Raw genomic sequence first — 57,671 nt, forward strand, 5'->3', positions numbered from 1 at the left:
TCAAATTGCCGGTAGGGGCATACCATAATTCGTCGGCATCGGCATTGATAATCCAGTCGGCCTTATAAATGGTTTTGGCTTTCCAAATCATACGGTCTACCCAGTCCTTTTGTTCATAGTTGGTAGCCTTTTCTTCTATCACTTCTTTAATCCACCCTTTTTGTTTGTATTTACGGATAATGTCCGGAGTTGAGTCTGTGGAGTTATTATCAGTAATGATAAACCCGTCCACTCCCATCGCTTTATGGAACTGTAAATTCTCTTCCAGCATCCCTTCTTCGTTTTTTACCAGCAATGTCATGAATAATTTGACTTCTTTCGTTTGTTTAAAAGCCAAAGGAAATTCGGATATAACGTGCCCTATTTTGGATAGTAATAAATTGCTCATAAATAACCAATGATTATTGATTTCTACCTGTCATATTAGAGATAATTAATACTATTGTCAAAAGAATTTGTTTTATTCTGAACTCATTATAATAGATAACGTAATCCTTAGTTTTCTCATAATATTCTGATATCTAATTATATAACAAATTTACTCTTTTTCTGTAAATATAGTATATAAATGCTAGTTTATTATGAAACATTAACTTGTAAGAGTGTTGCCGTTTTTTAGCTCATAATTCCAAGTTTTTCATGTATTCCGTCGCAATAGGCTTTCCATAATCGGGGTATATCTTTCCATTGATAGGCTTTTGCAAACGGACTGGTGAACAACGCGATGAAAATATATCCCATTACTCCGTTGAAGCCGCGAAGATATTTCACTGCTATGTTGCGTCCGTAGTGATGGTTTAAATAAGTTGAATTACGGATCTGATAAAAGCGTTTCCACTTTTTCTTCTTGCTTCGCTCATTCCATGTGTCGTTGGAGAAGAATTTCTCTTTATCCATCAGGGCATCAGGTATATAGAGTATTTTGTACCCTGCCCGTATGGTGCGGAGACAGTAATCTGTATCATCACAGAAAATGAAAAGGTCTTTATTGGGAAGACCTATCTTCTCAACGACTTCGCGGCGGATGAACGGACCTTCGAAAGCTGTTCCCATAATTTCTGTCGGTGAGGTGATGTGCCGTCCTGCCAGTTTCTTGCTGTACATGGATACAAAAGGATTGCTCAGGTTGTATGCCTGGAAGTCATGGGTGAATATTTCTCCTTCGAGCAACCTGCGAGGGGCCAGTATGCCGATATCTTTCTTGCCGGTATACGGCAAGAGTTGTTCCAGACAGTCGGCCCGCGGAAATACATCGTCATCCATGCACCAAATCCAGTCGGCACCCGCCTGATAAGCGTATTGTATGCCTGTATAGAATCCTCCCGCACCGCCCACATTGGTCTGATTGATTACTGTCAGCCCTTCCTGTGCGGCAAGCCATTCCGTTGTACCGTCCGTGCTTCCGTTATTTACTATTACAATGGAAGATATCGGCTTGTTTTGTTGCAGACAACGAATATTTCTTTTCAGAAGTTCCATTCGGTTGTAGGTTACAACTACGGCTATAATGTTCATGATGCATTTAGTTTTTAGTAAAGGTTATCTATTTTTCCCGGCTGTACGCTTCTATAGGCTCTCATGAGCTCAAAGCATTTTTCCACATCAAAGTTCCGTGCCTTGGCGTATTCTTCTGCCATCCATCGGTGCATTTGTGGAGTTGCCGGCAGGCGTTCAAAGTTTTTGCAGCCGGTCTTCATATCTATGGGGCCGATGTACATCCGGTTCAAATCGACAATTTCTATTGTTATGCCATTGGGAGTTTTCTGAAACAGGATGTTGGCACGTCCGTAGTCTTTGTGGGCGTATCCGTGTTCGTGAAGACGGGCGGTCACTTTGCCTATGGCGCGGAATACTTCCTCGGCGTAGTCGAATTGCTGTGTGAACAGGTTGTCGTAAATGTAGGGGCAGGTGGAGAGGAGGCTGATATAATAACTTTTATCGAACAGCAGCCCTGAACGTATATTCATATATCCCACCGGTTGCGGAGTGCCTACACCTATTTTCAGCAGCATTTCTGCATGGTCGTAAGAGCGTTTTGCCTTGGATGGACGAAATATGCCATATACAAACCGGTTGATAAGGTGGGGGCTGTGAAAGGATTTGATAACATATTCTTTGCCATTGTATTCCATTTTCCGCAATTCATTGCGCCCTTGGTGAATAACAGTACCTTCATTCCTTTGGAAACGTTCGGGAATGGATACTATAAATTCTTCCAGATTTTTGAAATCAGGGTGAATCACTAAGGTGCGGGGATGAAACAAACGCTCTGTCTTGCTCATATCATTATAATAGTGTTAAATTTTGTCTAGTCCTTTGGTATATTTCAACCAGTAATATTTTAAAGGATTCTTGTATTTCAGTTGTTTCCACGGACGGCTGCTATGGGGCCTGTGCCATACGGGCAACGTGGTGAACAGGTAGTTTTGGAAACCTCGTTTCAGTGACTCGTGCGAGATGGTCACATCATACCAGTTCTTGCTTGGGTCTAATGTCTGAAAGTCAAATGCTTTCAGCAGTCCGGGGGTGAGTAGTGAACAGCAGAAGCTGCAATGCTTTTTTTCCGGGTACACTTGATTCTCGTGTCCTTTGGCGTGTAGGTAGGGGTAATTGATTACGCCTTTTTCATCGGTTGTCACAGCGGCTGCAATTCCGCATTGTTTCTGTTGCAATGCTCCATTGTATAGTGATTGCAATGTGTTTTTTTTGACAATAACATCCGATTCCACAATCAGTAATCCTGCATCTGCTTCGATGGCTTCTTTTTGTGCTGTTTGTAACACCAGTAGATAGTTGGGAGAGGGGTGGTCGGTCAGGTCTGATAAGTTGACCAGACGAAAATTCCATTGACGGGCGGCCTCTTCCAGCCGATGGGTATTTTCTTCCGTGCTGAAATCGTTATAGACAGTATAAGTGAAAGGAACCAAAATATCCGATTCCATGATTGCTTTTACGGTTTCAAGCGTGGAGTCAATCGAATCTTTTACGGGTGTTATGATATGAAGGCACTTCATTGGTTTGTTATCTATGTTGTTTGTCAATTTAGGAATATCATGCAAATTTAGCGGAAAACCTTGGGGAGTCCAAGGATTTCCTTTTATTTAAATGTCTTTTTGCATAAGGCGAGGGCGGCGGCTACGGTATCGTCCATGTCGGCGTATGCGTATTGTGCCAGACGGCCTCCGAATAAAACGTCTTTCCGCTCAGAGGCCAGTTTTTTATATTGGCTCATCATTTCGGTGTTCCGCTTGTCGTTTATCGGATAGTAAGGTTCTTTGCCCGGCGCGAAATCATCGGGATATTCATACGTGATTACAGTGGTGGGCTGTGTGCCGAATTCAAAGTGTTTGTGCTCAATGATTCGGGTATAGGGTACCTCACGTTCTGTATAATTGACTACTGCGTTGCCTTGGAAATCCTCTGTTTCCAGCTGTTTATGTTCAAAGCGCAGGCTTCTGTATTCCAGATGTCCGCATTGGTAATCGAAGAACTGGTCTATGCATCCGGTGAACAGGATATTGTTTGCCAATGCGTCCAGTTCATTGCGGTTGTTGAAATAATTGGTGTTGAGACGAACCTCGGTTCCTTCCAGTAACGCATCGATAAGGGCGTTGTATCCGCCTTTGGGGATTCCTTGGTAGCTGTCATTGAAATAGTTGTTGTCATAAATGAAACGGAAAGGAATACGTTTGATGATGAATGCCGGTAATTCTTTGGCGGAACGTCCCCATTGTTTCTCTGTATAACCTTTGATAAGGCGATGGTAAATGTCTTTTCCACATAGCTTTAATGCTTGCTCCTCCAGGTTGGCGGGGGTGGCGATATGGTCAAATTCTTTACGTTGCTCTTCTATCTTGGCCTTGGCTTCCGCTGGAGTCTTTACTCCCCACAGCTGATAAAAAGTGTTCATGTTGAAGGGAAGATTGTATAATTTCCCGTCAAAGTAAGCCAAAGGGGAGTTGGTGTATCGGTTGAATTCGACAAAGCTGTTTACATAGTCCCACACTTCTTTATTGTCGGTATGGAAGATATGTGCACCATATTTATGTACATGGATGCCCTCTATATCTTCACAGTAGATATTGCCTCCGCGATGATTGCGCTTGTCAATTACCAGGCAATGTTTACCTACTCGTTTTGCCTCGTGGGCAAAAACGGCGCCGAACAAACCGGCACCTACTATCAAATAATCATATTTTTCCATAATCACTTAGTTTCTTCCTGTTGTCTGCGCAGCCACTCTTCTTTGGTTCTTTTCCAGCGGTTATGGCTCCAGAGCCAATATTGGGGATGCGCTTTTATTGTTTGTTCCAATTCTCGGGTAAACAAATCGGTCAATTCAAAATCGGGTACTTGCCGGGGGGTGTCGCACAATGGTTTGAGCCGGCAGTGGTAGTATCCTCTTTTGACCCGTGTTACGTCAGCATAATAAATCAAGGCGTCCACTTGTTTGCCTATTTTCTCCGTACCGATGAAAACCGGTGTTTCTTGGTTTAGAAATTCAGTCCAGTGATGTATGCTGTTCCACTTGGGTGCTTGGTCCGAAATAAATCCGATAATTGCCTTTTGCTTTGTCCGTTTCAATTCAATGATGCGGCGCAAAGTCGTTTTCATGGGGATGCATTCGCCTCCGAACTGGTTGCGTAATCTTAGAAATAGTTTGTCGAAAGCCTGATTGTACAGTGGATGATAGATTTGTCCGCAGGATATGTCTTTGGAAATCCAATAAGGCAAGGATGCAATCCATTCCCAGTTGCAATAATGCCCTAAATAGATAAAACAGAAGTCTTTGTTCTTTTTGTTCATGCTTTCCACTATCTCGTCCAGTCCTTCAAAAGTCATTCTTCTCATCAGTTGTTTTTTTGAAATGGAGAATAACTTGAGCGTTTCTACTATATAGTCGCAAAAGAAAGAGTAAAATTGTTTCTCGATTTGGACAATCTCTTTTAAATCTTTCTCGGGGAATGAGTTTGATAAATTATTGCGTATGATTTTACGTCTGTAGCGGATGCAATAATAGAGCGGATAAAAAAGAAGATCGGATATGAAATATAAGAATCGCAAGGGTAGAAGCGAAAGCAAATACCACAAGAAGAAAACGGAATAATATATGAGATTTATTTGTTTCATTTAACTGATGACTTTGTTTATGTGTTCTATTACCATTTCGGGAGTTATGCCTTGCAGACAGGCATAATCTTTTCTATAACAGTGCTTTTCTCCGGATAAGGAACAAGGACGGCAGGGCAGGTCTATCTGTATTGTGTTTGCCGCAGACTGATTCCATCCTGCAAAGCCTGCACAGGGATGCGTTGCCCCCCAAATGGACACAACCGGGATGTTCACTAATGATGCAAGGTGCATATTGGCGGCATCCATTACCAGCATGACGTCCATATTGCTCATGAGGGCCAATTCCATATTTATGGTTAGTTTGCCGGCTGTTGAGATGACATTGGGGAAATGTTGGGCCCATTCTTCCAATACTTTGATTTCTTTTTTCCCGCCTCCGAATAAGAAGATTTTTGTATGGTCGCGTGCAGATAGATGTTTGAGGATCTGCTCTTGCTTTGACAACGGATAGATTTTGCCTACATGTGTTGCAAAGGGAGCGATTCCAATCCATGTTTCTTGGTTCTTTTCACCGGTTAACGGAGCCAGGCTGGAAATATTGCCTTTATTCTTTCCGAAAAGGGAGAGGAAACTTAACCGGATGGGGTAACCTATCTGACTGAGCGTATGGGCACAGCGCTGAAAAAAGGAGTCTTGCTCTGTATATATTTTATGTTTCCGCCGTATCAGTTTTTGCAGTTCCCGCCTGTTCTGCTTGATGTGGGCTGCTTTTATGCCTGCCAGACGAAAACGCCAGCAAAGAAAACGGCTGCGGAATGTGGGCTGGAAAGCGGCTACGGCATCAAATTTTTCTTCTTTTAAATCATTGTACAGCCATCCCAGACCCATTAATCCGGCATGTTCTCCTCTGAAATCTGCCCCACGGAAAATAACATTGTCCGGCACATTCTCGAATAAGGGGGAGAATGTGTCTATGCTCAGCACCATGATTTGATGCTGGGCATATTGCGTAGCCAATGAGTGAATGACCGGGATTGCCATTGCCACATTATTGATGGATGAAAAGCAGATTACAAGAATCTTGGACATAACAGCTGTTTTATTGAATGTACAAATCTATGCAAAGTTTTCTAATCAGCCAATTATTATTCGGTAAAAGTGTCTACCTTTGTTCCCAAGCAAGTTTTTGAAAGATGAAAATAATTGTAGATAATAAAATACCTTATATACATGAAGCTGTCGAACAGATAGCCGATGAAGTGGTGTATTTGCCCGGCAGTGGTTTTACCGCCGGGGATGTACGGGATGCTGACGCATTGGTGATCCGTACCCGTACCCGTTGTAACCGTGAACTGCTGGAAGGAAGCAAGGTGAAATTCATTGCTACTGCGACCATCGGTTTTGATCATATTGATGTGGACTATTGTGATGAGGCGGGAATTGTATGGAAAAATTGTCCCGGTTGTAATGCCGGCAGTGTGGAGCAGTACCTGCATTCGGTATTATTATTGTTGAAACGCCGGAAGGGGGTGAGATTGGAAGAAAGCTGTCTGGGGATTGTTGGGGTAGGACATGTGGGAAGCCGTATCCAACGTATGGCGGAGGCATTGGGGATGCGGGTCTTGCTGAATGATCCTCCACGTGCGGACCGGGGGGAAACGGAATTTGTGGATTTGTCTGTACTGGCAAGGGAATGTGATATAATAACCTTTCATACTCCGCTGAACAGGAATGGGAAATATAAAACGTTCCATCTGGCGGATGCGGATTTCTTTGCCGGTTTGCAACGGAAACCTTTTATTGTGAATACTTCTCGTGGAGAAGTAATAGAGACATTGGCTTTGCTTGATGCGCTGAAGACAGGCCGGATACGTGATGCGGTTATTGATACGTGGGAAAATGAACCGGATATTCACCCGGATTTGTTGCAGAAAGTTTTTTTGGGAACCCCTCATATAGCAGGGTATTCAGCTGACGGAAAGTCGAATGCTACACGGATGGCATTGGAGGAGCTTTGTAACTTCTTCCATATACAGGCTGATTTTAAAATAGTACCGCCCGCTTTGCCGTATATGGATTATTCTTCTGATCCGGAAGAGGCTTTTCTACAGGTGTATGATCCGACTCGTGACAGTGATGCATTGAAACGGCATCCCGAAGAATTTGAACATTTGCGGGGGAATTATCCATTGAGGCGTGAAATTTCTTTTTTACCGTAGGGGGACATTTCAATGTACCCCTACGGTGGCCAGAACTTTTAGTCTGCTTTTGCTGTTTGCATCTCTTCTGCTACAATCTGTTCGCAATCTTCAATGCTGTATCCCGATGCGGGTTCGCTCCAATACCATAAGGCGGGAGCTTGTTGTAATGTATCCATAATCAATTATTTTTTAGATGGGTTATTCAATGTTATAGTTGTTTCCGAATGTTGGTTGCCGCCCAGAATACCTGTTCCTCCCTCCACATTGCTGTAAACCCGTAGAGGTTCGGCTAGTCCAATGTTACCCAAGCCTCCTTCTAACGTGCTTCCGGCAATTTTTTGTAAGGACAACAGGTATAAAAAGTAGGATTCGGAAAGGGAATAGATGGAAATGATTCTTTGTTCTGTTTCGTCTAACTCTGCCGTTGTCTCTTTTATTTGTAAAGTATAGGTTTGTCCGTTAATGCTTTGGTCGGTAAAGAGGGCTCCTCCTCTTTTTTCCAATCCGTTGAATGCCATACTTTCGTCCAATATGGCATCCTGTTCCTTGAATACAGGATCTATATAATCTATTTCTGTTTCGTAGTAACCGTAATAGCCCGTTTTTATTTGTGTGATTTTGGCCAGATAATAATTGTTCTTTTCCGGAAATTCATCAAACGTGACTTCATAGTATATTTCAAAATAGTCGGAAATTGTTCCTTGATAAACTCCGTTACCTTTTTTAATTGTATGACTGGCGTTTTTTATAGCTACTTTCTTTGGTATGATATCTTCTGCCGTTACCGTACCATATTCGGGGGTGGATGCAACAATTTTTATCCGGTCTCCTTCTGCCGGGATTGTATTTGAAAGGAATAAGGTATCCGGCTGGTCTGGGTTCCGGGGATTATTCAGTGTTTTCCATTGCATGGTTTCTATGTATTGATTGTTGATATAGAGCTCCACATGGGCGTGAGGGAGATTGACATAAGGCTTCTTGTCTGGATAGAACCAGGTCCGGGTGATGGAGGCCATTACCACTGTGTCGGGGGATACTACACTGTTTATTACCATTTTGGGCGTAGTGCGATATTCGTTCAAATCTATTTTTCGATAACAGGAGGTAAGGAACACTCCTAGAAGTAATGTATATAGCAGATGTTTCATAATCATTTAAAATTTATAAGTGTAAGAAACTGATGGTATAATGGGAACTATGCCCAGGGTATAGAAGCAGTCGTTATTATACCACCATCCTTTGCGTATGCTGACGGGTGCCATGTAGGAATAGACATTGTAGATGCTGATATTCCATATTCCCATCCGGTTCTTTTTCTTTGGCCGGTAAATATTGATGCCCAAGTCGAGTCTGTGATAGGCGGGAAGTTGGAAATTATTACGTTCCGTATAATAGTCTAATCCGCCTGAATCTATATAAGGAGGAACCAGGCTGCCTCCCGGAAACGGATGTTGGGGAGAAACGGCCTGGTAGTTTTCGAAAGAAACCGTGAGCCGGTTACCGGTTGCGTAGGTCCAGCTTCCGGTCAACTCCAGTTTGGGCTTGATTTTCCAATTGGCTATTATATTGAATTTATGCCGGTTATCGAATTTGGCAGGAAAACGCTTGCCTTTATTTATCTCAGTGAACTGTCTGTCATTCCAGCTTAGAGTATAGCCTGCCCATCCGGTTATTTTCCCTTTTTCTTTGCGGGCAATAAGTTCTACGCCGTAAGAACGTCCTTTTCCTTGAGTCAGTTTGTCTTCCCAGCTGGTGGAAGGAGGGAGAAACTGGTAGTTGTCTTTATAGTCCATCAGATGTTTCATCCATTTATAATATCCTTCTATGGAGAAAGAGTAGATTTTGTTGCCGGTGGTGTAATAAGCTCCTACAGCCAGTTGGTCGCTCTGCATCGGTTTCAGCTTGCGGCTGACCGGTATCCATGTGTCTGTGGGCAGGTTGATGTAGCTTTCATTGACTTGATGTACATATTGGCTCATCCGGGTATAAGAGGCTTTGAGGCTGAGTTGCGGATTGATCAGGAAACGACTGGAAAAACGGGGTTCCAGGGAAGTGTACGTTTTCCCGTCAATGGTGTATAGTCCGAGGTGAACCCCAGCGTTCAAACGTATTCTTTTGTTCATTTTCCAGTCTTCTTCCATATATATGCCTAATTCATGTGCAGGTAGGGCAGTGTCGTTGTTTTGTCTGGTCTGGGTGGTCATGCCATTGGAAAAATGCGATTTTTCGTCTACGGGATGAAAACGGTGGTAAATATAATGAGTGCCGAAATGCAACTGGTGGGAAGCATTGGGGCGGAAATCGAAATTGGCTCGTATGCTGAGGTCGTCAATGCGGTTCCGGGTTGAACTTTCCTGTGATACGTAGTTGGCTTCTGTTCCTTGGTAGTAGTCTCCTTTCAAGGTGGAAGAATAGTGGGTAAAGGCGGCATTCACATTACCGAAGAGTTGGTTGTTGAATACGTATGACCAGCCGGTAAATGCCATGATGTTTCCCCATCGCAGTCTGCCGGTGTTTCTGCTTTCATATCCATTGTCACCTTCTCTTTTTTCTCCTCCCTTCAAAAAATCGTTTCCCCAGTAAAGACCGGCATATCCGCGGCTGCGGTCATTGAACTGGTGGTTGAGTTTAAAGTTCATGTCGGTAAAAGCGTATCGTGCCACTATTTGGGTTTCTCCTTTATTTCTGGTAGCGTTCCAGATGGCGATGGTTGGGGCCGAAAGCGCGTCAATCCATGAACGGCGTAATGCAAAGTTGAATGAGGTCCGGTCTTTGACCAACGGACCTTCCAGATTCAGGCTGCCTGAGGTCAGTCCCAGCATGGCGCTTCCGTGATATTCTTTCATGTTGCCATCCTTTGTATGGATATCGACTACGCTGGACAGTCTTCCTCCGTAACGGGCGGGGAAGGCGGACTTAAAGAATTCTACATCCTTTACGGCTTCGGCGTTGAAGGAGGAAAACAGACCGCCCACATGGTTGATCTGGTATAACGGATTCCCTTCTATCATATAAAGATTGTCGTCTCCATTACCGCCCCGCACATACATTCCTGCCAATCCGGCTGTGCCTGCCGATACACCCGGCAAGGTCTGTAGAGTTTTTATAATATCAGCTTCTCCGAATAATACCGGGGTTTGTTGGATCAGGTCTTTGTTGAGACGGGTATGTCCCATATCGGATGTTTGGACTAATGGAGAAGAGGTATATTCTCCGGTCACTACCACTTCGGCTAATTGCTGGTGGCTGTTCAGCAGAACCGGAAGCAGCGTGTCTTGTTCCAATTGTGTGAATGAACGGTGGAAACTGTCATAACCTACATAGGAGATGTTCAGGTATACATCGTTTCCGGCTTCCAGAGTCAGACTGAAAAAGCCGTCGGCGTTGCTGGTTGTTCCTTGATGGCTTTTGGCATCATAGATGGAGGCGCCTATAAGGGACTCTGAGGAGGATTTGTCTCGTATGAAGCCGCTGATTACAATGTTTTTCTGTTTTTTCTTGAGGATGATGTATTTGCCTGATTGTATATATTCTACGGGCAGTTTTTGAAACAGAATGCGCAAACAGTGGGATAACGGCTGGGCGGTTATTGTTATATCTATCGGTAACAGATGTTTTGTTAAGGAGGACTCATACGAAAAGGTTACACCTGTCTGCCGGGTGATTTCTGCCAAAACTTTACGGATGGGGGTTTGTTTCATATCTAATGTTACGAGGGGCTCATCATGTTCTGTTCCTTTTGCCTCAATACAAATGTGCATGAGGCAAAGGAGCAGAAGAAAAGAAAATTTAGAATGGAATTGCATCATTGGGTTATGTCTAGTTTCGTATCTAGTGTTTGGTTTATGATTTCAATTATGTCTTCTATCGGAGTATTGTCAAAGGTCGTGGTCAGATAGTACTCTTTTTGTGGAATTCCGCCGATATGGACCTTATAGACTTCTTCTAATTCTTTTACTACCTTTTTCAAGGGGGCTTCATTATAAACAAACACGTGGGTCTTCCATGCAAAAGTGTTGGGGTCACTTTGTTTGTTTATTTGCATTTGTCCTTTTTGGTTAATGAAGGCATACATGCCTTTTGTCAGAATAGCCTCTTTTTGTTCTTTGTTATAAAAACGGACTTTTCCAGACTCTACGGTTGCCGAAGTCTGATTTGCATTTGCCGTTACTTGGAATTGTGTACCCAGTACTTGTATGTTTGCCAGTTCGGTCTGTACCCTGAAAGGACATTGTTCTTGATGTGTGACTGAAAAATATGCTTTTCCATTTAAAGTGACGTTCCTGTTTTTTTTACCGTATGCCAAGCGGTCATACTGTAAGGCCGAATTCTCTGCCAGCGTAATATGGCTGTTGTCCGGAAGCGTGACTTCTTTGACAGCGTGTGCGGATGAGGCAATGACAATCCAGTCTTGCCTGTCGTATATCCACCACCAACTGAATCCGGCTATCAGGAAAGTGACAGCAGCGATAGTTATCAGTCTATATAATAAGATAGAGTTATTTCTTTGTTTGCCGATACCTAGTTTTTGCCAGGCTTGTGTTGTGTCCAGCCTGTTTTCCCGATAGAACCGGGCTACAAAACGAATATCTTTCTCTTCTTTCTCCATGCGATCTTCTTTCTTTTTATTGTTAAGACAGGGAAAAGACAAAATCCCCCTATTCGCTTGCCGATTTTTTTATCCGAAGAAAAAAGTATATATTTTAATGGCTGTTTCTCGTAATGTTTTCAGTGCCTTACTGATTTGATGTTCGACAGTTTTTATAGAAATACCCAGTTCGGTGGCAATTTCCTGATAAGTAAGGCCGTCACGTTTGGAAAGCAGAAAGATCTTTTTCCGTTCGGTAGGAAGGTGGTCGATGGCTGTCCATAAACGCGCGTCACGTTCTGACCGGATGATGCGTTCTTCTTCTGTTAAATCTTCCAAGTCTGTCAGTTCGGTTGTTTCACAGTGTGTTTGTCGGTTGGTTATCAGTGTGAGTGAGCGGTTACGTACAGTTTGGTACATATAAGCTTTCAGGTTTTGAATAGATGTGCCTCCGACAAGCTTCTCCCATACATCAGAGAAGGCTTGTTGGACGATGTCTTCTGCGTCATCCAGATTTTCAGTATAGCGCAGGGCATACATATTCAGCGGACGGTAAAGACAGCGAAATTGGTATTCAAATTCCTTGGGTGATAATTGCATCCTGTGTTTTATTCTTTTTTGGAAAGCAAACTTACGGCTTTTCTTTTATTTGCCAAGCAACAAGAGATGAAAAAGTCTTTAATTTCATTTAGTAATGATAACAATTCGGGTGCGGGAGGTTATTGTATCGGCTTTTCGGAGGTAGTCATAAAATAGGGCAAACCTCACGGTCTACCCTATCCGAAACTTTAATATGGAATACCTATTGAAACAAAAATCACAGTCTTTACCTTAAAATATTGCCTTTAAAAGTTTCCTTTATCAGCATTATCCCACCAAAGATGTGTACCGCCTTTGTCGCCGGAAATACCGAATTTGCTGGAATTTTCTTCGTCCAGAAGCTTGATTCCGCCTTCTACTCCCTTAGCGTTGGCATCATAAGCCTGGCTGCTATAAATTACGCGGCGCACACCTTCTTCTGTGTTTACGGCTCCATTACTTTCATTGACGAATGCAGGGAAGAAGCGTGGATAGCCGGTGCGGCGTTGTTCTGCCCAGCCTTCGGTGGATAGAGGGAATAGGGCGAGCCATTTTTGGGTGATGATTCTTTCCAGCTTTTCTTCGTTGCTTGCGCTCTCATCCCATTTTACACTTAATTTATTTACAGCCGGAGTGCTTAATTCGGCTTTGATGGGATCTGTATAGTCTATTTGGGTGCTTGTTCCGTTGATGTAGGCATCTACTGCTCCTTCCGGATATTCTTTGATTCCGGCATAAGCCCCCCGATAAGCTAATTCATTAGTCATGGAAACACGGATTCCATTTTCATATAGGTTCTTTACACTTTCACTGCCAATATCCCATCTTAATTTTGCTTCAGCCAGTAGGAAATAGGCTTCCGCTGCTTTCATGATGGGCAGTGGCATGGAATAAGAGGAACCGTTGTTTCCTTGAATCCAACCGGAGAAGTTACCCCAACTGTTTGGTTTGGCAGGCAGGCCACTGGCAAAACGGATACCCAGGTATTGACTATTGGCAGCTACTGTGGTAGTACCGGCTTCGTTTTTGATATCTCCGGTATTCAGGGTCATATATAACGGTTGGCGCGGATCTTTGGTTCCACTCATAATAGTTACCAGATTGGCATTGAACCCACAATCACCCCAATTGAACATCAGCCACATTTCATTCTCAAGACTTTTATCGATCAGAATATCCTTGTTGACTGTTGCCAAAGTGTTTTGGGCAGCCTCGGTAGCGATTGCCTTAAGGTTCATTCCGGCGTTGCCGGCTTCGGTTTCCCGTTTGGACAGGCGTAACGCCATGCGTAGTTTCATCGTATTGGCTATTTTTACCCATAGGTCTTTGTCGCCGTTGCACCAACAGTCAAAGGATTTCAATTTGGCTATTTCATCTGCTCCCATGGCACTGATGTCAGTAATGGCTGTACTCAGATCTTCAAGCATGGCTTTATACAGGTCTTTCTGGCTGTCGAACTCGAAATACACTTCGTTTTCTCCCGATAGGATGGAGCTGTAAGGTATCGGTCCGTAGGCATCTGTGGTCATCAATGTTCCGTAAGCCTGTACGATACGCATCACGCCTGACAGGCCTCTTTCACCACTGGCGTCACATTGTGCGATGATGCGGCGGGTGTTATTGAAAATATGGAGATAATAGTTTTCGTACATACCACCGCTATGTCCCCGGTTCTCTCCCATATCACCGTTGGTGAAGTTACCGTTGGGAGTCATAAAATAACCTCCATAAAGGTCAATAGTCAGGTTGGTCCAAAACTGGAACATATTTTGCTGAGGAGGATAACAGTAGGTCATCGGTTCGGTACATTGTGCGGCAAAAGGAAGGTCTGCCGGATCTACCTGTATGTTACTGGTATTCAATTTCTCGAAGTCGTCTGTACAGGAAGAAAAGATGTTTCCTGTAGTCATGGGGATTGCCATTAAGAAGGCGTATGTTAATATCTTATTCCGTTTCATAGTTTCAAGCATTAGAAGTTAAGTTTTAAATTAAGACCAAAGCTGCGTGAGGTAGGCAGTGCAAACATATCTACACCTTGTATTCCATTACCTGTACCTGCCGATACATCCGGATCCATCGGGGCGTCTTTATGGAAGAAAAACAGGTTGCGGCCGATGATGGCTGCTGTCAGGTTCTTGCCTGCACCCAGCAAGTTACGGAAGGTATAACCGAAAGTCACTTCACGAAGACGTATATTGGTAGCATCATAAACATAGTTTTCCACAGCGTATGGACTGTTGAAGTTGTTGTTACCGGTGGTACGATAGTACTTGTCGGCATCAAATTTTACTCCGTCCACTGTAATACCGCCGGCATCACGGGCTTCACCTGAACGTTTCGATACGCCCCATCCGTCCAAGGCGGCTTCGGTCATACTAATCACTTTTCCACCGAATTTAGCATCAATCAGGAACGATAGTGAGAAGTCTTTGTAGCGGAATGTGTTTGTCCATCCCATATTTACTTTGGCATTCATATTGCCTGCGTATTCCAGTTCGTCCATAGAATCACCACTTACGATAGGCTCTCCTTTTTCGTTTTGCAAGGGTTTGCCGTTCTCATCACGCATCAGATGACGTACATACAGATCTCCGTAGTGGCCGCCTTCTTTCAATATAACTTTTGCACCTCCGAAATCGGTCAATGTCAGTCCGTTGGGAAGGTCATCTACCAATTCTTTGATTTTATTATCATTATAAGAGAAGTTCAGGTTGGTACTCCAGCTGAAGTTGTCAGTGAACTGCTCGTACCATCCGATATTGAATTCAAAGCCTTTGTTTTCTACATTACCGGCGTTTACATAACGGTTTCTCAAGCCTGATTCGTAAGGAGCCGCAACGGAGAAGAACTGATTTTTAGTGTTGGTTTTATAATAAGTCAGGTTGATATTCAGTCGGTTCTGTAAGAATGTACCGTCAAAACCAATTTCTAAAGAATGGGTTTTTTCCGGCTTCAATGTTCTGAACGGAGCTTTGTCGGGGGGAGTGATGGCACCTTGAGAACCTAGAGAATAGAGTAGATTACTCATGAATACAGGTACGTCATTACCTACGATAGAATAGCTTGCACGGAATTTGAACAAATCAATGTTCTTACCCATATCTACAAATTTGTTCAGCAGGACACTACCTCCAAAAGAGGGATAAAAGAATGAACAGCTTTCTGTGAAAGCCAATGCCGAAGACCAGTCATTACGTGCTGATATATCAAGGAATATGCCTTCACGGTAACCGAGTTGTGCGGTGGCGAATACTGAGTTCAGCCGTTTTTGGGTCATCCAGTTGTCATCTTTGCCCACGGTGGACATATTGCCATAATAGTTGTTCGGAGTAAAGATGTTCGGATAAAAAATGTTTCCGGAACCGGGCTGTGAGAACTGGGAACCCTCGCCCCATAGGTCTACATGAGAGGTTTTGGTTTTTGTAAAACTGGAACCTGCGGTAGCGGATAGAGAAAAATCATTGAATGTATGGTTGTAGCTTACTAAAACATCGCCATAAAGTTGGTCGCTGAAATAGCGGTTGTCTTTCATGCGTCCCATCGGATAAAGGTTTCCTACGCTGGATGCGTAAGCATTGTGTATCCAGTGTTCTTCTCCTCTTTCGTAACGCATACGTCCTTGGATATTCAGATCCGGAGTAATGTTCCATTTGATGCTTCCGCCGAATTCATAGCGGTTACGGTCGGTGATAGGGGTCTGTCTGTTCAACATCCAATATGGATTACCGAATTGCTGTTGTTGTGTATTTGTCCAGTTTTGGACATAGCAGCCTCTTGCGGGATCATATACCTCGAAGTTCTCTTTATAGCCATTCCAGTCTTCTCCTCTAGGGAAGAGATAAACACCGGTCAGCGGATTCCATAAGTAACCGGCAGCTGCCTGATTGGTGATGTGCTGGTTGGTAAACTTGGCCGTGAAATCAATATGAATGTCTTTCAGAATATTGAAACCTACTTTTGAATTCAAATTGTGGCTTCGGTAGTCATTCTGGGGAGTGATGCCTTGTGAATAGACATTGGCATAGGAAAAATAAGATTGGATATTTTCATTGCCTCCGCTTAAGGAGATGGAGTTATTCGTTGTAAATCCGGTACGGAAGAATTTTTTTGCATAGTTTGGAGCTTTGCTGCTTAGTTTCTCACCCCAGCTGAAAGTACCGTTGTCGCTCATTCCATAAGTAGTCTGGAATTCGGGTAGCACCATTGGGCTCTCCATCGTGGTGTTGCTGGATACATTAACGGAAACTTTACCCGACTGTGCTGATTTGGTGGTAATCATAATGGCGCCATTGGCTGCTACCGCACCATAAAGCGCTGCTGCCGATGCACCTTTCAGCAAAGTGATTTGGGCGATGTCGTCCGGATTGATTGTAGACATGGCGTCACCACCGTCTCGCTGGCCTCCGTAGTTGCTGTCTACTTGTGAGTTGGTGATATTCATCATGACAGGAACTCCGTCTACTACTACTAACGGTTGGTTGTTACCGCTGATGGACTTATTGCCACGGAACAGAATCTTGGAAGAACCGCCGGCTCCGGTTGAGTTCGGTGTGATCATCATACCGGCACTTTTACCTTGCAGGGAGTTAATCATATTGACGCTCTTGATGTCATTAACGTCTTTACCTCCTACTGTTTGCGCAGAATAGGTCAGTGTTTCGGATTGGCGTTTAATACCCATTGCCGTTACTACGACTTCACCCAGTGTTTCTGTATCCGATGCCATTTTTACGTTGATTACTGTACGTCCGTTTACAGGTTCCTCTATGGTTTTCATACTTAAATAGGAGAATACCAGAATGTCTTTGTCACCGGCTTGCAGGGTATACTTTCCGTCGAGGTCGGTCACTGTTCCGATAGTTGTACCTTTAATTAATACGTTTGCGCCGATCAGAGGTTCGTTAGCGTCTTTATCTATTACAGTACCGCTGACTGTATGCGTTTGTGCATACAATGCTGTTACAAACACTCCCAATAGGAATGTCAGGAAAAAAGTAAAAATTCGTCTCATAAGGTTAGATTTTGAGGTTCGTTCTTAATTAGATTTTTGTTTTCAGATTAAATAATAGGTTTGTTGATAATTGGGCATGTTTACCCAATAGGTTTGATTTGATAGTTTTTCGCATAGGCATTCAGTTTAAGGTTAACTTATCAAGGTTTATTTATTAAGGTTTCTGTTAATCTCTCTTTAAGTCGGTCAACATTATTAATACAAATATCATAACCGGGTTACTAAACAAAAACTTATATTTTTTGTATTTTATCTCATTCTTGTTTTCTTATTTTGAAATAAATACTTATGTTTGTGTAACCTTAAATTAAAAATGACCTATGAACCTTAATGATAACCGCTTAATTATTAAAACCTTGAAGTCGGGAGATCAAAAAGTATTTTCCCTGGTTTATGCTTCTTATTACAAGCCGCTATGTTTGTTTTGTTCCTCGTATGTTTCTCTTGAAGAGGCTGAAGAGATAGTGCAGGATTTGATGATGTATGTGTGGGAAAAACGTGAGTTGCTGGTAGAGGACTTGTCGCTGAAATCTTTCTTATTTACCAGTGTCAGGAACAGGGCTTTGAATTCAATCACCCGTTCCCATATTACCCGTCAGGTATATGAAGAATATCAGAGCCAACAGTTGAAATCTCTGCCGGCATTGGATTCTTGTTATGGTACGGAGTTGTTTAATGCCTATATGGAAGCCCTTCATTCTCTTCCTAAAGAACTGCAAAGAGTATATGTTATGAGTCGGTATAAACAACTGACCCATAAAGAAATTGCTGACAAGCTGGAGGTGTCGGTGCAGACTGTCAATTATCGGATAGGCAAAGCTCTTCAGTTTTTTCGTATTAGATTGAAAGATTTTTGCCTAGAATAGTCGCTTCAATCACCCGAGGGAAATATTCGTATTCCAACTGGTGCACCCGTATTGCCAATGTATCTGGCGTGTCAGTGGGCAATACCGGACAGGTGGCTTGGAAAATGGTATTTCCTTCATCATATCGTTCATTTATATAATGGATGGTGATGCCGCTTTCCTTTTCATGGGAAGCTATGACAGCTTGGTGCACGCGGGAACCGTACATACCTTTACCACCGAACTTGGGAAGGAGGGCCGGATGAATATTTACTATTTTATTCGGATAATCATGCAAAATGGCATCAGGTACTTTCAAGAGGAAGCCTGCCAGTACAATAAAGTCAATATGATATTGGTGCAGTATTTCCAGTGCTTTCCCGTCGGCAAAGTCTTGGGCTGTGAGGATAAGTGACGGAACACTCAGTCTTTCAGCTCGCTTGAGTACACCGGCCTGTGCTTTGTTGACGATAACCAATGCTACTTCAGCTGTTCTTTTCTCTAAAAAATACCGAATAATTCTTTCAGCATTCGTGCCTTCTCCTGAAGCTAAAATTGCGATTTTCTTCATGATGTTCTCTATTTTGGTGCACATAAAACAAAAAAATGTGCAAAATTCTGCATTTATTTGCCTGAATATTTGCTCAGCCCAAGAAATATTTATTCCTTTGCAACCGCAAAGAAAATAAAATAATTCAATTTATTAACTAAAAAATTAAAGTTATGTCTGAAATTGCATCAAGAGTAAAAGCTATTATCGTTGATAAATTAGGTGTAGAAGAATCAGAAGTTACAACAGAAGCAAGCTTCACTAACGATCTGGGCGCAGATTCACTGGATACTGTAGAGCTGATTATGGAATTCGAAAAAGAATTCGGTATTTCTATTCCTGATGATCAGGCTGAGAAAATTGGTACAGTAGGTGACGCCGTTTCTTATATCGAAGCTAACGCTAAGTAATTATCCTTATTTTATAATATGGAATTAAAAAGAGTAGTAGTAACAGGTCTTGGTGCTCTTACTCCTGTAGGTAACAATGTTGCAGAAACATGGGAAAACCTGGTGAAGGGGGTAAGCGGGGCAGGACCTATTACTCATTTCGATGCGTCTAAATTCAAGACTCATTTTGCATGCGAAGTGAAGAATTTCAATGGAACTGATTACATTGACCGTAAAGAACTTCGCAAAATGGATCTGTATACACAGTATGCCATTGCAGCTGCTAAAGAAGCGGTGGAGGATTCTGGAATGGACCTCGAAAAAGAAGATTTGAATAGAATAGGTGTAATTTACGGTGTAGGTATCGGAGGTATTCATACTTTTGAAGAGGAAGTAGCTAATTATACACTGAATAAAGATACTGTCGGACCGAAATTCAACCCGTTCTTCATCCCCAAAATGATAGCTGATATTGCATCGGGACAGATCTCTATCATGTATGGTTTCCACGGTCCTAACTTCACAACAACTTCTGCTTGTGCATCTTCATCAAATGCTATTGCCGATGCATTTAACTATATCCGTTTGGGTAAAGCAAATGTAATTGTGGCAGGTGGTGCGGAAGCTGCTATTTTTGAAGCTGGTTTGGGCGGTTTTAACGCTATGCATGCTTTGTCTACCCGTAATGATGATCCGGAACGTGCATCCCGCCCGTTTAGTGCAAGCCGTGATGGCTTTGTGATGGGTGAAGGCGCAGGCTGTCTGATTTTGGAAGAATTGGAACATGCAAAAGCACGTGGTGCCAAGATTTATGCGGAACTTGCCGGTGTAGGCGCTTCTGCCGACGCTTATCACTTGACAGCTTCTCATCCGGAAGGATTAGGCGCTAAACTGGTTATGTTGAACGCATTGGAAGATGCGGAATTGAAACCGGAAGATATTGATTATATCAATGTACATGGAACTTCAACTCCTGTAGGTGATGTTTCAGAAGTGAAAGCTATCAAGGATGTATTTGGAGATCACGCTTATAAACTGAATATCAGCTCTACTAAGTCTATGACAGGACACTTGTTGGGTGCTGCCGGTGCGGTAGAAGCTATTGCCAGCGTATTGGCTGTGAAGAATGACATTGTTCCGCCCACTATCAACCATGAGGAAGGTGATAATGATGAAAACATTGATTATAACTTGAACTTCACGTTCAACGAAGCTCAGAAACGTACAGTAAACGCTGCATTGAGCAATACCTTCGGTTTTGGTGGACATAATGCATGTGTAATCGTAAAAAAATATGCTGAATAATCGTGTTTAGCAATATAAAGGATAGGATAAGACTTCTTTTTCGTAAGGATAGGGAGTCTTATCTTCGTTTTTATAAGATGCTTGGATTCTATCCCAAAGACATTAGCATCTACGAACAGGCTTTGCTTCACAAATCTTTATCAGTGAAGTCTGAAAAGGGGCGTTTGCTTAATAATGAGCGTTTGGAATTCTTGGGGGATGCTATTCTGGATGCTGTGGTGGCAGATATTGTTTACAAAAGGTTTGAAGGAAAGCGTGAGGGTTTTCTCACGAATACCCGCTCTAAAATAGTGCAGCGTGAAACATTGAATCGTTTGGCTATAGAGATTGGTTTGGATAAGCTGATCAAGTATACGGCCCGCCAGTCTTCTCATAACAGCTATATGTGCGGCAATGCATTCGAAGCATTGGTAGGTGCTATTTATCTAGACAGGGGATATCGTGCCTGTAAATATTTCATGGAGCATCGTATTATTGGGCCTTATATAAATTTGGAGAAGATTTCCCGTAAGGAGGTAAACTTTAAATCCAAGTTGATAGAATGGAGCCAGAAAAATCGTTTTGAGGTTACCTTTGAGCTGATAACCCAATCACACGATCAGGGATATAATCCGACTTTCGAGAGTGAAGTTCTGGTGGAAGGTATTTCGGGAGGAAAAGGAACCGGTTATTCTAAAAAAGAGTCTCAGCAAATGGCTGCGCGTGTGGCTTTGGGAAAAATAAAGAATGATTCCGGCTTTATTGAATGTATTTTTGCGGCTAAGACTGCCCGTGAGTTGCCTCAGGAGGAGGTAACGGTTTCTGATAGTAAGCCTTCAGACAGTGGGACCGTTACTCCGGATCTTTCTTTGGAGGAGATTAAGAAAACGGATGTGGTCGAGCAGATAATCAGTGAAGCGGAAGAAAAGGCTTTTAAGGAAAACGCTTAGCGGATTTTATCGATATTGTTTATAATTTATTAATTAGCTATTCCGGTGGTTTTGGGTATGTCCGGCAGGAATACATAATACATTGGAATATGCCCGATTACATCAAGAAAATGTAGTCGGGCATATTTCATATACTGACGGGAATTAGATTTCATCAGGCCATGGGCAGGTTTTTCCTGTGGCTTTGAATGTGGGACGTTGTCCTCCTGTTGCTCGCAAATAGTTCCCTAATTCCTTGGAGAGCCGTTTTACGATGCCGGGATGTTGCTTTGCTACATCATTTTTTTCACTGATATCATTTGGTATGTTGAAAAGTTCTTTTTTACCGGTTTCATAATAATAGACCAGTTTCCATTCGTCTTTGCGGATAGAGCAGTCCAGATTGATGCCTGGTCCGTCATTACCCCAGATATTAGGGAAATTCCATACCAGTGCGCGTCCTTTGGACGGGTCTCCTGTACCTTTCAGCAGGGGCATAAAGCTGATACCGTCTATAGGGTTGACTGTCTCATAGTTTGTGATACCCGCCATTTCAAGTATGGTAGGATAAAAATCTTCAATTATAAGATATTTGTCACAACGAGTATCCGGGGTGACTACTCCGGGCCAGCTTACAATCATTGGTTCGCGTATTCCTCCTTCATATAAGGAGCCTTTGCCACTATTGAGAGGAGCGTTTTGAGTGTGAATTTGTCCGTCGCGCCATCCGGGTTCGGCAGCTAGCCCTCCGTTGTCACTCATAAAAATAATAACGGTATTGTCTGCTTCATCATTTTTTTCCAACCAGTTCATCAAATCCCCCAGACTTTTATCCATTCCTTCAATTAAGGATGCATATGCGGCTTCTTTGTCACTAAGTCCTTTTTTAATATACTTGGGGAAGAAGCGCATATCTTTGTCAACAGGAACGTGGATGGCATAATGTGCCATATATAGATAAAAAGGTTGATTGTACTTTTTTGCTTTGTCCAATGCTTTGATAGCTTCTTGTGTCAGGGCTTCTGTTGCAAATATACCTGTTCCCCAATAATCTTCCAAGCCGGGGATGGCCATTAGTGAATAGGGCTTTCCATCGCGGGTGTGCCCGTAGTTCTGTTCGCTCAGATAAGTAGCCAGACCACCGGCGGCATGTCCGGCTATATTTACTTCAAACCCCCAATGGGTAGGGTTCTCTCCCGGTGTGTCAATAGAACCGAAATGAGCTTTTCCGCAGTGGATGGTATGATAACCGTTCTGTCTGAGTAACTCAACGAAAGAAGTGCCGACAAAGGTATTGGGCGTTCCTGTTACTTGGCTGACTCCGTTGTAGTTCCAGTCTGGCAATTGTATTGTATTGCTTGGTCTGTCGGTAGCTTTGTTTTTTTCAAGTGTCCAGTTTGTTACACGATGTCGGGTGTTGTTAGCACCCGTTATCAGACTGCAACGGGTAGCGGAACTGATATTGCAGGCGTATGCTTGTGTGAACATCATCCCTTTCTTGGCCAGACGTTCCATATTGGGAGTTTCGTAGGCTTCATTATAATGTGTTTTCTGTGTCCAGAAAGGTAAGGATGTATCTTGCCAACCCATGTCGTCCACCATAAATAAGATGATATTGGGACGTTGTTGGGTTGTTTCTGAAGACATTTTTTCTTTTGCTTGCGTCGAGATTCCTGTTAAGGAAGCGAGAGCGAAAGATACAAGTAGTTTTTTATTCATATCGGCTGGTTTTATAAGTTATTTTTCGATTACAATTTTTTGGGGGGTATCTATGGAAATACTTCTCAGTTCTTGCTTGCCGGAATTTTCTATCCATACTTTTAGTGTACCTGTACATAGTACGTTTAGCACCAAGCGGTTCTCTGTTAAAGAGATAGTTTGGACGGTGGCCGGGGACAGATACTTTTCCTGTATGCCAATGACTGCCCATCCTTTCCGTATGGGGCAGAGATGAAACAGTTTGTCTGTAAATCCGATAAGTTCGAATGTACTGCTGTCTGATAGTTCTTCTGCCTTTTGTGATTCCCAATTATAAAGCAGCACGCGTTCTTCGGGGGTGGCAGACATTTTCTCAAAACTGTTCCGAAGAGAATAATCTTCTTTTTTTATAGTGGCCTGGACTTGCTGATGTCGGGGGGAAGCATTCAGGTTGTAACAGATTAATGTCATTGCTCCGTTGCCTGAGGGAGCTGCTACTCGATATGCTTTTCCACTCCATAATGGATTGGTCAGTATAGATTCCGGCATAGGTACGGCAGGAGCTTCGGGGCGGAACAGTTTGCCTTGTTTGTCAATTAAGGGAAAGATGTTTTCCTTGATAAAGTCCCCGGGGGCGTCCGACAGGTAGACCGGACCTCCGGAAATGGCCTTGGAACGTGCCATCAAAGTGCCGCAAACGGTATCGCAGGAATGAAACATATCATGGTCGGGCCATACGGTTTGTCCTAGTAGCAGGGTATTGGTATAAGACTGGAATAGATGTGATTTTGCCATATCCTCATCATATTTCTTATAGTCTATGCTGACACGGGTGCTGTTGCTGTATGACGTATGGTCGGTATTGATGATGTTCTGTGCCATACAGTTCATTAATCCCATATTTTGCCGGTGGATCTCGGCTTCCAGGCTTCGGTTACAGTCGGTTGCCTGGCGGATACTTTCATGCCCTCCCATGTAGAGTGGCAGCGTAAAAGCTTGGTTATCTACTTTCAGAAAATCGAATCCTTGTTCTTTTAAGGTGCTGACGTAGTAGCGATAGAAGGAACGGATGCGGGTGCTGTCCGTTCCTGGCAGAAGGCTGCCGGCGTGTGGGTATAGGGCTTGTCGGATGACTTGTGGAAATCCGTTTTCGGGGGATAATCCCATCCAGTATCCCGAAAGGCTGTACCACAGTCCGATCCATTTGATTTTATTTTCTTTTTTGTATGACATGATTTTTTTCCATCCCGACGGGAAACGTTGTTTATCCGGTATGAAACCGGTCAGTTGCCTGTTCTTGTGGGCGAGATGACCGTCGTCAATCAGTACATACCGGATAGGAATGCCGGATGCCTCTATCGTTTTCATATCGTTTATTACCTTGGATTCGTTTATATCATCATGATAATGTTCCCATGTACACCAACCGAGATAGCGGAAAGCTTCGAAATATTCCTTGGCTGTGCGGCTTTTTAAGTCGGCGGCTTCTGTATTTTTCATCAGCGCTTGATAGGCTTGCCGAATGGTTGAATAAATATCTTTTCCTTGTCGGATGAGTAGAAGAGGGACTTCCGGTTTCAGATAGTCTTTTCCTAAGGTGGATACATATAGGGTGACAGAGCCGTTATCGTTTACTTGCAGCCAGCTTAAACTGTTACGGCCGGCAATGGCTTTGGCAAACAAGTATTCTCCGGTTGTCAGTTCCAGCAGTAATGCATCTCCCAACGTAGATGGGGCTGCATTGGAAGGTATTCCCGGATAGCGGGTGTCGGTTAATTCTTTTAAATCGTTGAACACCCAAGGTAGGAGCCGGTTGGTATTGTTGGGCCATTCAAAATCTCCCGGACGGGAGTCTCGGCTGAAGAAAATACCTCGGACGTACCCGGGTAACCGTACCGGACAGGCAATAGTCTGGGTTTGTCCGGGTATGGATTTCTTATAGGATATGGGAGAAGAAATGGAAGTTAAATCAATCGTATCTGTCATTGACAAAGCGTTTGTGTTCTTGAATGACTTTCCTTTTTCATATGTGTAATCTGTTTGCCCGAAGGATTTCGGACAAACAAATACATTGCAAATCAGGATACAAATGAATATTGCTTTATATTCTCTCATGATTTTTTATTTGAGGGTTACGTTATAGGCACTGAAATGTCTGATTTCGGGTAAGGCAACGGATTGGGTTACGGTGAGGCGCAAGGCGGTGGTTTCTACCGGTTCGAAGTGTGCAATGCGTTTGTGTCCCACAGACTCGCCGGAGCACACTGTCTGCCATTTTCCGTTGACTTTCGCTTCTATCTTGTATTGGCGTATTCTTTCGCCTTTGGCAATGTCTTCTTGGATGATGCAGTAGTTGACCGGTTGTTTTTCATTCAGATTCAGCGTAAGCCGTTGCCTCCGGCCTTGGGTTTCCGCCAATGGTGTACCAAAGCGCCGGTTTATTTCTTCTCCCCATTCTTTTAAACGCTGTTCGTCACCTGCCGGCAATAGCCCATCGGGATCGGGGGTCAGCCCGATGATTAACGTAGCGTTGCGACCCACTGATTTTTCGTACATATCCATCAACGTTGTCAATGGATAGATATTATTCTCGTCATCGGGTTCCCAAAACCATTCGTGGCGGCCGTTGGCACCACGCAGGGGGCTGTCTGCCATAGCTGGTACCCAGTATTTGCCTTCGGGATCACCTTGTTTTAATAAGGCTATTTGGTCTTTTTGGCTTTCAATACGTTTATGATGTGAACAGGGGGCCGGAAAAGTGGACCAGCAGGGGTATCCCACTGTGCCGGTTTCTGAACCTCCCCAGCGGAAATCAGCACGGTCTATGTTGTGGTAGAACAGGCAGTTGGGTTGGTATTTATTGACGATGGGTTCCACATCAGGACCGTCACCTCGTGGGTCATCGGCTCCGCCATCAAACCAAATCATATATAAATCTCCATAGCGGGTACAAAGTTCTTCCACCATTTTCTCGCAGAAGCGTTTATACCACGCCTGTCGGTTGGCGGCAAATTCTCCGTCACCGGCTACCTTGAAATTATGGATACCCAGAAGTGAATTCCACCGGATGCCTACATAGATGCCCGGCTGGATACCATACTTACGGCAGGAGTTGACAAAGTCGCGGACAATGTCTCCTTTGCCATCACGCCATTTTACAGCTTTCAGGCAGTATGGGTTTACGTCACTTTGCCACAATCCGAAGCCGGTTTCATGCGTGGCTGTGAGTACGGCGAATTTGCAGCCTGCGGCTTTAGCTGCCTGAATCCATTGGTCAGTATCCAGTTGGGTAGGATTAAATATATTATAATCTTCAATGGGGCTGATACGGTTATTGCCTTGTCCGTAGCGGATGCCGTCGAATACGTGGAGGTCATAATGAAATACGGCTCCCATTTCCGCTTCATGCCATTTCAATTGATGCGGTTTGGGTACAATGATTTCCGGTTGTGCAACACTCAGTACACAGTTCATAAGGAAGAGAAGGGATGTATATAGTATCTTCATAGGTTATAAATAATTAAAAAATGGATCTTCTGTTTTTTGCAGCCATGTTTTTAATTGGCTTTTCAATCGGTTTACCAGTTTGGGATGCTGCATAGCTATATTATTCATTTGGTAAGGGTCTGATCTCCTGTCGAATAGAATAATCTTATCTACCTTACCATCGGTTGCATGGATAGTAAACGTATGTGTAGCGGTGCGTAATCCCCGGTAGCCTGTTGCCGGATTGGATGACTGTATGTAATAATAGGGTTGGACAATGCGGTTGTTTTCTTTTCCGTAGAGGAGAACGGAAGCAAGGTCGAATGTTTGTACTTCTTCCGGTATTTGTTGCTGAAAGCCCATGATGGAAAGCAGGGTCGGATACAAGTCGGCAAAAGCTATCATGGTTGTTCGGTCGGTTTTCGGCTTTATTTTTTCCGGCCATGAGATAAGGACTGGAATTCGCATGGATTCCTCATAAAAGATATCTTTTCCGGCTTGTTCATGAGCCCCCATGCAGATGCCGTGGTCAGAAGTGAATACTACAATAGTATTTTTAAATAAACCCAAACGTTTCAATTCGTTGATTATCCGACCTATATTTTCATCGACTCCGGTCATGCAGGCATAGTAATTGCGGATATTGTTGCGGAAATAGTCGCCCATTTCAGTGCCTTTGGCGGGAATGTCGGGACGGTTGGCACATAATGCCTCTACATTCAGGTTTTTATACATCTCCTTGTATCGGTCGGGCACCAACTCGTAACCGGTGTGTGGAGGGTTCATGGATACGACTAAGGCAAATGGCTGCGTTTTATCTATATGCCCGTTGAGGTACTCAATCGCTTTGTCGGCTTCATACTCCGGTCCCCATTGATTGACATAATAAAAACTGTCCCGGGGAGCGTCAGTGTCCCAGTACATGGGTTTTAAATGGTAGTCGTAAGTGCCATAAGCGGTCCAATAGTCAAAACCGTGCCGGCGTTCTTTTGGACACCATTCGTTCCAAGCAACTGCACCATGGTTGTTGTAAGTATCTATGTATGGTTCATAAGGAGCATCCAGATGCCATTTGCCGATATATCCTGTTTGGTATCCATTGGCTTTAAGTATATCACTCCAGCAGCGTGCATCTTGTGGAAGTTCTACTCCATAAGGAGCGTTGGCAGAATTGCAATTGCCTGTTACTTTGTTCTTATGCGGATACATGCCTGTCATCAACATGCCTCGTGCTGGTGAAGATACGGGATAGCTGCTGACAGCATTGGTGAAATTCACACCTTCACGGGCCAGTTGGTCCAGGCAAGGTGTTTTGACAGGTTCTTTTCCGAGACAACCTAAAGCATCTCCTCTCCATTGATCTGCCATGATGAAGACCAGGTTAGGTTTTTCTTGAGCTTGTAAATAGATAGAAGTCAAGAACGGAAAGATGAAAAATGTTTTTTTAGAGAAAAATTTCATATTAATTCGGTATGATATTGGTAAAGGGTGTGTTCAAAGGTACAATAAGAATACATTGTAACGAATTAAACTACACCCTTTTTGAGTTATTTTATCTAAACCTATTGCAGAGCATATTGATTGGCACCGACAGGCCAGCCTGGATTTTGATAAACAACGGAAGTGGAAATATCGCCTCCTTTCTCAGGGGTTGAAAGACGGAATACGTCATAAGAGATAGGGGTCAGGTAATTCGCTTCTTCAAAGTTGTAGCCATTGTTGGTAATGATCAGTTCGTTGGCAAAATGCGGACGTAAATATTTAGAATTACTAACCACTAAGCCGGCAGCCAATTGTTTCACATAGTAAGGCTCTTTTTGATACTCTTGCCAATTGAATCCTTCTGTTTGATAGTTTTTCATTTTATCTAGTGAACGCCAGCGTAAAAGATCATCTTTACGCATGCCTTCTGCTATAAATTCGCAACGTCGTTCACGGCGGATATTATATAAAGTTTTATCTATCATCTGACTTCCGGACCAAACAGCCAGATCGTTTTCTTTACTTAGATCTGTTGCATCGATAGTTTTTTGGAAGTTTTCTGATACGCCGGCACGCTTTCTCAAAGCTCTCCAGTATTTTTTGCTATAATCATCTAGATTTTTGTTTTTCATATAGTCAGCTTCCATATAGTTGAGATATGCTTCGCTGGCGCGGAATATCATATAAGCCAAAGGTGAATTATCCGCTGGAGCTACATTGCTGTCTCTCCATCCTTTACGAACTAAATATCCTGTAGCTGTTCTGCTTAAGTTTTGATAAGCTTGTAGTAGATTTGCATAGACCATTCTTCCGTCTTGGTCCATATTACCACCTCTCCAAACCATATCACCCGGTTTGAATGTTGATTCTACAAGGCGTAAATCACGATTCTCCATTACATCGGGGATACTCTTGTCGCCTTTGTATTCTGTATTTTCTGGTGCATAAATAGGCAGGCCATTGGTAGTTAGGAAAGTTTCAACCATGGATCGTGTATAACCTCCACCTTGTCCCACACAGCCTTCACCGTTTTCATTGTATATGCTATGATAATTGCCTTCTACTAAGCTATTCACTTTGGCATCCGCACTATACATACGCCATAATAATACCTCTTTGTTGGAAGAAAGATCATATTGATTGAACATATTCATATAATCTTCTATTTTATCAGAGATTTGTATTGCTTCTGCCACTTCTTTGGCAGATGCCATCGCTTCAGTCAGGAAGAAATCTATTTCAGTATTAAGGTTGCCATTGAAAGTACCGCCCGGCCAGCCCGGACCACCTGGTACTCGTGCGGTTCCTTGATGGTAGGTTTCCCAACTTGCTTCATACAGGGCTACACGTGATTTAAATAGATAGGCACACTCTCTGTTCAGACGGTGATTGGTCAGATTATTACTGCGCGGTAATAATCGGGCAATGGCTTCGTTCAGGTCTTCTAGAATAAATCGGGCCACTTCATTACGTGGCTTACGTTTGTTTGCTTCCACATTGGCGGCATAATCATCTGCGCTAAGTTCTGATTTGATAATGGGAAAATCTCCGAATTTCCTCAAATATTCGAAATAGATGTAAGCTCTGAAGAAGTAAATCTCACCGATATATTGCTGAGTTTCGCGGGTATCTTCCAGTTCCCCTTTTTGGATATTTTCCAAAGCGTAATATAACAATCGGTTACAGTCGCGCAAATGTCCTTGCCGATTATAACTTCCTGTGGCGGCAACTTTGATACGTTGCGGTAGAAAGAAATCTACAGGATCTGTTCCTGCTTGGTTATCACTGGTTTGATCGTTGGTAAAAAGATTGGTGTCTTTGAAATCGGGCAATAGTTCGTATTTCTTGTTACAATAAGCCTGCAATTGGCTTGGTTCTGTGAAAAAACCTTCATTCACATTGTCTGTCAATGGTTCTCTATCTAGAAAATCGTTACATGAGCTTATAGCGAATGAAGTTGCTATTATAGGGAGTATGATGTATTTTAATTTCATGATTATGATTTATTTAAAGTTTATAATGTAATATTAATTCCACATGATAGAGTATAGCTTAACGGATAACTCATACCGTTTTGGTAAATTAGTTCTGGATCAAAATTTTTACTCATCTTGGTACCAGTCCATAAATTATCTCCGGAGAAGAATAGTCGTACTTTCTCCAGGTTAGCTTTTTGTATCCATGCTTTAGGCAACGTGTAACCTATTTGTATGTTTTTCAAGCGGATGTAAGCTGCATTCTGCAAGTAACGACTTTGTACCTGCTGGTTTTGTTTACTTCCAATAATGGGGCGCGGATAATAAGCATTGAGATTTGCTCCCATTTCATCTCCTTCAGGACGGAAGTAATCCATGTGTTCTTCGTATCCGGTGGAATCCCATTGCCCCCCGTTGATACCCCAGAAAATCATACCTTTAGAATAAGCGGTTCTGTCGTCGCCTCCTACCCAAACGTCACGTTTGGCTACGCCCTGGAACATTAGATTGATATCAAATCCTTTATAGTCAGCTCCTAATGAGAAGCCAAAACGAAAGCGGGGTGTGTAATTTCCAATAATGGTTAAATCTTTCGGATCAGTGGCAGACGTACCTTTTTCTATGGCAGGATTGTCATCCAGGTTAGCGTACATGATATCACCGGCTTTCCAAATATTGTTTCCTACATTGGGTAATTTGCTTTGGTCATGTTGGGCTATCCATGATTGCATTTCTTCATCGGTTTTTGCTATGCCTACTGTTTTGAATCCCCATATTTCGCCTAATTTTTTCCCTTTCCAATAATTTTCAATGGTGTTTCCGTCTTCATCTTTGGTGTAAAATGTTTTATCAGGATTGGGATATTCTGTTACTTCTGTTTGAGCATCAGATAGATTGAAAGAAGCATGATACCCTACTTTACCAATTCTGTCCTGCCAAGTTAGTTGTAATTCCCAGCCTTTGGTTCGTAAAGAGGTATTATTCATTTTGGGAGCTGATGCTCCTACTAATGGAGTTATTTCTTCGGCAGGTCCTACCATGTCTTTGGTATCACGAATGTAGTATTCAACGTATCCGTTCAGACGATTGTTAAATGCACCAAAGTCAAGTCCTGCATTATAGCTGGTGACACGTTCCCATGTGAGCAAGGAACTGACGAGACCGGGGGAAGATGCTATATTGGACTTGTTGGCTAAGTCAAGCAGCCAGCGTCCGCCGGCATCTACGCTACCTACAGTTATATTTTGAATAGAATAAGTAGGATAATAATTATCTGTATTCTGATTGCCTAGGCTACCGTAAGAAAAACGTAGTTTTAACAGGTTGACATATGCTTCTGCCGGACTCCAGAATGCTTCGCGGGCGATGTTCCAACCTATAGAAACAGAGGGAAATGTGCCCCATCGTTGGTTACCGCGGAAGCGTGAAGTCCCATCGCGACGAATGTTTCCTTCTAATAGGTATCGTCCTTCGTAGTCATAATTTAAACGGGCAAAATATCCCATTGTAGCCCATTCTTTTGAGGAGCCTTTCAAATCACTTGTACCAGTGGCCGTATTGATACTGGGGACATTTTCGTTGATGACATCATAGCGTTTGCCGATTAATTCGTTGATGTAATAATATTCGGTATTCATACCTGCTGTAACTTTGAAATTGTGCTTGTTCCAGGAATATTCATAATCTGCATATAGTGAAGTTGTCATCATGGAAGTTTGCTGTGTTTGACTTTGCACAAATGTCTTTCCTGCTGCTAAATCGGGGTCTCCTCCTAACCATGCTTCTTCCACGGGTTGGTTGTCACGGGTATAGAGATAGACTTTATTTACATTATATTGGTGGCGGTAGCTTTCTGTCCGTAGAGTCGCCTGTCCGTGAATACCTAATCCTTTTAATGGAGTCAGATGGAAACCTCCGGAAGTGAAGTAGGTGTCTTTACTGCTGTTTGAACGCCCTCCAGAAGTTAATTGCATTAATTTAGGATTACGTGTATAGTGTCCGTTGTTGTCATAGAGAGGCATCATGGGATATAATTTGGTCGTTTCTGCAAAGAAACGATCGCCATAGAGTTTCACAAAAGTTGGCATTTCTATATCTGAACGTATAAAACGAGCGTTAAAATCTAAACTTAGCCATTTGGTGACTTGTCCTGTTACCTTTCCACTGATGTTATAACGTTTTTTGTTTTCGTCAGAGTAATTCATCTGTCCGTTTTGAGAAAGGAAAGCTCCCGATAGATAGTATTTAACTTTCTCACCTCCTCCGGAGATACTTAGATTATGTTCTTGTCCGAAAGATGTTTTGTCAATGAAGTTTCTTGGCCAGTTTTGATTATCATTGGAAGCGACGTTGAAAGGGAAAAAATTGTTTCCTTGTGAACCATTGGGGTCTGAGGTGTATGGGTATTCACCCGCCATGTATTTCTGAATGCGGTCTATCGTATCATCAGTGAAAATAAAAGTGGTGCCGCTTCCTGAATTTTTTTGTGCTGCATTGAAATACTTGGCAAAGCGGTAGGAGTCGAGCATGTCAGGAATGTTGGTGGGGCGTGACCATCTGAAATTGTTTGAATACTGAATGGTGGCTTTTCCTGCTTCTCCTGATTTGGTTGTAACCAAGATTACGCCAAATGGAGCGCGTGAACCGTAAATGGCAGATGCGGCAGCATCTTTTAACACGGAAATGTTAGCGATATCCTGCGGATTTAACGAGTTTATGTCTCCTTCGGCTCCATCAATTAAAACTAAAGGTGAGGCACTGGATCCGGTATTCAAATTTCCTGTTCCACGAATATTCATGGTGGGATTATAGTCTAATCGTCCACCTTTGTCATTCATGTCAATGTTCAATCCTGGCATCACTCCTTGAAGAGCTTGTGAAACTGAAGTGACAGGACGTGATTCCAGTGTTTTTTTATCCACGGTAGCAACTGCTCCTGTTAAGTTCACTTTCTTTTGCGTACCAAAGCCTACTACCACAACTTCGTCCAGCGTTTGCGTATCTTCCGCTAAAGAGATTTGATAAAAAGTTTGGTTGCCATTGATTGTAAATTCTTGGGGGGTATACCCGATAAAGGAAACAATTAGCACACTGCTTTTTGAGGCTTGGATTGTGAATTTTCCATCCAGATCAGTAACCGTTCCGTTGGTAGTACCTTTGACAACTACACTAGCACCGATAATGGGCTCATTGAGCTTTTTATCCGTGACTACACCGGTGATGCTGAATTGCTGGGCGTACAGGAATGTACAGTTGCAAAGCAATATCAAAAATAGAATTGAGATTTTTTTCATGCTTCTCTGTTTTTTAATTAGACATTAGGTTAATACATTGCAAATGTATGTTAATCAGTGATGTGGCTTAATACACGTTCATTTCATTCAGCATGCATGTTTAATGCATCTCTATATTTTTTGGTGAATCTTTGTTGTTATCTCTTTTTTATTTTATTCCTTTGCTACAGGTAATGAATTAAATATGAACCTTAAAATCTTATCACTGGTTATAATTGGAGTATGTATATTGCTGCCGGATGTGTGCTATGCTTTTTTAAGCAAAGATGTGCATCTGCTCAATATGCAAAACGGATTGGCCGACAATACCGTATCTGCTGTTTATAAGGATAAAGAAGGCTTCATTTGGTTTGGAACCCGAAACGGGTTGAGCCGTTATGACGGTAGGCGGATTACAAATTTTGAAAGGAGTAGGAGTTATCCTAGTATTTCAAACTTAAAGGAGGTTTTTGACGGGGTGCTGGCATTTGTGGATAATGGTGTCTTTTCTGCATTTGATTTGAAAAAAGAACGGTTTTTGTCTGTGGTTTCTTCTTCGGGACAGGGTATTCCATCTCGAGGGATGTTGCAGAGGAATGATTCGTTGGTTTGGGTGATTTCCGGGAGTGAGCTGCATTTAATGAAGCGGTGCGCATCAAAAGAGGGTGAGCTTCGGCTCCGGGTTCAAGAAAAATATACAGGCTGGAATAACCAGGATAATCTTTTGGTTGCCATCACTTATTCTTCGGATAAAAAAAGTATCTGTCTGATTGATGAAAAAGGTAGAATTATCTTGCTGGATGCGACAAACCTGAATTCCTTTCGGGTGATTGATCTGGGGCGTACCGGTAGTCTGTCTGTAAATTCTGTTTTGTATGATGATGGTCGGATATGGATTTCTACAATTGCTCATGGGGTTATTTATTACAATGAACGAACCGGGAAAATCAAGCAGTTGACTTATCATGTGGCTCCGGTATCCGACAGACTTTCTCATACAGATGTTTTCGGTGTTATCAGATTAAATGAGAATAAATATCTGGCCGTAACGTGGAATGGATATACGGTGATGACAATAGATAAAAATAATCAGGACGAGATATTGACAGAAGTTTATAGTAACACTTCTTCTTTGATGTACCGCAATCTTGAAACGAGGATGATTGCGGCTTATTACGATTCACATGGTATTCTGTGGATTGGTACGGATGGTGGAGGAGTTATCTGGTCGGATTTGCGTATGCAGTTTTATAATTGTTTTTATCAGGACAGGCATAATGAGATTTGTTCTATTGTAGCGGATGACGATCATTATCTTTGGTTGGCAACATACCATAAAGGAATTATGCGGAGCCGGACAGCGTTTGGTACTTCGGAAAAAACAGACTTCTTTCAAGTAGGAGATCAAGATGTGAAAAAACAACAGACAGTGTTGTGCAGTCTGAAAGATGAGAAAGGGAATTTATGGTTTGGGAATTCAGATGGTTCATTGACCTGTTATTATAAAAAAGAACGCTCATTTAAAATATTGCGATTGATCACGGAAGATGGTGACCTTAACAAATCATCTGTCTGGGCCTTATTTCTTGATAGCAAAGGCCGTTTTTGGATTGGTACACATAAAGGACTTTGGTTATTCGACCGTGAAACGAACAGGGGTAAGAAGATACATTTCAAAGTATCCGGATTACAGAACTTGTCTCCTCTTTATATTCGTGCTATGGCTGAAACCGACGATCATACGCTTTGGCTGGGCACTGCGAATTATGGTATATGTAAAGTGATAAATGAAAAAGAACTGCAGACCGGCTATGAAAAGAAGTATGGTATGGCTGAGAATTCCGTTCGTTCATTATTAGCTTCGTCTGATGGTAATCTGTATGTCGGATACATGGCCGGTCTGGCAGTTTTCTCTCCCGGACAGGATGCGATAACTCATGTATATACTACCCGGGATGGATTGTGCAGTAACTTTATTGGTTGCATGACTGAGGATGCGGACGGGCAAATCTGGTTGGGCTCTAATTCAGGTATTTCCCGTTATAGCCGTCATCAGCATTTGTTTTATAATTATTACATTGCAGGCAGTAACCGTTCTGTCCTGCATTGGGAGGATGTCCTGTTTTGGGGAAATAATAAAAATCTTACTTATTTTAACCCCGATGACATTAAAGCGTTTACCACTTCCGAATCTGTCGTGATTACCGGATTGGAGGTAAATAATAAACCTGTAGAGATAGGAAGAGAGGTCAATGGGCAGACCATTCTTTCACAAAGTATTTTCTATACGCCTTTTGTCCGGTTGAATCATGCGAATCGTGACTTTGCGCTGACGTTCAATAACCTTTCTTATTCTGAAAGCCAGCAGAAGTATAGTTACAGGCTTCGTCCTTATCAGCCTGATTGGCTTGTGGCCAACGGAGGGGAAAAAGTTTCGTATGCTAACCTTCCTGCCGGGGAATATGTTTTTGAGGTGAAAAATATTTATCCGGATGAAAGAGACAGTAAAATAACCTCGTTGAGAGTAGAGATTTTGCCTCATTGGAGTGAAACTTTCTTTTTCCGCTTCTGTATGATGGTGCTGGGAGGGATAATAGTTTATATGGTTATGCAGCGTATTAAATTACGGCAAAAGAGGTTGGAGCACGAGTTGCGCTTGGAACATGAGATATTTGCTGCTACTGTAGAGCGTGACAAGGAGAAGCAGATTCGGATGGAACGCGAGAATTTCTTTACGAATGCAGCTCACGAGTTGCGTACACCTTTAACTTTAATCTTATCTCCCCTGCAGGAATTGTTAGGAACCGTCCGCCCTTCAGACACCGTCTATACTAAACTGGCTGCCATGTATCGCAATGGAACCTCTTTGCAGACATTGGTCGATCATTTGCTTTATGTGCAGAAGATTGAAGCAGGTATGATTAAACTCCGGATTTCGAAAGTCGATATAGTGGTATTGGCAAAGCAGATAACCGATCCTTTTCATGAACTGGCAGAAACAGAAGGGATTAACTTTACGGTTGAATCGCTGAATGAGCCACTTTTGCTATGGATAGACGTGGAAAAAATAAGTTCGGCTATCCGTAATTTATTATCTAATGCGTTTAAGTATACATCTCCGAATGGAAAGGTGATTTTTAAGATGAACCGTATCGAGATAGATGGATATTCATTTTGCAGTATAATCATATCGGATACAGGTAAAGGAATACCGGAAGAGTTACGGGGGAGGATTTTTGAATCATTTATTACCGGAGAAAATACACCTTTGTTTTCTAATAAGGTAGGTATAGGCTTGCGTATTGTTAAAAATACGATGGATCTTCATCATGGCACGGTGAATTTGGACAGTACTCTCGGAAAGGGTAGCACTTTCACATTATTGATTCCTGAGGGAAATGCACATTTTGCAGAGGACCGGTATGAGATTGTTGGTGCTCCGGAGATGGAGGAGTATGCTCTTCCGTTACCGGTAATGCAGGCGGAAGGGCAGGAAGACAAGCCTTCGAATAAAAAAACATCTCTTCTTGTTATTGAGGACAATGAGGAAATCCGGCATTATGTCTGTTCTTTATTCTGTAAAGATTATGCCGTATATGAGGCGGCAAACGGTGAAGAGGGGGTTGATGTGGCAATGAGTAAAATTCCGGATTTGATTATTTCTGATATAATGATGCCTGTAAAAGATGGGTTTACCTGTTGCCGGGAATTGCGTGAGCAGCCTCGGACAGCACATATCCCTATTTTGATGCTGACGGCAAAGGCTGAGGATGCGGATGTGTTGCAGGCTTCAAAAATAGGTGTGGATGATTATATGATGAAACCCTTCAATCCGGAGGTATTGAAGGCAAAAGTCCGGAACCTGATACTCCAGCGGGAACGCCTGAAGAGGATATATACAAAGACGTTGATGTTGAAGCAGCAGGAAAGTGAACCGGAAGCGGATGGGAATAATGCTCCGGATGATTTTATACAGCAAATTATTCATGTCATAGAAGCTAATCTGGCGAATGAGAACTTTAATGTAAAAATGTTGGCGGAGCAATTGAATATGAGTCAGCCTACCCTTTATAGAAAAATAAAGCAACGTAGCGAACTGGCTGCTATTGATATGATTCGGAGTGTACGGATGAGCAAGGCTGCCTCCCTTATTATGGAGAACAGGTATTCCATTCAGGAAATAGCCGAAATGGTAGGATATAGTGATACACGTACGCTCCGAAAGCATTTTACCGAGCAATTCGGAGTGTCTCCATCCAAGTATATGGAAAAGGATTGAATCTGCTTCTTATCCGAAGCAGATTCCCATCCGTTTGCCTTGTACAATCAGGTCATGGTTCTCATTGACAAGTTTTAATTTACCAGCCACTTCATTCAGAGGGATGGAGCCAATTTCCGCACCTTGCAGAGAGACCATTCGTCCGAATTGTCCGGAAGCAATCAGTTCTGTGGCATGTCCACCCATACGAGTGGCCAGATTACGGTCGTAGGGAGTAGGAGAGCCGCCACGCTGGATATATCCCAGTACAGTTTCACGGGTCTCGAATCCGGTTTCATATTCTATTTCTTGGGCTATATATTCGGCGGCTTTTTTGCCGTCCATGGTTTTGATGCCTTCTGCGACAACAACAATGGAATAGGGCTTCCCTTTTTTCAAGCGTTCAATGATGGTATTGCCTATATTATGAATATCATAAGACAGTTCCGGAATAAGAATCACGTCACCGCCTCCCGCCATTCCGGAATAAAGTGCAATCCAGCCAGCTTTATGTCCCATCACTTCAATAACCATGACACGTTGGTGTGAACTGGCTGTAGAATGCAGCCGGTCAATGGCATCGGTAGCAATGGTCACGGCAGAATCGAATCCGAATGAAACGTCTGTTCCCCAAACATCGTTATCTATTGTTTTAGGTACAGAAACAACGTTCACACCTGCTTGGGCCAGTTTGGCTGCGGTCTTTTGGGTTCCGTTTCCGCCGATACATACGATACAGTCCAGACCTAGATCATGGATATTCTTTAACATCAAAGCCGGTTTGTCCTCCGAGGCTGCCGACAGGCGTTTCTTGAATGGCTTTTCTCTGGAAGTGCCTAGTATTGTCCCTCCCAGATTTAACAAGCCCGATAATGATTTTTCTGTCAATGGTTCTACGTCATTGTCCAGCAATCCCCGGAATCCGCTATGAATTCCATAAACTTCCATACCGTAATGATTTATCGCTGTTTTGCAAACTCCTCTAATTGTGGCGTTTATTCCTGGACAGTCTCCTCCTGATGTCAATATTCCTATCTTCATAGCCTTTGATGTTAAGTTGTAAGCGACCGTAAAGATAACAAAAAATAAAAGTAATGTAGAAAACTATAAAAAAAATAATGTTATCAGCCATTATAATATAGAAATAAGCTATTTTTGCAAGATATAACGAATCGTATACTAAGACAAATGAATTCTACCAGATTAATTAGTACGCTATTCAAGCCCAGACAAAAAGCGACAGCCTTGTATGCAACTCAGGCTGAGGCGCTCCAACATAAAGTGTTTTGCCGGCTGATGAAGGATGCGGCCCATACGGAGTGGGGATTGAAATATGGCTATAAAGACATAAAGAGATATCAAGACTTTCAACGTGTACCTATACAGACTTACGAAGAAATCAAGCCATACGTAGAACGGATGCGTCATGGAGAGAAAGATGTCCTGTGGCGTGGAGAAGTGCAGTGGTTTGCCAAATCTTCAGGAACAACTAATGACAAAAGTAAGTTTATTCCTGTCAGCAGGGAGGGACTTCATGATATTCATTATGCGGGTGGTATGGATGCAGTGGCGCTGTATCTCCAACAAAATCCTGAGAGTCGTTTTTTCTCTGGAAAAGGTCTGATTCTTGGAGGAAGCCATGCACCAAACTATAATGTGAAACGAAGTCTTGTAGGAGACCTTTCTGCCATATTGATTGAAAATGTGAATCCGTTGGTCAATCTGATTCGGGTGCCCGATAAAAAGATTGCGTTGCTGAGTGATTTCGAGGAAAAAGTAGAAAGGATTACTCGTGCCACAATGAATCAGAATGTGACCAATCTTTCAGGAGTGCCGTCATGGATGATGGCTGTACTGAAACATATTCTGGAAGTGAAGGGAACGGATAATTTGGCGGAAGTATGGCCTGATTTGGAAGTTTTTTTTCATGGAGGGGTTGCTTTTACTCCTTATCGCGAACAATATAAACAGCTTATTCGTAGCGACAAGATGCATTATATGGAAACATACAATGCCAGTGAAGGTTTTTTCGGATTACAAAGTGATTTCAGTGATCCTTCCATGTTGCTGATGATTGACTATGGGGTATTTTATGAATTTATTCCGATGGAAGATGTCGGTACTGAAAATCCTCATATTGTTCCGTTAACAGATGTGGAGTTGAATAAAAATTATGCGATGGTCATCAGTACTTCCTGCGGATTGTGGCGTTATATGATTGGTGATACCGTGAAGTTCACCAACAAACACCCCTATAAATTTGTTATAACAGGGCGTACCAAGCACTTTATTAATGCATTTGGTGAGGAGTTGATGGTGGATAATGCGGAACAAGGGTTGGCAAAAGCCTGCGAGGCGACCGGTGCACAGATTATTGATTATTCTGCTGCTCCTGTTTTCATGGATGCACATGCCAAGTGCCGTCATCAGTGGCTGATAGAATTTGCCGTTATGCCGGATTCTTTAGAGAATTTTAGTCGGGTTCTTGACACTTCTTTACAACAAATTAACTCCGATTACGAAGCTAAACGCCATAAAAACATTACCTTGCAGCCGTTGGAAATAATTGTGGCGAGACCTAATCTGTTCCACGATTGGCTGAAAGAAAAAGGCAAATTAGGCGGACAGCACAAAGTGCCGAGATTGAGCAATACGCGTGATTATATAGAAGAAATGCTAAGCTTGAACCAATAAGAACATGAATTGGAAAAAACATAAATTACCTGCTTTGTTGATGCTGATGATCGTGGTGTATTCCTGCGCAAGCATGGGAACACCGGATGGAGGTCCGTATGATGAGGAGCCGCCCAAGTTTATCAGAAGCTCTCCCAAGCCGTATGCAACAAACAATAAGAATAAGAAGATTGCCATTGAATTTGATGAGTTCATCAAATTAGAGAAAACATCGGAGAAGGTGGTAGTGTCTCCTCCTCAATTGGAACAACCTGATATTAAGGCAAGCGGCAGAAGAGTATTGGTTAACCTCATGGACTCATTGAAACCCAATACCACTTATACCATTGATTTCTCAGATGCCATTGTGGATAACAATGAGGGTAATCCGCTAGGTAATTATGCTTTTTCTTTTTCTACGGGAGAAGCCATTGATACACTGGAAGTTTCCGGAAATGTATTGGCTGCTGCTGATTTGGAACCTGTCAAAGGTATGATGGTGGGATTGCATGCAGATCTGAGCGATAGCGCTTTTGTCAAGAAACCGTTTGACCGTGTATCCCGTACTGATAGCCGAGGGCGTTTTACCATCCGCGGTATCGCACCTGGTAAATATCATATCTTTGGTTTGATGGATGGTAACCAGAATTATTTGTATGACTCCAAGACCGAGATGATTGCTTTTTGTGATTCTATTATTATTCCTTCCATGGAGGCTGCTGTGCGTCAGGATACGTTGTGGAAGGATACAGCGACTATCGATACGATTAAAACAGTGGGGTATACCCGTTTTCTGCCGGATAATATTGTTCTAAGAGCATTTAAGGGAATAAATAACCGCCAGTATCTGTCCAAGAGCGAGCGTGATAAAGAGAATCATTTTATATTATCTTTCAGTGCGCCGGCCGATACGTTGCCTGTTTTGAAAGGATTGAACTTTGATGAGAAGGATGCGTTTATTATAGAAACGACTCCACGAAACGACTCAATTTGTTATTGGATCAAGGATTCGTTGGTTTATCAGATGGATACGCTGGAGGTTCAGTTGGATTATTTATATACGGATACACTAAACCGGTTGGTTCCCAAAACCGATACCATTTATCTGGCTAATAAACTGACAAGAGAGCAACGGGAAAAATTGCAGAAAAAAGCGAATGAGGAAAAGGAGAAGGAACGTAAAAAAAGGGAGAAAAAAGGAGATACCATCAGGGTGGAACCAACTAAATTCCTGACTATGAACGTCGATGCTCCGTCAGCATTCGATATATACAGGAATATCTATCTATCTTTTGAAGAACCTGTGGCAAGCATAGACACGGCGGCCATTCATATGGAAGTAAAGGTGGATAGTGTGTGGCAACCGGCTCCTTTCTTCTTTATGGCTGACTCGTTGATGCCACGTCAATATCAGATATTGGCAGATTGGCAACCGGAGCAGGAATATCAGTTGACTATTGATTCTTTGGCGTTTATTGGTATTTATGGGCTGCATACGGACAAAGTCCAGCAAACGGTGAAAGTGAAAAAAATGGACGAGTACGGAACTATCTTGTTGAATATAAAAGGAACTGCTCCCCATGCTGTTGCCGAGTTGTTGGATGCGAATGGAAATGTATTGCGCCAACAACCGGTAACGGAGGAAGGAACGGCGGACTTCTATTTCTTGAATCCGAGTACGAAATATTATATACGTTTGTTTAACGACCATAATAATAACGGAGTTTGGGATACGGGAGATTATGATAAGAAGATTCAGCCTGAAGAGGTTTTCTATTTCCCGAAAGTTTGGGAAATGAAAGCTAACTTTGAATTTGAAGAGAATTGGGATGTGAATGCTATTCCTATAGACAAGCAAAAGCTGGATGAAATAAAGAAACAAAAACCGGAAGAGACCAAAAAGGTGCAAGATAGAAATAAAGAAAGAGCTAGAAAACTAGGCCGATGAAAAAAACTATTCTCATATTATTGTGCGGCTGGTTTGCCATTATGGCAACCAGGGCGCAATGTGCGGCACAAAACGAAGCTATCCAGGCAGGTGAAGAATTAGTGTACGATTTAAAGTTTAACTGGAAATTCATTTGGGTTGCTGCCGGACAGGCAAAAATGGACATGCAGGCTATTACTTATCAGGGGAAACCTTGTTTTCGTAGTAACTTGATTTCTGTCAGTAACAGACAAGTTGATTTCTTTTTTAAGATGCGTGATACATTGACTTGTATTACCAGCAGTCGTCTGGAACCTGTTTATTTTCGTAAAGGAGCCGAAGAGGGCGACCGCTATACGGTGGACGAAGTATGGTTCAGTTATAAAAACGGGAAATGTATTGCCGATCAGCGTCGTATGAGGAGGGAACGGGATACGGTGAAATCGAAAGACCAAAGTGATGAGTGTATTTTTGATATGCTGAGCATATTGATGAGGGCACGTTCATTTGATGTAAGTGACTATAAAGTCGGCGATAAAATATTGTTTGATATGGCTACAGGTACTAAAGTAGAGCAGCAAACATTGATTTATCGTGGCCGGAAGAATTTTAAGGCGGAGAATGGTGTGAAATACCGTTGTTTGGTCTTTTCCTTGGTAGAGTATAAAAAAGGAAAAGAAAAAGAGGTAATAACCTTTTATGTAACTGATGATAAAAACCATTTGCCGGTGCGTTTGGATTTATATTTGAATTTTGGTTCGGCAAAAGCATTTCTGAGAGAGATAAAGGGGAACCGTCATCCTCTAACTTCCATTATAGAAAAGTAGCGGTTTGTCTTGATATAGTAATACCGCCGGGCCTTGGCAGATGCCGGGTCGGCGGTTGTGTTGTTGTATATTCATTATGAATGGTATGTTATTCATCGAACAGTTTGGCCTGTCTGGAAATAAGTTTCAAGGTCTTTCCTTCATTTAATGCAGTAAGAATAGTTTCACCCCCTTTGTTCACTTTACATAAAGAGATTTTCGGTCCCATGATTTCGGTAATCCGTATTTCACCGATTTTGGTTTCTATATTATGTCCTTCCAGTATGCCATCTTCCACTACATCAAAGCGTAATCCTTCTTTGATAGGATCATCATATCCCAGGTTGATATAAATGGTTTTTGCCTTGTCTCTTTTGGTAGATACCACTTTCAGTATTGAACCGTATACTTTGAAGTGATTTTCTACAAAAAGTCCCATTTCGTATGGCACATTGATTAATGAATTCTCTAAAGCGCTATATTGGGTGGCATCTTTACCGGATGCTGAGCCTGTCTCTTCATAATTGCGTGTGCTGATAGTTACTCCGTCACTGGTCCGTATTAAATCAAGGCGCAGGGTGAATTTCTCTTTATAACTGTTCTCACGGCTGTGGTAACGTCTGTGAGAGCTTCCGTCATCGGTTGCTTCCCTTTGTATCAGGTTTCCTTTTAACAGGTACTCTGCTCTGAAGCGGCGTGCATCTTCCAGCGGACTCAGACTGAGATCACTGCCAGCCGAAACGGCGTCCACTACATTGATGCGGTTGGTGTTGCGGATACCATCGATAAATGCGAGACGAATCAGGTTGATCGCCCTGTTGGGTATTTTGATCTCACTATTGAAGTCATCCACATAAATCGTATATTTTTGTCCGGATGCTTCTAAGGATATGACTGTCAAAATTATTAATAATAGGATATTACGTTTCATGGTTATACGAATTTGTAAGGTTTGTAATGTAGTTCTTTTACGAAAATACACAGTTCGCTGTTTATTTGCAAGTGAACTGCGTTAAAATAGATTTCGGGCATTGATTATTTATTGCCGGTGTTTATTTTTTCATGTTTAAGTATTTGGTATTGACAGATAATGATTATCTTGGTGCATAAATTAAAAGGTAGCTTGTATATGGGGAAGATTCAAGAGAATGATGCAAGGTTGCAGCAGCTTGTATCAATGGCACGCATAGGATGGTGGGAGGTGGACTTTGATGAAGGAGTTTACTATTGTTCTGAGTTTGTAGCCGATTTGTTAGGAATAGAAGGGAATAAGATTTCTGCTAAAGATTTCGCGAATCTGATTTGTGAGAATTATCGGGAGCGTATTTTGGAGGAATTTCGCTCTTTCCGGATGATGGAGATTTATGAGCAGGTTTTTCCGATACATTCCAAATATGGGATGATGTGGGTCAGTACCAAGGTCGGTGAGAAGCGTATTACCAAAGAAGGTCATGTCCGCGTCATGGGTATGTTGCAATGTATTTCCCGGCAACGGATGAATATGCAGGAGCAGACGGTAGACCGGTTGAACTCTTTATTATCTCGTTTGAACGGCATTTCCAAGTCATTGCTTGATTTTTTGCATTCTGATGATATTACCTTGGTTATCAATAAGATTTTAAAGGAGGTATTGCGCCAATTTCAAGCAGATCGTACTTATATTTTTGAATTGGACAGGAAATTGCATACGGAAGTCTGTACCTATGAAATAGCAGTGGAGGGTATAAAAGAACGTAAGGTTTTATTGTCGGAATCTTCTATTGATTATGCCTCTTGGTGGACAGGACAGATATTGGCTGGTAATCCTATCATTCTTTTTACATTAAATTTGCTTCCTGATTCAGCCGGGGCGGATAAGCGTAGATTAGAGGAATATGGAGTGAAATCTACTATGGTGGTGCCTTTGAACTCAAAAGACGGAGTGTGGGGGTATATAGGGGTGGATATGGTGCGTGAGCACCGGAATTGGTGTAATGAGGATTATCAATGGTTTGTCTCTTTGGGTAATATTATCAGTATTTGTATGGAATTGAGACGCTCTGAATCTGAAGCCCGGCTGGAAAAAGCTTATTTGCAGAATATTTATAAGAATCTTCCTGCTGGTATCGAGTTGTATGATAAGGATGGGTTTATGACAGATTTGAATGACAAGGAGATGGAAATCTTCGGTCTCCGGCATAAGGAGGATGTGATAGGATTGAATTTATTTGATAATCCTTTGCTGCCGCAGGGGTTGAAAGATAAGTTGAAAGCAGGAGCACCTATTGATATGTCGTTTAATTATGATTTCGACCGTTTGGACGGCTATTATTCTACTTCTCGTACCGGTACTATCAGTTTGATCTCAAAATTCGCTCCACTTTATGATGCTTTGGGCAATCTGATAAATATATTGTTGATCAATATTGATAATACGGAAACAACAAATGCATATAGCAAAATACAGGACTTTGAGGAGTTTTTCACATTGATTGGTAACTATGCCAAAGTAGGATATGCCCATTTTAATGCCTTGAAATGTGATGGCTATGCTGTGAATAGCTGGTATCGGAATGTAGGTGAGAAAGAAGGAACTCCATTGAATGAGATTATCAAAGTGCATTCTCATTTTCATCCGGATGATCGCAGGATGATGCTTCGCTTCTTTGATCAGGTATTGATACGGAAGCCAGCCATCTGAGGCGTGATGTGCGTATATTACGTGAAGATGGCACGTATACATGGACAAGAGTCAATGTAATGGTACGCGATTTTCGTCCGGAAGACGGGATTATTGATATGGTTTGTGTCAATTATGACATAACTGAACTGAAAGAAACGGAGCGGAAGTTGATAGCGGCAAGAGATAAAGCGGAAGAGCTGGATCGTTTGAAATCCGCTTTTCTGGCTAATATGAGTCATGAGATCCGCACTCCGCTGAATGCTATAGTGGGGTTTTCCAGCCTTTTAACGGAAACGGAAGATATGAAGGACCGCAAGCAGTACATGGCTATTGTACAGGAGAATACGGAGTTGCTTCTTCAGCTTATTTCAGATATTCTTGATTTATCGAAGATGGAGTCGGGAGCTTTTGAATTTGTCAAGAGTGATACGGATGTCAATCTGCTTTGCAGTGAGATTATCCGTTCTTTACGCATGAAAGTGCCGGCCGGTGTGGAGCTGGTGTTTGAAGAATGCTTGCCCGGATGTCATGTATGGGCAGACAAGAATCGTTTGAATCAAGTCATTTCCAATTTCATTAATAACGCTTTGAAGTTCACTTTTTCGGGCAGCATAACGTTAGGATATTATAGGCAGACAGATGGGTATCTGCGGTTTTATGTTCGTGATACAGGAATGGGAATCCCGAAGAATAAGATAAAAACAGTATTTGACCGTTTTGTGAAACTGAACAGTTTTGTTCATGGTACGGGACTTGGCTTGTCTATTTGTAAGAGTCTGGTGGAACAGATGGGTGGAACTATCGGTGTGGAGTCAGAAGAAGGAGAAGGCTCTTGCTTTTGGTTTACTTATCCTTATCAGGAAATGGCTGGTAGTATTCTGGTACCGTAGAGGGGTTTGATTAATAAAGGTTTATAGCTGTAGGGGTGAATTGAGTTCATCCGGATACATTGATTTTGTGGTATCGGGTGGGAGCATTTCACCCCTACAGTGAACCGGGATTATATGTTAGTCTAGTTTCTTCATGGCGTTGTGTACGGAACCTGCCCAATAATTGCGTAGTCCGAAACCGCGTGCTTTGCCGTTAGTCGGTGCGCTATACAGTATCTCACGGGTTTTCGTGTTGAAGAATACAATTTGATAGGTCGCTCTTGCATCTGCCTTGTTTAAAAGCATGGCAACCATAATCAATCCTGTTTTTTCTTCTTGAGAGAGGATAGGAAGTGTCTTGATGACTTCTTCTATCTGTTTTTCATCCAGGGTGTATCCGCTGTTGGTCGTCATGATCTCATCGGGATTGATGGTCTTGTTGGCATCGTTTACTGCCTCCAATGAGGTTACTTCTACATTGACACCCAGTCTTTTGCCAATATCATACTTCTTCGGCTCAGTGATGAAAAGCTTGTTGATGTCATCAAAAGTATATTTGAACTGCATGGGGCCTTCTTTTGCTCCGTACACTTTGGCACGGGTAAAGTCTATGCCATAAAATGTCACGGAAGAGATGTCTTTCAATGCGTCTTTGTTTTGCCCGAAGCAAGCCATGCTGCTTACAAGGAACAATAAAACGAGTAACTGTTTCATATTAGTTCTTTTTTAAGTGTTGTTTTGCTGCTGCCAAAGGTAGAAAAATATTATCTCAAATCAATAAATTTAACTATTTTTCGACTCATGGGCGGCATTTGTATTTTCGCGATATACTCTGCCGATTCAAAATTGATACTCGGAGCCACCCGTACTTTGGAACGGAACAGGTCTTTGATTTCTTTAGCGAAGGCTTCGCTGCGGTTTTCACTTCCGATGCGGATCAGTATTTCATCCGTTCCCAGTTCATTGGTATAAACCTCTACAATGTAATTCTTGATATGGGGGATGTTATCCAGAATATCGAATAAAGCGGGTGGGTAAAGGGTCGTACCTTTATATTTTATCATTTGTCCTTTACGGCCCAGTATGGAGCTGAGACGGATGGTGTTACGTCCGCAGGCACAAGGTTCGGTATAATGGTAACAGATATCTCCGGTCTTGAAGCGGAGCAGCGGCATTCCTCTTACTCCCAAAGTCGTAATGGTCACTTCGCCTGCTTCCCCTTCTTTTACAGGTTGGTTGTTATCATCCAGAAACTCTACGATAATCAGTTCCGGCTGGAGGTGGCCACCGTGAAATTCATTACATTCGGTAAACGAGGATTGCATTTCGGTAGATGCGTAGGTGGAGTAAAGTTGCAGGGAATCCCATTTCTCGTGTATCCGTTTACCCAGTGTGTTCAGGGTGAAATCGGGATTGCGGAGTGCTTCGCCTATGCATACACATTTCTGCATGGAGCAGTGATGGTAATCAATATGGTTCTTTTCGGCAAATTCAATCAGTTTGATCAGAAAGGAAGGGACTACCATGCCGCAAGTGGGATGGATGCGCCGGATAGTGTCCCATTGCAGTTCGGGAATGCCGTTTCCCACACGGGCTACCCCCATGCCCAGCTCACGGGCTCCCATATAGTAGGCGAGGCCCGCCATGAAACGTCTGTCTATGGTGGTCATCAGTTGTAGTATATCCTGTCTGCTGCATCCGGTGGTGGTGAATGACAGATATTCGTTGTAGGCCAGCCGGTCAAGGTCCTCGGAAGTCAATACGAAAGTGACGGGGTCGCCCAAGGTTCCCGAAGTGGTGACATAGTCAATAATTTCATCGCGGCTCACGCAAATAAAATCTTCATTATGAAGTTGCAGGTCTGTCTTGGTCGTGACAGGTATTTGTTGCAAGTCTTCTATGGTTTTTATCTGTTGTATATCGATGTGATATGCTTGGAACAGATGTTGGTAGAATCGTGAATGATTCTGCAAATAAAGCAGTTCCTCAGCCAGCCTGCTTTCCTGATAGGCTTTGATTTCTTCAGGGGAGCGGAATTGTATTTCCGGATTCTTATTCATTTTAGTTGTTTATTTTATGTTCTATACGTTCTGATTCACTTCGCTTGGGGATAGGAAGCAAGAGGGCTTTCTTCCAATTGCGCAGGGCTTTGTCCTGCTGTCCTGTGGCATGATAGTAATCTCCCAGCAACTCGTACACATAAAAGAAATGAGGGTTGGCATGTTGGAAGGCATGCAGGGTCTGTTCGTCCAGCCGTTCTTTCTTTTTAATCTGCTTCCGTAGTACAGGAGCCAGTCTTTTATAAGTCATCAGCTGTTGGTATTCCTGTTGTTGCAGGAAGGAGTCCGCAGGCACTGTCAGGTTTTCGGTATAGATTTCATGGTTGAAATCGATGGAGTCGCTGAAAATCCTGTTCAGGTCGTATGCCACGTACTTGCCGCATTGCCAGGGAGCGGTGGATACCCACATCCGTTTTTTCTCGGGTTGGAAAATGACGGAGTGATGGGCGATGAACTGGTTGATGGCCATTTCATTGGCAAGGCCCAGTTCCGCTTCTCCCACTCCTTTCCGGTTGCGCAGGATAGAGGCGGCTTTGGGGGCATCTATCGGTGCGTTTTCTTTCAGCAGTTCCTGCAAGCGGGCAAAGCGGTAGGGGCTGTCCGAAGTTTCTATGTTTTCCAGGTTCCGTTTGTCATGGCCGAAGGTTTCTGACTGGTAGTGGTTGGTACAGATGATCTGCTGCCCGTTTCCTGTGAATAAGGCTATTTTCTCCGGCGATTTTTCGATAATTGCGGCTCTGCCGTCCTTGGCCGAACCCACCAGTATGGACTCCGAGACAAATGTTTTCCGTTTCCGGGCGATAGCGTATGCTTCCTCAATGGTAGAAGCATATTGCAATATTTCCCTGGTCAGAATGGAAATAGGGGTGGCGGATGCGGCAGGCAGATCCGATTTGGCGGCATTGATGGTGACAGTCAGCCCCGTTTCATTCATGCCGGAAAGGACACCGGTCATTCCGGCCCATCCCACGGATGCGAAGCGATATCCGTTTTCGGGTTGGTAAAACGAAACGAGCTTGTTGCGTGCAAAGGCGTCACCCATGTAGAAATCGAAATTACGGCCGATGATAAGGGAAGAATCGGCACTGTTCTCACCCCAGCAGGCAAATGAACTGCATCCTACCAGCATGTAGTCCTGCATGGCATGTCCCAAGTCGTGAGCGGAGTGGTAATTCAACTGACGCTCGTAGGGGGTGCCGATGAAATCATACTCATGGGTGCAGGAGAGGGAGATGCCATAAATCTCGTCCCGGTACTCTTCCGGCACATTTTTCCCCAGATTCCGGTTGAAAAGGACAATGAAGAAACGGAGGAATTTAAGATAACTTTCAGAGGGGACTATCTCTTTTATCTGATCCACAAATACTTTTTCCTGAAAATAAAGTAAGTCGGAAGTCAGTTGGCCGATGGCTTTGCCTCTTTCGTAGGCAGGTCCGCTGACTTTCAGTTCCCAAAGTCCGCTCTCACTGTGCCGCAGGTAGTTTCCGCCATACTGCCGGAGATTGTCTTTCCGTATCACACGATCCGTTTCAGGGGTAGACGCAAATTGCGGAGTCATCATATCGGCAGATAAATAGAGATAGCCGATTCCTGTCAGGATCACCGCTATCAGCGTCAACAGGACAGCTGCCCCGTACTTTATGGTTTTCTTCAGAATTTTATGCATTGCCTACTTTCTTTGCTAAATATTCCTGACCTACAAATTCCGAACAAGTGAGCATGGCTGTCAGCGTCACGCCCAAAGCGCCGTGTACATTCAGATTCTGCCCCGTGAGGAACAGATTCTTCAGTTTGGTGCGTGTGGAAACAAAACTGATTTGCGGATACTGGTAGTTTTTGACAATGCCGTATGCCGAACCGTCTATGGTTCCGGTATAGTCCCGATAGCTCAGCGGAGTCGTGGTATGGATCTTTTCAATGCAATGATTCCAGTGAAATCCGAACCGCCTCAGGAGCTGCAAGATCTGTTCCGTCTTTTCTTCTTTGAACTGGCGGTATGCCTCGCCACGGTGTTCGGGGGTCGTATCCGTCCATTTGCTGACCTCATCCATATACATGGGGGTCAGTATGGAAACCACCTCTGTGAATTTGCTGTTGCCGCGGGGTACTTGCATGGAGATCATGCAACTGGGGGTATTCCCTTTGTGCATCTCTTTGTCATACCATACATCCTCATTGCCGTGCAGGTATATATTATGGTTCTGATAGGGGCAACAGTCTTTTTTCATCATCAGATTGAGCGTGAATATCCCGTAACTGTTTTCCAGTGACTTGATGCGAGACACAAAAGCCGGTTTGATGGAATGGTTCTTATCCAGCAGGGATAAGGTGAGTTGCGGATGCAGGTTGGATATGACGTAGGTACTTTCCAGTATCTCTTCATGGTTCACTTCCACTCCTTGTATGGCTTCATCCTTGACAAGGATACGGGTCACTTCTTTCCGGTTCAGCACCGTACCGCCGTTGGCACGTATGATATGGATTAATTCCAGACTGACTTGCATACTTCCTTCCGTGAAACGATAGGCGCTCTCCAGATAAGAGTTGTTAATCATGGCGTGCTCATAGAAGGTGGATTTATTTTTGATCCCGCCATAGAGCAGGGAGGTTGCGGCAAGTACATTCTGTAAATCCCTGTTCGTGGTAACGGATGCTATCATCCCGGCTGCTGAGGTGGCAAAGAAATCCATGCCTTCTTGGGACAGGCGGCCTTTTTTCAGGTGGTCTGTGCTGATCAGGTTTCCCACCGATCGGATAGCTGCCACATACCGTTTTAAGTTCTCCCGTTCATGGGGGAATGAGTGGCACAGGGTTTCCATGAACCGTTCATGCCCCATGGCGTAATCATAGATAGCGTCTTTATAATAAATCCGGTCGAACACTTCTTCATCCATCCGTTTGATGGATAACTTGTCCATGATACCGAAATAACGGAAATACTGATTCATGATTTGTCCTTCATCCAGACTGCCGATATAGTGAATGCCGGTATCCATCCGGTGCCCGCCGCGTTGGTAAGTCTGGAAGCAGCCGCCAAACAGTTCATTCTTCTCCAGCACACAGACGTGGTAGCCCTCTTTGCTCAAGATGGCTCCGCATTCCAGACCGCCCAGTCCGCTGCCTATGATGATGATATCGTACTTACTCATGTTCCGGTTTGTTTTTTTGGAAGATATAAATCGTATTCGAGGTATATCTGTCATTAGGTAAAATCTCCAGCTGCATCCCACCTTCTTGCGCGATGCTCCTTATTTGCGCTTCGGATGTGAAACAAAGTTGTTCTGTCGTCTTGTTGAAACTGAAAATGCCGGTAGACAGCAGTTCCGTGAAACGGGTGAGGCGGTGTTTCCGGGTGTTGGCGGCATTGCCGTCCCGCACAATCAGCTTTCCTTCCGGGCGCAACCGCTCCATGCATCTGAGCAATAAGGTCCGCTGGTGCTCATAGCTCATATAATGCAGGATATCATTCAGTATGAATGCGTCACTTTCCGGCAAAGGGTATTCCAATGCATTGGCGCATACAAATTGCAGGCGGGGAGTGCGGAGCCAACCCTGTTGCGCTACTGCTATCTTGTCCTCATCATAATCAATCCCTGTAATCTCCCGTTCCTCGGAAAGTTGGGAAAGCATATAGCAAAGCGGTCCGAATCCGCAACCGATATCAGTAATCTGTCCTTTGACGGGAACCAGCCGGTTGAATAACCTGTAGTTATCCTCCATTTTCACCTTGATGCGTATATACCATTCCTCTACCGGTCCTTTATAGATATAGTTCTGTACCAGGTTTTCGTAGAAGACGGGATTGTCCGTTGTGCTCTGCTCCCGGCAGATACGGGCATATTCTTTTTTCATCCGTGCGGAGATGCTTTTGGTACGTTCCTGATAAGTGGTTCCGTACGTAGCATCGTTGGCCGGGATACGCGGCAGAATCTCTGTCAGCATGATGCCTTTCCGTACATTGAACGGCTGTGCTTTCGCTATGATTTTACAGTTACCGTAAAGGATGACCGGAATGATATCCAGTTGCAGTTTTTCCGACAGATAGAAGGCTCCTTTATGGAAACGCTTCATCCGTCCGTCGTAGGTACGTGTCCCTTCGGGGAAAATGGCGATGGAATATCCTTCTTTCACCTTTTGGCGCATTCGCTCCACGTAAAGCTCGTAGCCGTCTCCTACGTAATAGAAATCGGCATAGCGGATAATGGCTCCGAAGAAAGGAGAGTGCCATACCCAGTGATTGGTTACCATGACCAGTTTGGGAGTCAGAGCCAATAATACCAGTATGTCGATGAAAGACTGATGATTGGCTATCAGGATGGCAGGCTTTTTAAACGTTTCTCCCGTCCGGTTTATTTTTTCTTTATGTACAAATGTGGCTATATGGATCAGGCCTTTGCAGGTGACATGTATCAGTTGGCAAAGTACTTGTTTCTTATAGGCTTTGCGGATAGGAAGCAAGGTCATGACAGCTATCAGCAAGCGCAGGAACAGGCATCCGATAAAGAACAGCAGGAACAGGCCGCCGGTTCTTGCCAGTCCTGTCAATGTATAAGGGGGCAACCCTTTGGAAGCGGGTGCTGTGATGAAGAACCGGAAAAGGATGGGTTGCAGCGTGTAGGCCACCAGTACGACGGCAATCATTCCCAAAATGGAGATGAGGGAAATGGACTGCAATGCCGGATGGCGTGCGAAGACCAACGTACCCATACCTATCACGGTGGTGAAAGCGGAGAAGAAGATGGCTGTTTTGTGCGAGTTCAGCAACTGCCGTCCTGTGCGGTACTTATTCTGCAATCCGTCCATAATGAAAATGCTGAAATCATCCCCGATTCCAAAAATAAAGGTGGACAGAATGATGTTGATGATATTGAATTCAATACCCAGCATGCCCATTAACCCCACAATGATAATCCAGCTGACCAGCATCGGCAGGAAACTCATCAGAGTCAGTTCTATGCGTCCGTAGGAGATCCATAAGGCAAAGAAAATCAGAAAAGAGGAGATATAAAGAATCAGATAGAAATCCTGATTGACGGCTGATACCCATTGGTTGGCGAAATAGCCGCGGTCGAAGATAACCACCTTCTCTTTTGGTTGGAAAAGGGGGTACACCGCTTCCTTGTCGGCCTCGTTCATCCGTACCTGAGTAATCAGCATGGTCAGGGAATCGGCGGAAGTCTGCCATTCGTTCAGAAGCCGGGTAGTGATTTCATTCTGGTAGTCCAAAGGCTGGAACGGACGGTCGAGCCATTGGAAAAACGGCTCGAATGCATGTTCACGGAAATGATAACGGGCAGCCTCTGTCCGGATAGTTTCGCGTAACCGGGCTTTCTTTTCCGGAGTCCAGTAGTTGTGCCATTGTTTCAACCGTGCTTCCTGCACCTCTTCCGGTATCAGAAACTGTCCGGCAGAGGCGTAATCTTTTATTTTTCCTTCTTCTTTCAGTTGGGCGAGCAGCCGGTTCGTTTCGGCGTATTGTCCGGTAGCGTCTCCCATATCTTTGCCTGTACTGACAAAGAGAACAGTCTTTTCTTTCTTGTCAAAGAGTTCGGCCAGCTTGTTTTCCGATTGTTTCAAGTGGGCAGGCTCATAGTTCAGACTCATCATATCCTCGTTGAAACGCACGTTCTGCGAGGTGAATAAACATATTATGGTCAGCACGAGAATGCCCCCTACCAAGCCTTTGTTCTTTTCGTATGGATAAGCGTTCAGTTTCTCGATAAAGCGTAGCACCGCCCCTTGTTTTACATGCGCCTGCCCTTTCAGGAAATGCGGCAGATAGACCAGGCAAAACAGCGTGGTTCCTATCAAGGCAAGCGAGGCGAACAGACCGAAATCCCGTAACAGGTTGGAACTGGTAAAGAGGAGGCCGAAAAAGGCGCCGATGGTAGTAAAACTGCCTACGGTAAGCGGATAGGCGATTTCTCTGATTAATTGTTGTACCGATGATACATGATTCTGATGCGCCAGCATGTGTATGGAGTAGCTCAAGGCAATGCCCATTACGGCGGAGCCCGCACCTACGGCAATGGCTGAAATGCCGCCTTTGATAAAGTAGATGAGGCATAAGGCGAATAAAGCTCCGAACAGCACCGGGGTGATGATAAGCGGAATGGATTTCTTATGCTTGAATACCAGAGATATGAAGACAATGATGATAATCAGCGCGATGGAAGAAGTGACCAGCGTATCTTTCTTTATCTGTCGTGCATTGTACACTCCTACGGAAGGACCTCCGAAATATTCGGCAACCAATTGGGGATATTCCTTTTCCGCTTTTTGCAGCTCATTTTCAATCAGCCGGATGAGTTTGTCATTTTTGCCCGTGCTTCCGGTGTTGAATACCGGGGTGATGAACATCAGCAGGGTGGAACCGTCCCGTGAGAAGATATGCTCATTAATCAGTTCGTAATTAGCTTCCAACTGGAAGTCTTGCAGGTGTTTCAGCGTCTGGCTGCCCAGTCCCAACGGGTCCCGCATAATGTAGTTCTTCAAGGCGAATCCTGCCGGAGATATCAGGTTGGAATAGTTCTTCTGCATCAGGGCGGCAATGTTTCCGGCGGTAAGCAAGGTGTCCAGCCGTTGGTAGTCCTCGTCGGAAAGGAACAGGGGCAGGTTGTCGTAAACAAAATCTCCGACACTGTTGATCAGGTTTTCGTCGGCTTTTGAGAAGATCTCTTTAATCAGGGTTCCTTCCGCTTGTTGCTGTAAATCCTGTTTAATGGTTTCGGCAGCTTCAATCAGGGAATCCGCATCCGCCACACCGTCCTTGCCGGACAGCATGATCATAATCTTATCCTTTATCTTCAGATTTTCAAATACGTTGATGGCATTTTGGGAGTCCTTGGTATCCGGAAAGAAACTGGTTACGTTTTCCTCGAATCTGACTTGGGCGGCAAAAAGGGCCATAAAGAGGATGCATACGCTGAGGGACAGGTAAAACAAGACTTTATGCCTTTCAAAATAGTTATATAATCCAACAAAGAATTTAGTCATATCCGTTTTTTCTCCTACATATAGCCAGCAACACGGTGGAGATTACTCCAGACAGCAGACTGCAAGCCATTGCAAAGATAATGCTTCCTATTAAATATTGCTCTAAAACTGATTTGACATTTTCAAGAGAAAGGTCTCCGAGATGCAAATCGGGAGGATTACCCAGTACCATGCAGCCTGTCCGGTAACTGCCGTACAGCAATAGGGGAATCATGGGTGGAATACTGATATTGGCGGCGACAAGGGCAATCACTTTATTCAGTCTGAACAGATGCGCAAGAAAGAGGGTGATCAGCATCTGATAACCCCATAACGGAACGATACCCATAAAAATCCCCAGCATGATGGCGAGTACAATCTTCAGGTTGGATTCCCGTGTATTCAGCACATGGTCGGTGAAGAATCGCTTGCAGTTGCTCCATGACAGTTTGCGGAGCAGGTTACGGGGAACAATCCAAAGGCAGGTAATCAGCACCAGCACCGTGTTCAGCACACTGATACGGGTAAAATCCCGGAACGGCCGGAAATGGGATACCCGTTCTGCTTGCGGGGGATAATACACGTGGATGGAAATGTTCTTCACCGCTACATCTCCCCATGCGGCAAAGACGATGGCTTCCAACTCAAATTCGTATTTGGCGGTGTACCAGCAGCTTTGCACATCCATTTTGCGCAGAGGGTAAAGGCGGTATCCCGATTGTGTATCTTCCAGTTTCAGCCCGGTTTCCAGTCTGAACCAGAAATTAGAGAATTTATTGGCGAAGGTATTCTTGCCCGGCATATTGTCGGAGGCCAAGTTTCGGGCGCCTACCAGTAGCGTGTCGGGCTCTTTTTCAATGGCTTCGATAAAACAGGGAATATCGGAAGCGAAATGCTGTCCGTCCGAATCGATGGTGATGGCATAGCGGAAACCTTCTTTTTTTGCTTGGGAAAGACCGTGCTTCAAAGCGGTTCCTTTTCCTTTATTGACAGGATGGGTAATGGTGCGGATAGCCGGATATTGTTCCAGAATGTTGGCCGTATCATCCGTAGAGCCGTCATTGACGACAATGATATCGTCTGCATACCTGCATACCTCCTCAATGACTGCCGCCAGTGTCTTCCCGTTGTTGTAGGTGGGAATAACGACGACAATCTCCAGTTCCTTTAGTTTCTTCCGCCAAACCGATGTTGTGTTTGTACTCATCTTGTTTTTCAGTCAAACTATTCAGATACGTTTGGGATGAATGTTTTCGTACCTGAACTTATGTGGTTTCTAATGGGTGACAAAGATAGTATATTTTCGGATGCGGGCATTCTGGCGTTAATTATTTATTTGGAGATGCATTTTTAATTTTAAAGCAGGTAAACACCAACTTGTTCTCGTCGAATTGCGGATTTTCCAGATTGTTCTCGGATATATACAGTCCTTCCCTTCCCACAAAACTCATTTTATAGAAATATTTCTTTCCGGGGAATTTTGTTTCTCCGATGATTTCAAAATCCGCGTTCAGTACAATGACGGAGAACTCCTTTCCTTTGGGTTCGTCATAGGGGCTTTCGTTGGGAGCCAGTTTGTAAGGCATTTCGGCAAAACGGTAGTACACATTGCGGTATTTGTCATACATGATATGCCAATATCTAGGATTTTCATTGAGTTTTATAATAGCATTAATGCCTTCCATAGAATTACCCAGTTTGGGCTTCATGCTTTTCAGATATCTGCTTTTGGCGTTATACCATCGGATATGTTTCAAGTCATCTGTAACCATCAGGCTGTCATATCCGAAAAATCCACAGACCAAACGGCTCTCTTTGTAGTTGTAATCATAACTAAAACCGTATCCTCCTGCGATATTGTCATATTCCTCTTTAAAGATGGGTGGATAGAAAATAGGAATCCATTTAACTTCTCCTGTTCTCAGATCCTGTGAGGCGAACATATGGGTTCTAGGCCAGTCTTCCTTTTTCATATCGGGTTTTAAAATTTCTTGGCGTAGAAATATGCATGAGTCTTTGATAAAAGCAGGTGCATTGTAGTAACTGCCAAAAGACAAGGGTGTAAATCTGCCTTCAGG

Annotated in this window: 38 protein-coding genes and 1 pseudogene (2 of these 39 only partly in view); 10 read left to right on the forward strand and 29 right to left on the reverse strand. The window is 43.3% G+C overall.

The window, feature by feature from the left end; translation table 11 throughout:
• The 7 genes from RE317_RS01050 to RE317_RS01080 form a co-directional block, all read right to left on the reverse strand.
• Positions 1-388: the 5' end (the start) of a glycosyltransferase family 2 protein gene (locus RE317_RS01050; RefSeq protein ID WP_005844241.1), read on the reverse strand. The gene continues 524 nt to the left of window position 1, outside the view; the window shows 388 of its 912 coding nt (coding positions 1-388); it begins with the start codon at positions 386-388; its stop codon lies beyond the left edge, outside the window.
• Between the two features lie 227 nt (positions 389-615).
• On the reverse strand, positions 616-1,515 hold the full coding sequence (locus RE317_RS01055) for a glycosyltransferase family 2 protein (protein WP_005844244.1): 900 nt from the start codon (positions 1,513-1,515) through the stop codon (positions 616-618).
• Between the two features lie 14 nt (positions 1,516-1,529).
• Positions 1,530-2,282, reverse strand: coding sequence for a lipopolysaccharide kinase InaA family protein (locus RE317_RS01060; RefSeq protein WP_005844246.1), 753 nt, complete (start codon positions 2,280-2,282; stop codon positions 1,530-1,532).
• Between the two features lie 15 nt (positions 2,283-2,297).
• On the reverse strand, positions 2,298-3,014 hold the full coding sequence (locus tag RE317_RS01065; protein WP_008666588.1) for a hypothetical protein: 717 nt from the start codon (positions 3,012-3,014) through the stop codon (positions 2,298-2,300).
• 83 nt (positions 3,015-3,097) lie between these two features.
• The gene (gene glf / locus RE317_RS01070; RefSeq protein WP_008666589.1) at positions 3,098-4,204 is read right to left on the reverse strand and encodes a UDP-galactopyranose mutase; all 1,107 of its coding nucleotides are present in this window, start codon (positions 4,202-4,204) and stop codon (positions 3,098-3,100) included.
• A gap of 2 nt (positions 4,205-4,206) precedes the next feature.
• A complete protein-coding gene (locus tag RE317_RS01075; protein WP_005844253.1) occupies positions 4,207-5,130 on the reverse strand; it encodes a lysophospholipid acyltransferase family protein in 924 nt (307 codons plus the stop codon).
• Positions 5,131-6,162: a glycosyltransferase family 9 protein gene (locus RE317_RS01080; RefSeq protein WP_005850120.1), complete on the reverse strand. Its 1,032-nt coding sequence runs from the start codon at positions 6,160-6,162 to the stop codon at positions 5,131-5,133. It abuts the gene before it with no gap.
• Between the two features lie 104 nt (positions 6,163-6,266).
• On the opposite strand from RE317_RS01080, the gene pdxB reads away from it, so the two are divergent.
• Positions 6,267-7,292: a 4-phosphoerythronate dehydrogenase PdxB gene (pdxB, locus tag RE317_RS01085; RefSeq protein ID WP_005844256.1), complete on the forward strand. Its 1,026-nt coding sequence runs from the start codon at positions 6,267-6,269 to the stop codon at positions 7,290-7,292.
• Between the two features lie 164 nt (positions 7,293-7,456).
• Here pdxB and RE317_RS01090 read toward each other — a convergent pair whose 3' ends face one another.
• The 6 genes from RE317_RS01090 to RE317_RS01115 form a co-directional block, all read right to left on the reverse strand.
• Positions 7,457-8,422, reverse strand: coding sequence for a DUF4249 domain-containing protein (locus RE317_RS01090; RefSeq protein WP_008666594.1), 966 nt, complete (start codon positions 8,420-8,422; stop codon positions 7,457-7,459).
• A gap of 6 nt (positions 8,423-8,428) precedes the next feature.
• A complete protein-coding gene (locus RE317_RS01095) occupies positions 8,429-11,083 on the reverse strand; it encodes a TonB-dependent receptor (protein ID WP_008666596.1) in 2,655 nt (884 codons plus the stop codon).
• The gene (locus RE317_RS01100) at positions 11,080-11,883 is read right to left on the reverse strand and encodes a FecR family protein (RefSeq protein ID WP_005844264.1); all 804 of its coding nucleotides are present in this window, start codon (positions 11,881-11,883) and stop codon (positions 11,080-11,082) included. The genes RE317_RS01095 and RE317_RS01100 overlap by 4 nt, the downstream gene beginning before the upstream one ends.
• Positions 11,884-11,952: 69 nt before the next feature.
• A complete protein-coding gene (locus tag RE317_RS01105) occupies positions 11,953-12,462 on the reverse strand; it encodes an RNA polymerase sigma-70 factor (protein WP_005844266.1) in 510 nt (169 codons plus the stop codon).
• A 245-nt stretch (positions 12,463-12,707) separates the two neighbouring features.
• Positions 12,708-14,411: a SusD/RagB family nutrient-binding outer membrane lipoprotein gene (locus RE317_RS01110; RefSeq protein WP_005844268.1), complete on the reverse strand. Its 1,704-nt coding sequence runs from the start codon at positions 14,409-14,411 to the stop codon at positions 12,708-12,710.
• Positions 14,411-17,452, reverse strand: a complete 3,042-nt coding sequence (locus RE317_RS01115) for a SusC/RagA family TonB-linked outer membrane protein (protein ID WP_117615937.1) — start codon at positions 17,450-17,452, stop codon at positions 14,411-14,413. Before RE317_RS01115 ends, RE317_RS01110 begins: the two co-directional genes overlap by 1 nt.
• 320 nt (positions 17,453-17,772) lie before the next feature.
• Here RE317_RS01115 and RE317_RS01120 point away from each other — a divergent pair, with 320 nt between their 5' ends.
• Positions 17,773-18,318 (forward strand): RNA polymerase sigma-70 factor, encoded by a 546-nt coding sequence (locus tag RE317_RS01120; protein ID WP_008666600.1) that lies wholly within the window; start codon positions 17,773-17,775, stop codon positions 18,316-18,318.
• Here RE317_RS01120 and purN read toward each other — a convergent pair.
• A complete protein-coding gene (gene purN / locus RE317_RS01125) occupies positions 18,290-18,868 on the reverse strand; it encodes a phosphoribosylglycinamide formyltransferase (protein WP_005850133.1) in 579 nt (192 codons plus the stop codon). The two genes, RE317_RS01120 and purN, sit on opposite strands and share 29 nt — an antisense overlap.
• Before the next feature lie 152 nt (positions 18,869-19,020).
• Between purN and RE317_RS01130 the strand changes: the two genes are divergently transcribed.
• The 3 genes from RE317_RS01130 to rnc are packed head-to-tail and all read left to right on the forward strand — an operon-like array spanning position 19,021 to position 21,470.
• Positions 19,021-19,257, forward strand: a complete 237-nt coding sequence (locus tag RE317_RS01130) for an acyl carrier protein (protein WP_005844276.1) — start codon at positions 19,021-19,023, stop codon at positions 19,255-19,257.
• A gap of 18 nt (positions 19,258-19,275) precedes the next feature.
• Positions 19,276-20,541, forward strand: a complete 1,266-nt coding sequence (gene fabF, locus RE317_RS01135) for a beta-ketoacyl-ACP synthase II (RefSeq protein WP_005850136.1) — start codon at positions 19,276-19,278, stop codon at positions 20,539-20,541.
• A 2-nt stretch (positions 20,542-20,543) separates the two neighbouring features.
• Complete coding sequence (gene rnc, locus RE317_RS01140) at positions 20,544-21,470, forward strand: ribonuclease III (RefSeq protein WP_005844280.1); 927 nt, start codon at positions 20,544-20,546, stop codon at positions 21,468-21,470.
• 144 nt (positions 21,471-21,614) lie between these two features.
• Here rnc and RE317_RS01145 read toward each other — a convergent pair whose 3' ends face one another.
• The 6 genes from RE317_RS01145 to RE317_RS01170 all read right to left on the reverse strand — a co-directional run bounded on the left by RE317_RS01145 (position 21,615) and on the right by RE317_RS01170 (position 33,384).
• Positions 21,615-23,168 (reverse strand): sulfatase, encoded by a 1,554-nt coding sequence (locus tag RE317_RS01145; RefSeq protein WP_008666606.1) that lies wholly within the window; start codon positions 23,166-23,168, stop codon positions 21,615-21,617.
• Positions 23,169-23,186: 18 nt separating this feature from the next.
• Entirely contained in the window at positions 23,187-25,262 is a 2,076-nt protein-coding gene (locus tag RE317_RS01150; protein ID WP_008666608.1) for a Sip1-related alpha-galactosidase, read from the reverse strand.
• Between the two features lie 6 nt (positions 25,263-25,268).
• Positions 25,269-26,654 carry an alpha-L-fucosidase gene (locus tag RE317_RS01155; RefSeq protein WP_008666609.1) on the reverse strand — a complete coding sequence of 462 codons (1,386 nt, stop codon included), beginning with the start codon at positions 26,652-26,654 and terminating at the stop codon, positions 25,269-25,271.
• A gap of 3 nt (positions 26,655-26,657) precedes the next feature.
• A complete protein-coding gene (locus RE317_RS01160) occupies positions 26,658-28,094 on the reverse strand; it encodes a sulfatase-like hydrolase/transferase (RefSeq protein ID WP_008666611.1) in 1,437 nt (478 codons plus the stop codon).
• 101 nt (positions 28,095-28,195) lie between these two features.
• The gene (locus tag RE317_RS01165) at positions 28,196-30,109 is read right to left on the reverse strand and encodes a RagB/SusD family nutrient uptake outer membrane protein (RefSeq protein ID WP_005844290.1); all 1,914 of its coding nucleotides are present in this window, start codon (positions 30,107-30,109) and stop codon (positions 28,196-28,198) included.
• Between the two features lie 20 nt (positions 30,110-30,129).
• The gene (locus RE317_RS01170) at positions 30,130-33,384 is read right to left on the reverse strand and encodes a TonB-dependent receptor (protein ID WP_005850150.1); all 3,255 of its coding nucleotides are present in this window, start codon (positions 33,382-33,384) and stop codon (positions 30,130-30,132) included.
• Between the two features lie 184 nt (positions 33,385-33,568).
• On the opposite strand from RE317_RS01170, the gene RE317_RS01175 reads away from it, so the two are divergent.
• Positions 33,569-37,642, forward strand: coding sequence for a hybrid sensor histidine kinase/response regulator transcription factor (locus RE317_RS01175; RefSeq protein ID WP_008666614.1), 4,074 nt, complete (start codon positions 33,569-33,571; stop codon positions 37,640-37,642).
• Between the two features lie 9 nt (positions 37,643-37,651).
• Here the strand turns inward: RE317_RS01175 and RE317_RS01180 are convergent, their stop codons facing one another.
• Positions 37,652-38,662, reverse strand: coding sequence for an ATP-dependent 6-phosphofructokinase (locus RE317_RS01180; protein WP_005844296.1), 1,011 nt, complete (start codon positions 38,660-38,662; stop codon positions 37,652-37,654).
• A 147-nt stretch (positions 38,663-38,809) separates the two neighbouring features.
• Between RE317_RS01180 and RE317_RS01185 the strand changes: the two genes are divergently transcribed.
• The 3 genes from RE317_RS01185 to RE317_RS01195 are packed head-to-tail and all read left to right on the forward strand — an operon-like array spanning position 38,810 to position 43,048.
• Positions 38,810-40,315 carry a GH3 auxin-responsive promoter family protein gene (locus RE317_RS01185; RefSeq protein ID WP_032939269.1) on the forward strand — a complete coding sequence of 502 codons (1,506 nt, stop codon included), beginning with the start codon at positions 38,810-38,812 and terminating at the stop codon, positions 40,313-40,315.
• Between the two features lie 4 nt (positions 40,316-40,319).
• Positions 40,320-42,242: an Ig-like domain-containing domain gene (locus RE317_RS01190; RefSeq protein WP_032952966.1), complete on the forward strand. Its 1,923-nt coding sequence runs from the start codon at positions 40,320-40,322 to the stop codon at positions 42,240-42,242.
• Positions 42,239-43,048, forward strand: a complete 810-nt coding sequence (locus RE317_RS01195) for a DUF3108 domain-containing protein (RefSeq protein WP_005844302.1) — start codon at positions 42,239-42,241, stop codon at positions 43,046-43,048. Before RE317_RS01190 ends, RE317_RS01195 begins: the two co-directional genes overlap by 4 nt.
• Positions 43,049-43,136: 88 nt before the next feature.
• On the opposite strand, the gene RE317_RS01200 is transcribed toward RE317_RS01195, so the two are convergent.
• Positions 43,137-43,958: a hypothetical protein gene (locus RE317_RS01200; RefSeq protein ID WP_008666620.1), complete on the reverse strand. Its 822-nt coding sequence runs from the start codon at positions 43,956-43,958 to the stop codon at positions 43,137-43,139.
• Between the two features lie 198 nt (positions 43,959-44,156).
• Here RE317_RS01200 and RE317_RS01205 point away from each other — a divergent pair.
• Positions 44,157-46,579 (forward strand): annotated as a pseudogene (locus RE317_RS01205) (ATP-binding protein).
• Between the two features lie 117 nt (positions 46,580-46,696).
• Here the strand turns inward: RE317_RS01205 and RE317_RS01210 are convergent.
• From RE317_RS01210 to RE317_RS01240, 7 genes are all read right to left on the reverse strand, one after another.
• A complete protein-coding gene (locus RE317_RS01210) occupies positions 46,697-47,272 on the reverse strand; it encodes a hypothetical protein (RefSeq protein ID WP_008666624.1) in 576 nt (191 codons plus the stop codon).
• Between the two features lie 50 nt (positions 47,273-47,322).
• Complete coding sequence (locus tag RE317_RS01215) at positions 47,323-48,618, reverse strand: phenylacetate--CoA ligase family protein (protein ID WP_008666626.1); 1,296 nt, start codon at positions 48,616-48,618, stop codon at positions 47,323-47,325.
• A 1-nt stretch (position 48,619) separates the two neighbouring features.
• Complete coding sequence (locus RE317_RS01220) at positions 48,620-50,284, reverse strand: C45 family peptidase (protein ID WP_008666627.1); 1,665 nt, start codon at positions 50,282-50,284, stop codon at positions 48,620-48,622.
• The gene (locus tag RE317_RS01225; RefSeq protein ID WP_008666629.1) at positions 50,277-51,767 is read right to left on the reverse strand and encodes an NAD(P)/FAD-dependent oxidoreductase; all 1,491 of its coding nucleotides are present in this window, start codon (positions 51,765-51,767) and stop codon (positions 50,277-50,279) included. The genes RE317_RS01220 and RE317_RS01225 overlap by 8 nt, the downstream gene beginning before the upstream one ends.
• Positions 51,760-55,614: a trifunctional MMPL family transporter/lysophospholipid acyltransferase/class I SAM-dependent methyltransferase gene (locus RE317_RS01230; protein WP_117873208.1), complete on the reverse strand. Its 3,855-nt coding sequence runs from the start codon at positions 55,612-55,614 to the stop codon at positions 51,760-51,762. The genes RE317_RS01225 and RE317_RS01230 overlap by 8 nt, the downstream gene beginning before the upstream one ends.
• On the reverse strand, positions 55,607-56,800 hold the full coding sequence (locus RE317_RS01235; RefSeq protein ID WP_117870174.1) for a DUF2062 domain-containing protein: 1,194 nt from the start codon (positions 56,798-56,800) through the stop codon (positions 55,607-55,609). Before RE317_RS01235 ends, RE317_RS01230 begins: the two co-directional genes overlap by 8 nt.
• 121 nt (positions 56,801-56,921) lie before the next feature.
• Positions 56,922-57,671, reverse strand: the 3' portion of a protein-coding gene (locus tag RE317_RS01240) for a DUF4221 domain-containing protein (RefSeq protein WP_117870176.1). It continues 435 nt past the right edge of the window; only the last 750 of its 1,185 coding nucleotides appear in the window; its start codon lies beyond the right edge, outside the window — the gene reads right to left on this strand; it ends in the stop codon at positions 56,922-56,924.

The sequence above is a fragment of the Phocaeicola sp. GP0067 genome, from assembly GCF_031119655.1.
Classification (GTDB): Bacteria; Bacteroidota; Bacteroidia; order Bacteroidales; family Bacteroidaceae; genus Phocaeicola; species Phocaeicola vulgatus.

What these genes read in the sequence shown, in the direction of transcription:
- RE317_RS01060 (WP_005844246.1), bottom strand. Translation starts at nt 2,282, where the DNA reads ATGAGCAAGACAGAGCGTTTGTTTCATCCCCGCACCTTAGTGATTCAC.
- pdxB (WP_005844256.1), top strand. Translation starts at nt 6,267, where the DNA reads ATGAAAATAATTGTAGATAATAAAATACCTTATATACATGAAGCTGTC.
- purN (WP_005850133.1), bottom strand. Translation starts at nt 18,868, where the DNA reads ATGAAGAAAATCGCAATTTTAGCTTCAGGAGAAGGCACGAATGCTGAA.
- RE317_RS01195 (WP_005844302.1), top strand. Translation starts at nt 42,239, where the DNA reads ATGAAAAAAACTATTCTCATATTATTGTGCGGCTGGTTTGCCATTATG.
- RE317_RS01110 (WP_005844268.1), bottom strand. Translation starts at nt 14,411, where the DNA reads ATGCTTGAAACTATGAAACGGAATAAGATATTAACATACGCCTTCTTA.
- RE317_RS01235 (WP_117870174.1), bottom strand. Translation starts at nt 56,800, where the DNA reads ATGAGTACAAACACAACATCGGTTTGGCGGAAGAAACTAAAGGAACTG.
- RE317_RS01080 (WP_005850120.1), bottom strand. Translation starts at nt 6,162, where the DNA reads ATGTCCAAGATTCTTGTAATCTGCTTTTCATCCATCAATAATGTGGCA.
- RE317_RS01225 (WP_008666629.1), bottom strand. Translation starts at nt 51,767, where the DNA reads ATGAGTAAGTACGATATCATCATCATAGGCAGCGGACTGGGCGGTCTG.
- RE317_RS01215 (WP_008666626.1), bottom strand. Translation starts at nt 48,618, where the DNA reads ATGAATAAGAATCCGGAAATACAATTCCGCTCCCCTGAAGAAATCAAA.
- RE317_RS01095 (WP_008666596.1), bottom strand. Translation starts at nt 11,083, where the DNA reads ATGATGCAATTCCATTCTAAATTTTCTTTTCTTCTGCTCCTTTGCCTC.
- RE317_RS01155 (WP_008666609.1), bottom strand. Translation starts at nt 26,654, where the DNA reads ATGAAGATACTATATACATCCCTTCTCTTCCTTATGAACTGTGTACTG.
- RE317_RS01100 (WP_005844264.1), bottom strand. Translation starts at nt 11,883, where the DNA reads ATGGAGAAAGAAGAGAAAGATATTCGTTTTGTAGCCCGGTTCTATCGG.
- RE317_RS01115 (WP_117615937.1), bottom strand. Translation starts at nt 17,452, where the DNA reads ATGAGACGAATTTTTACTTTTTTCCTGACATTCCTATTGGGAGTGTTT.
- RE317_RS01175 (WP_008666614.1), top strand. Translation starts at nt 33,569, where the DNA reads ATGAACCTTAAAATCTTATCACTGGTTATAATTGGAGTATGTATATTG.
- RE317_RS01165 (WP_005844290.1), bottom strand. Translation starts at nt 30,109, where the DNA reads ATGAAATTAAAATACATCATACTCCCTATAATAGCAACTTCATTCGCT.
- RE317_RS01200 (WP_008666620.1), bottom strand. Translation starts at nt 43,958, where the DNA reads ATGAAACGTAATATCCTATTATTAATAATTTTGACAGTCATATCCTTA.
- fabF (WP_005850136.1), top strand. Translation starts at nt 19,276, where the DNA reads ATGGAATTAAAAAGAGTAGTAGTAACAGGTCTTGGTGCTCTTACTCCT.
- RE317_RS01170 (WP_005850150.1), bottom strand. Translation starts at nt 33,384, where the DNA reads ATGAAAAAAATCTCAATTCTATTTTTGATATTGCTTTGCAACTGTACA.
- RE317_RS01210 (WP_008666624.1), bottom strand. Translation starts at nt 47,272, where the DNA reads ATGAAACAGTTACTCGTTTTATTGTTCCTTGTAAGCAGCATGGCTTGC.
- RE317_RS01185 (WP_032939269.1), top strand. Translation starts at nt 38,810, where the DNA reads ATGAATTCTACCAGATTAATTAGTACGCTATTCAAGCCCAGACAAAAA.
- RE317_RS01220 (WP_008666627.1), bottom strand. Translation starts at nt 50,284, where the DNA reads ATGCATAAAATTCTGAAGAAAACCATAAAGTACGGGGCAGCTGTCCTG.
- RE317_RS01090 (WP_008666594.1), bottom strand. Translation starts at nt 8,422, where the DNA reads ATGAAACATCTGCTATATACATTACTTCTAGGAGTGTTCCTTACCTCC.
- RE317_RS01075 (WP_005844253.1), bottom strand. Translation starts at nt 5,130, where the DNA reads ATGAAACAAATAAATCTCATATATTATTCCGTTTTCTTCTTGTGGTAT.
- RE317_RS01180 (WP_005844296.1), bottom strand. Translation starts at nt 38,662, where the DNA reads ATGAAGATAGGAATATTGACATCAGGAGGAGACTGTCCAGGAATAAAC.
- RE317_RS01130 (WP_005844276.1), top strand. Translation starts at nt 19,021, where the DNA reads ATGTCTGAAATTGCATCAAGAGTAAAAGCTATTATCGTTGATAAATTA.
- RE317_RS01150 (WP_008666608.1), bottom strand. Translation starts at nt 25,262, where the DNA reads ATGAGAGAATATAAAGCAATATTCATTTGTATCCTGATTTGCAATGTA.
- RE317_RS01105 (WP_005844266.1), bottom strand. Translation starts at nt 12,462, where the DNA reads ATGCAATTATCACCCAAGGAATTTGAATACCAATTTCGCTGTCTTTAC.
- RE317_RS01145 (WP_008666606.1), bottom strand. Translation starts at nt 23,168, where the DNA reads ATGAATAAAAAACTACTTGTATCTTTCGCTCTCGCTTCCTTAACAGGA.
- RE317_RS01065 (WP_008666588.1), bottom strand. Translation starts at nt 3,014, where the DNA reads ATGAAGTGCCTTCATATCATAACACCCGTAAAAGATTCGATTGACTCC.
- glf (WP_008666589.1), bottom strand. Translation starts at nt 4,204, where the DNA reads ATGGAAAAATATGATTATTTGATAGTAGGTGCCGGTTTGTTCGGCGCC.
- RE317_RS01160 (WP_008666611.1), bottom strand. Translation starts at nt 28,094, where the DNA reads ATGAAATTTTTCTCTAAAAAAACATTTTTCATCTTTCCGTTCTTGACT.
- RE317_RS01120 (WP_008666600.1), top strand. Translation starts at nt 17,773, where the DNA reads ATGAACCTTAATGATAACCGCTTAATTATTAAAACCTTGAAGTCGGGA.
- RE317_RS01230 (WP_117873208.1), bottom strand. Translation starts at nt 55,614, where the DNA reads ATGACTAAATTCTTTGTTGGATTATATAACTATTTTGAAAGGCATAAA.
- RE317_RS01190 (WP_032952966.1), top strand. Translation starts at nt 40,320, where the DNA reads ATGAATTGGAAAAAACATAAATTACCTGCTTTGTTGATGCTGATGATC.
- RE317_RS01055 (WP_005844244.1), bottom strand. Translation starts at nt 1,515, where the DNA reads ATGAACATTATAGCCGTAGTTGTAACCTACAACCGAATGGAACTTCTG.